Genomic DNA, 57,671 nt, shown 5'->3' on the forward strand with positions numbered 1-57,671 from the left:
GCACAAGGATTGAGCTCAGGCAGATCGGTGTCCGGGACGAGACGAAGATACGCGGAGGAATCGGCATATGCGGCAGACCGCTCTGCTGCAATACGTATCTGACAGAATTTGCCCCCGTGTCCATCAAGATGGCCAAAGAGCAGAACCTGTCGCTGAATCCTACGAAGATATCGGGCGTGTGCGGAAGGCTGATGTGCTGCCTTACGAATGAAGAGGAGACATATGAGGAGCTGAATAACAGGCTTCCGTCTGTCGGGGATCATGTGACCACGCCGGAGGGGCTGCACGGGGATGTCCAGTCGGTGAACGTGCTGCGCCAGCAGGTGAAGGTAATCGTAACGCTGGAAAATGACGAGAAAGAGATTCGGGAATATAAAGCAGCTGAATTAAGGTTCAAGCCAAAGCGCAGGAAAAAGGATGTAAGGCTTACAAAAGAAGAGCTTGCACAGTTGAAGGCTCTGGAAGAGAAGAATGGAGTGTCAAAGCTGGATGATAACTAATCTGAAGCCGGGAGAGCGGCTGGATGACCTGCAGATCAAGGGATATGAGATCATCCAGAGCCCCGGGAGGTTCTGCTTCGGGATGGATGCGGTGCTGCTGTCTTCCTTCGCCCATGTCAAGGCTGGTGAGGAGGCGCTGGACCTGGGAACCGGTACGGGGATACTGCCCGTTCTGCTCGAGGCCAAGAACGAAGGCTCACGCTACGTGGGACTGGAGATACAGGAAGAGAGTGCGGACATGGCACGCCGGAGTGTCCTTCACAACGGGCTGGAAGGGAAGGTTGACATCGTGACAGGTGATATCAAAGAGGCGGCCGGTTTATTCGGGGCAGCCTCTTTTCACGTCATTACGACAAATCCCCCGTATATGATCGGCAACCACGGACTAAAGAATGACAATGAGGCATTGTATGTGGCGCGGCATGAGGCACTAGTCTGCCTCGATGATATCCTGCGGGAAAGTGCAAAGATACTCCGTCCGAAAGGAAGGTTCTATATGGTGCACCGGCCGTTCCGGCTGCCGGAGATATTTGCGAAGATGTGCAGCTACAAGATAGAGCCGAAACGTATGCGTTTCGTATATCCATACGTCGACAAGGAGCCCAACATGGTCCTGATCGAGGGGCTGAAAGACGGCAATCCAAGGATGCAGGCGGAGCCGCCCCTTATCGTATATGAAAAGAACGGAGGGTACACGCAAGAGCTGCGCAGCCTGTACGGGGGATAGGCGCAACCGCCGCGTACGCGCGGAGAAGGAGGGGGTTATGGCCGGTACATTGTATTTATGCGCGACGCCGATCGGAAATCTGGAAGATATGACATTCCGGGCAGTGCGTACATTAAAGGAAGCTGATCTGATTGCAGCGGAAGATACGCGCAACAGTATCAAGCTGTTGAATCATTATGAGATAAAGACGCCGATGACAAGCTATCATGAATACAACAAGATAGATAAGGGGAAAAAGCTTGTGGAGCTTCTTCTCGAAGGCAGGAACGTCGCACTCATAACGGATGCAGGAACGCCCGGGATATCCGACCCGGGCGAAGAGCTCGTGAAAATGTGCTATGAGGCAGGCGTACCTGTAACGTCAGTGCCCGGGGCGGCGGCGTGTATTACGGCGCTTACTCTGTCAGGGCTCTCCACGAGAAGGTTTGCCTTCGAGGCTTTTCTTCCCTTGGACAAAAAAGAGCGGAAGGAGATACTGGAAGAGCTGGCGAAAGAGACGAGGACCGTTGTCCTCTATGAGGCGCCGCACCGCCTCGTCAGGACGCTGAAAGAACTGGCGGAGGCGATGGGAGACAGGAAGGCGGCCGTGTGCAGGGAACTGACAAAAAGGCATGAGACGGCATTTGCCACCACGCTGGAAGACGCATGCATCTATTATGAGACGTCGGAACCAAAAGGGGAATGCGTAATCGTCGTGGAGGGCAAGAGCCGGAAGGCGGTCAGGGATGAAGCCCGGGCCAGGTGGGAGGAGCTGAGCATAGAAGCGCATATGGAGCAGTATCTCTCCGCAGGCATGACCAAGAAAGATGCCATGAAACAGGTTGCAAAAGACCGCGGAATCGGCAAGCGCGAAGTATACCAGGCGCTGCTCTAGCAGATGTCCGCAGCTTCTTGTTCAACTTGTATAGAAATATTTAAAAAGATTGTTCAACTTGGGCATGGTTCGGGTTGAACTTTTTTTATATACTTTGTTACAGAACGAAAAAGGTATCGGATGATACGAGAGGTTGATTAGGAGGAAGTAAGACATGGCAAGTTTATCATTAAAGCACATTAACAAAGTATATCCAAACGGATTTGAAGCGGTAAAGGATTTTAATCTTGAGATTGACGACAAGGAGTTCATCATATTTGTCGGACCGTCCGGATGTGGCAAGTCTACGACGCTTCGTATGATTGCAGGCCTGGAAGAGATTTCTTCAGGCGAACTCAGAATTGGGGATAAGGTGGTAAATGACGTAGAGCCGAAGGACAGAGATATCGCGATGGTATTCCAGAACTATGCGCTGTATCCTCACATGACGGTATATGATAATATGGCATTTGGACTGAAGCTTCGAAAGACTCCGAAGGATCAGATTGACAAGATGGTTCGCGAAGCGGCAAGAATCCTCGATTTGGAACAGCTGCTGGACCGGAAGCCTAAGGCACTGTCAGGCGGACAGAGACAGCGTGTTGCTATGGGCCGTGCCATTGTACGTGATCCTAAGGTATTTCTTATGGATGAGCCGCTTTCCAATCTGGATGCTAAGCTCCGCGGACAGATGCGTATCGAGATTTCCAAGCTGCACCAGAGGCTCGGAACGACGATTATCTATGTCACGCACGACCAGACCGAGGCTATGACGCTCGGTACAAGAATCGTAGTTATGAATGCAGGTATCGTTCAGCAGGTGGATACGCCGCAGACGTTATACGACTATCCATGTAATCTTTTTGTGGCAGGATTTATCGGTTCGCCTCAGATGAACTTTATCGATGCGGTATGCAAGGTGAGCGGCGAGAAAGTAGTACTCCAGGCAGGGCCATCGGCAATCGAGCTTCCGCCGGCGAAAGCGAAAAAGCTCATTGACGGCGGATATGAGGGTAAGACAGTCGTCCTCGGTATCCGTCCGGAGGACGTGCATGACGAGCAGATGTTCATCGAGTCTTCCCCGAACACGGTGATAGAAGCCACCATCCGCGTATATGAGATGTTAGGTGCGGAGGTGTACCTGTACTTTGACTACGAAGGATCCAATATGACGGCAAGGGTTGACCCAAGGACGACAGCAAGAACAGGCGATACAGTGAAGTTCGCTCTGGATGCAGAGAAGATCCACGTGTTTGACAAAGAGACAGAGCTTACCATTACAAACTAATTTCTAAGAGCGCAGGATGCCGGCCCGAAGGGGCTGGCATTCTTTTGCGCATGGTGATGCACTAAATGGAACCTATCTGAACGGCGTTCCGCTGTTCAGGGCTCATAATGAGCCAATCAGGCCGCTCGGCCAGCAAATTCACTGATAATGCAGATAAACGGAATGTGTGGCGTGTTTTTTAAAGTGCCGGACGACGAATAGGACTGAAACGGCACTCGCAGCCAGTTCTGTGACCGGGAAGGAGAGCCACACCCCTGTCATTCCGAACAGCTGCGACATCAGCAGTGCAAGCGGGAGCAGGAGGACGATTCCACGAAGCATTGCAAGTGTGAAGGAAAGCCGGGCCCGTTCTACGGAGCTGAATAGCATGGCAGAAATCATATTGATACCGACAAATATAAATGCGGTAAAATATAAAAGTATGCCTTGCCCTGCCATCTCTGCCAGCGCCTTATTGCCGGCGTGATTGAACAGGCCGATGACAGGAGCCCTCAGGAGGGCCAGGGAGCTGTAGATGACGACGGAGAGAACGGAGGCGGATGTGATGGCGTATATATAGACCCTGCGTATGCTGTCCTGCCGGCCTGCTCCGTGTGCCTCGCTTAACAGTGGCTGGCTGCCCTGCGCGATACCAGTATATATAGAAGTGACGACGAGCGACAGGTTCGCAATGATGCCGTATGCGGCAACACCCAGATTGCCTTTCTGAGACAGGATGATGAAGTTGAACGTAATCATCACAATACCGGAAGCCGCTTCAGCGATGAAGGATGACAGGCCAAGCGAAAGGATCCCCGCACCGCTTTTTACCATATGGGACGGCCTTGCAGGCCTTAGGCCGCTCTTGGCGGAGAGCAGATGCAGTGAAAGGACACCGAGACTTATAAGTGGTGCAAGGCTGGTGGCGATTACGGCACCGAATATCCCCATACCAAGGGGGAAGATAAATATATAGTCCAGAACGACATTGGACAGGCTGCCGGCGAGCATGGCAGCCATCGATAAGTTGGGATTTCCGTCATTCCTTACAAAACAGAGCACAACGTTATTGAGCATAAAAGCGGGTGCGAACAGCAGTATCACTTTTAGATATATGCGTGTCATCCCGAATACGGCACTATCGGCGCGCATAAGCGACGCAAGAGCTTTATCCCCGAATGCTCCGGCCAATACAAAGAGGAAAGAAAAGGCAAGTGCCGCGATGACGGCCGTGGTGAATGTCCGGCGTGCCGCGGCAGTATTACCGGCAGCCTTCTGAATGGAATATCTGGTGCCTCCTCCCATACCGGTCATCAGGCCCGTACCGTGGATGAAGCTGTAGATGGGGATTGCCAGATTCAGCGCAGTAAGGCCGTCAGGGCCAAGCCCCCGGGCGATAAACAGAGTATCAGCCAGTATATAGCAGGAAAGGCCGATCATCCCGGTGACATTAAATAATACGTATTTGCAGAAAGTAAGAAAAAGTGAAGATGGATTAGTTTTTTTCATTATCGGCCTCCAAAAAAAGCGCCCGGCTCCATACCTTCTCAGACCTAACGGTATGGCTTCCAAACGCTTCTCATACTTTACCCGGTGGCAAAGTCATATTCTTTATACGGTTTCAGGCAGCATGCTGATTACTGACGCCGCCTTGCTGTCTGAAGGTATCATACATGAATTAAAGTGAGGTGTCAATGGTAAAATATTAGACACTGCCAGTTACGTATGGTAAAATGATAAATGGACATATAGTCCGACAGGAGGATGCGGATGTTATCAAACCAGGTTTTGCATAAGACAGTCCAGGATATCCGAAGGATAACAGAGCTGGAAGTTTCTATCTGGGATATGCGGGGGACTTGTCTCGTTATGACGAACGAAAAGCAGACAACGCTGGACAAACAAGTGTCGTCTTATATAAAACAGACAGGGGACATCCCGGAACTTATGGAGGACGGCACGGGGCTGTTTCTGATTCATTCTGAAGAGGAACCGGTATATGTGCTGGCATTGCAGGGGGATAAGTCCCATATTGCCTTGAGCGGCCGCCTGGGGGTGAGCCAGCTGGAGAACCTGATATCCGCATATAGAGAAAGAATGGACAAGAACCGTTTTATCCAGAACCTGATTTTGGACAACCTGCTGCTCGTAGACGTCTATAATCAGGCGAAGAAGATGAAGATACCTGTGGAACTGCGCAGGGCCGTATTCCTTATCGAGCCGAAGCACGAAGGGGAGAACCTCGTGCTCGAGACATTGAAGGGACTGTATGCCACAGGCAGCAGTGATTTCGTGACGGCTGTGGACGAGGGGCATATTATTCTCGTTAAGGCGCTGGAGAAAACGGAAGATTATAAAGATGTGAACCAGACCGCGAAGGTTATCGTCGATACGCTGAACATGGAGGCCATGGTCAGCGTCAGGGTCGCTTATGGTACGATTATCGAAGAACTGAGGGACGTATCAAAATCATATAAAGAGGCCGCTATGGCATTAGAAGTGGGCCGTGTGTTCTACGCGGAACGCAATATATTAGCTTACAGCGAGCTTGGGATTGGCAGGCTCATACACCAGCTCCCGGTACCGCTTTGCGATATGTTCCTGAAAGAGGTGTTCGACGGCGGCGGTTCCGTGAAATTTGACGATGAAGAGCTGGCTACCGTCTATACCTTTTTTGAAAACAACCTGAACATATCGGAGACAGCCAGACAGCTATATGTACACAGAAACACGCTTGTATACAGGCTGGAGAAGATACAGAAGAAGACCGGACTTGACGTAAGGGTGTTCGATGATGCGCTGACATTTAAGATAGCTATGATGGTCGCAGACCACATGAAATATATGAAAGAGTAGGAGGAAATTAACATGGTGAAATTATACGATAGAGGTGTCTATCTGCTGAACGGTACAGAGATTGAGGAAGATGTGGCAGCAGTGTCCGCCAAAACGGGGCAGGCTGTATCACAGGAAGATGCGGCTAAGAATACGATGGCATACAATATTCTGGCTGCACATAATACGTCTGGCGATATGGAGCGCCTGCGAATCAAGTTTGATAAACTTACTTCCCACGATATCACTTTTGTGGGAATCATCCAGACAGCAAGGGCTTCCGGGCTGGAACATTTTCCAATTCCATATGTTCTGACCAACTGCCATAATTCTCTATGCGCGGTAGGCGGAACGATCAACGAGGATGACCACATGTTCGGGCTGACTTGCGCTAAGAAGTACGGTGGAGTGTATGTGCCGCCTCATCAGGCGGTCATCCATCAGTATGCCCGCGAGATGCTTGCAGGTGGCGGCAAGATGATCCTTGGTTCGGACAGCCATACGAGATATGGTGCGCTCGGCACGATGGCGATGGGCGAAGGCGGGCCGGAACTTGTAAAGCAGCTCCTGGAAAAGACTTATGATATCAAGATGCCGGGCGTTGTAGGCATCTATCTGGACGGGGAGCCTGCAAAGGGAGTAGGACCTCAGGACGTGGCGCTTGCGATTATCGGAGCCACATTTGCCAACGGATATGTTAATAATAAAGTAATGGAATTTGTCGGTCCGGGCGTGGATAAGCTGAGTGCGGACTTCAGAATCGGGATAGATGTCATGACGACAGAGACGACATGCCTTTCTTCCATATGGAAGACAGACGGAAAGATTGAAGAGTTCTATGAGATCCATGGCAGAACAGAGGACTACAAAGAGCTGAATCCTGGGGCTGTGGCATATTATGACGGCATGGTATATGTGGATCTGGGTGAAATAAAGCCTATGATCGCGATGCCGTTCCACCCGTCTAACGTATATACGATTGACGAAGTGAATGCCAATCTGAAGGATGTACTCCACGATGTGGAACAGAAAGCGCTGGTAAGCCTGGACGGTGCGGTAGATTATACTCTCCAGGATAAGATTGTGGACGGAAAACTGTATGTGGAACAGGGGATCATCGCCGGCTGTGCCGGCGGCGGTTTTGAGAATATATGTGCGGCAGCAGATATTATACGCGGCAAATATATTGGGGCTGATGAATTTACGTTCAGCGTATATCCGGCAAGCACGCCTATATACATGGAACTTGTCAAGAACGGTGCCGTAGCGGACCTTATGCAGGCGGGTACAATCGTCAAGACGGCATTCTGCGGACCATGCTTCGGGGCAGGGGACACGCCTGCTAATCACGCGCTCTCTATCCGCCACTCAACGAGAAACTTCCCGAACAGAGAGGGGTCTAAGCTGCAGAGCGGTCAGATATCATCCGTAGCGCTGATGGATGCGCGGTCCATTGCGGCAACCGCGGCTAACAAAGGCTTCCTCACATCGGCAACGGATATGGATGTAGAATATAAGGGGCAGAAATATCATTTTGATAAAGAAATATATGCCAACAGAGTATTTGACAGCAAGGGAAAGGCAGACCCTTCCGTCGAGATTAAGTTTGGCCCCAATATCAAAGACTGGCCTGAGATGCCGGCACTGCCTGAGCATCTTGTACTCAAGGTGGTTGCAGAGATTCATGATCCTGTAACGACGACAGACGAGCTCATACCGTCCGGCGAGACTTCTTCGTACCGTTCAAATCCGCTGGGCCTGGCAGAATTTACCCTGTCGAGAAAAGACCCGGCTTATGTAGGAAGGGCGAAAGAGGTGCAGAAGGCACAGAAGGCAATCGAGGCCGGCACGTGTCCGCTCGACGTACTGGATGAGCTGAAGCCGGTAATGGCGGAAGTACGGAAGAAATTCCCGGAAGCCGGAGAAGGAAACATAGGCGTAGGAAGCACGATATTTGCCGTGAAGCCAGGCGACGGCTCTGCCAGAGAGCAGGCGGCATCCTGCCAGAAAGTGCTGGGAGGATGGGCCAATATCGCCAACGAATATGCCACAAAGAGATACCGTTCCAATCTTATCAACTGGGGAATGCTTCCATTTATCACGAAAGAAGAGCATCAGCGGCTGAACTTCAAGAACGGAGACTACATCTTTATACCGGACATCAAAAAAGCGATTGAAGATAAGACACCTGATATCAGGGCATATGTAGTCAGCGGAGAGCTTAAGGAAATCACTCTGAGCGTCGGAGACATGACAGATGCCGAGCGCGAAATCATTCTGAAAGGGTGCCTGATCAATTATTACAAAGGCTAGAAAGGGACACCCTGAAATTAATTGGGGACGGAGGTTTTTTAATTTTCCTCCGTCCCCAATTAATTTTTTAGCCTTTTGATGCAACAGCCAGGGGTGTTTTTGACTCTTATTTATATCACAGGTATTAGGAAAAGATATTGTCATATCTCATGGGAGGGCAGGATATGAAGTGTGATGCAAGCATGTTTGCACAGTTGTATGAGACGGTTTACAAGGACCTGTACCGGTTTGCCTTGTGTCTGGTGAAGGATGGGCATGACGCGGAGGATGCGGTGAGCGAGGCGGTGGTTTCTGCCTATGAAAATATTGGAAAACTTCGGAAGGCGGAAGCGTTCAAGAGCTGGATATTTACTATTCTGGCTAATGTATGCAGGAGGAAGCTCAGGAAGGATGCGAGGTTGAAAAGCAGCGAACAGCCTTATGATAAATACGAGGATGCTGCAGGGAGACAGCCTGACTATGGCCTGGCACTGGATGTAAAGCGGGCATTCTTCATACTGGAAGAGGAGGAGCAGCTCATTATCGGCCTGTCGGTGTTCGGCGGCTATAACAGCGCCGAGATCGGAACGATGCTGAGCCTGAACGCCAGCACGGTGCGATCGAAGAGGAAGAGGGCGCTGGAGAAGATGGAATGTGTGCTTAGATAGTGTGATATGAATGAAAGGGGCATCGCTATGGATAAAAGGGAACAAGACATTTTGACGCAGTTAGAAGAAAAGACGAAAAATATCGAGGTGCCGGACGGTTTACAACCTGATGCGGTGGATAAGATGTTGACGGCCCATAACCGGAAGGACAGGAGATGGCGCCCGGCCAGAATCGCGGGCCTTGCGGCAGCCTGCCTCGTACTGGCAGCAGGCGTGACTGCGGCTGTCATATGGAACAGCAGTGGCACAAGCCGGATACAGACAGGACAGGAATCCGCTTCCGGCGGCGATAAGATTGCATCGGCCAAAGATTATGACCAGATATATTCTTATATCGAGAATTACAATAAACAGCAAAAAAAGAAGAAGCGGTATATGGAGTGCTGGAAAGCAAAGAAATAGCCACGGAAGATTCCGCTGCCAAGTCTGCAGACAACGCCGAGCCACAAATGAGCAGGTCCGATTCAGGCGCGGCAGCCAGCGCATATTCGACTACGAACGTTAGGCAGGAGGGGGTAGATGAGGCAGATACATCCAAAACGGATGGAAAATATCTCTATGTACTCAAGGACAGCCGTCAGGAAATCGCAGTTGTGGAGGCAGAGGAAGGCTCTCTCACAGAATCTGGAGCCATCAGTGTAGAAAAAGGCATGACTATAGAAGAGTTCTATCTGAATCCGGAAAAGAAGCGTCTGGTCATGATCTGCAGCAAGGCAGAAGAGGGAGACGGAAACCTGTTCCGGGATATGGGTGTCAGCACGTCGACAGAGGCAGTTACCTACGACGTGGGAGACCCGGCACAGCCTGTAGAGCTGGGCAGGATACGCCAGAGCGGCTCTTACAGCTCATCCAGGATGTCAGGCGATTACCTGTATCTGTTCAGCACGTACTATACCGGAACCGGAATATCGAGGGGAGATGAAAAGTCTTTCGTGCCGCTCGTCAATGAGAAGCCGCTGGCGATTGATGATATATACCTGCCACCGGTAGATATGGGCAACATGTATGAAGTTGTAACAGCACTTGACATTGAGGATCCGGATACGATTACGGACAGCAAGGCCATATTCTCCAAAGGCGGCCAGATATATGTAAGCAATGAGAATATCTATTATTATGAAAATGAGTGGGAGGAGCCGGATAAAACAAGTACGACGGTAAGAAAGATTGCATATAAGGACGGCAGGCTCAGGGCAGAGGCACAAGGGACTTTTGACGGCTATCTGAATGACTCGTTCTCTATTGATGAATATAAGGGTTACCTCAGGGTGGCGGTTACGACAGGGGACACGAACTCTGTCTATGTCATGGATGATAAGCTGAAGGTCATCGGCTCCATCGAGGGACTGGCAGAGGATGAGCGGATTTATTCCGCAAGATTTATGGGAGATGCAGGATACTTCGTCACCTTCCGGGAGACGGATCCTCTGTATTCCGTGGATCTGTCAGATCCTAAGAAACCAGAGATAAAAGGGGCTTTAAAGATTCCTGGCTTTTCCGATTATCTGCATTTTTACGGGGAAGGACTTCTGATTGGAATCGGAATGGACGTGGACGAGGACACGTCCGTCACCGGAGGAGTCAAGCTGACGATGTTCGACATTACGGATATGACAGACGTAAAAGAAAAAGATACGTATGTGATGGAAAATGTTTACAGTACGGATGTGTCTTATGATTATAAAGCAGCGCTGGTCGATGCCGGAAAGAATCTCATCGGATTTCCGGGATATGAATCCGGCGGCCAGAAGTATTACCTTTTCAGCTACAGTACCAAGGACGGGTTCAAATGCCTTATGGGTGAAGAAATCAACGGCAGTGGGGCGATACCTGCACGGGGGATCTATATCGGCGATATCCTTTATATTGTCCAGGGAAATATCGTAGAATCATACAGTCTCAGTAATTACAAAAAGATAGGTGACATTATATTATAGACGAATTTTGTACGGAGCTGTCTGAATGTTTAAAAAGACAGAATATTTGGTTAAACTAATACAATTATAAATTAATAAATAAAAATAGTAAAAATAGTATTGACAAATAAAAAATCCGATGATATTATATAGTCAATCCAAAGGAAATCCAAAAAAGAATCTTGACGAGAAAGAGATTCTTGAAAAAGGGAAGGACATATAATGAACTGTATATGTTATCCATTTTTCAAAGGATTATAAAAAATTATATCTCATATGTAGGTGAGATATAAATTTGGAAATAAAATAAAGGAGGCTTAATCCATTGGACAATGTAATATCAGAATCAAAATCTCAATATGTTAGTGGTATGGCAGATATAAATTCCCGTAGAATAAGCCTTAACAATAGAGAAGAAACCGGTAGATAAATAATAAAAAGAATATTCGGAGAAGAAGAATAACCGGAATGGCAAGATTCGTATTTGCAGACATATTGATAGTATATACCACAAGATAGTTCAAAGAAATTAGACGATGTGTGAAGAAACATCAGCTAATATATCTGAATTTATATAATGGGAGCTATATAGGCAGTGGTTATAGAAGAAATAACTTAATACGGCTATAGGCGAAGGAATAAGGGCAGAGTCTATTGCTGGAACGGCTATAGGTATAATAACCGGGTTGACTGGCTTATATAGAGAAAATGAGGGATATAAATAATGATATGAAGATTATAATTTTATAGTCCGAAGCTTTGAGTTATAATTCGAATATAAAAAGGAGATAGGCTTTAGGGAATAGAATCAAAAATGAACCTCCGATAAATAAAAAAATATGATAAAATTAAATATAAAATAGCCATCATTATCAAAACGATTATGATGGCTATTTTTTCCTGTATATAGCGTTATTTTAGACAATATCAAGGAATATTTTACCACTTCTTAGTTTTGTAATGTTTTGTAACATAATTTTAATATTTTTTATGCTTATATTTTGACATTGATATAGGCTTATGATAAACTTATATCAGTGAATTATGGTGTATTATAGCATAACCTTGCGAAAGTTAAGAGACACAGGAGAGGAATAGTATAAAAATATTATTGAGGTGAGAACTTTGGATAAATACGAATATCGTGTAAAAACAGAGCAGATGCTCGAATATATGGAGAAAAAGCAATATAAAAAAGCGATGGAAATAGCTGATACCGTGGATTGGAGAAGGGTGAAGAACGCAGCCATGCTCAACACGGTCAGTGAAATATATGAATCGAACGGAGAGTACCAGAAGAGCAGGGACATATTGTTCGTAGCTTATGACAGGTCTCCGGGGAGCCGGAAGATTGTATATCGGCTCGGAACGCTGGCGCTTAAGATTAATGATATTGAAGAAGCATCGGACTGCTATGAAGAGTTTGTAAAGCTGGCACCTAAGGATCCTAACCAGTACATATTAAAGTACAAGATTCTTAAGGTTCAAAAAGCGCCTTATGAAGAGCAGATTGCGGCGCTTGAAGATTTTAAGAAGTCAGAATATGTCGAAAAATGGGCGTATGAACTTGCCCTGCTATATCATGAGGCAGGAATGACGGCAGAGTGCCTCGAAGAATGTGATGACCTGATTCTGTGGTTCAGCGAAGGGAAATATGTGTACCAGGCTATGGAACTTAAGATGAAGTATAAGCCGCTGACCCCGCTGCAGCAGGAGAAATATGACAGCCGGCCGGGAGCCGCGAAGAAGCCTCAGGTTAAGAAGGCGGCAGTGGAGACGCCTGTGAGCAGCAGCAGGGCTGCAGTTGTGGAGCCGTCGGAAGAGGAGATACCGGAAGAAGCAATCGGCGTGCCGGAGGAAGAGACGCCGCTGCCCGCAATACAACATGCAGTACACGATATGACAACAGAAGTACCGGCAATGGACGAGGTGCTGAAGGCTGTAGAGGAGGAGATGGATGTTCCGTCAGATGAGACGCGCAGAATGCCGGTAGAAGAGCTGGAGGAGCTGGAAGAGCTACAGAACCGCCAGAAATCGCCGATTACGAAGATAGTGAAAGGAGCCACGCTGCAGGAGGCGCTGGCGAATGGGGTGAAGGTTGCCAGCGGTATTGATATAGAAGAAAAAGCGATGGCCGAGAAAACGGAAGAATTACGTATAACGGGTCAGATGCGTATAGAAGAGATTCTGCAGGAATGGGAAGCTAAGCAGAAAGACCATGCGGAGGCTATCGAAAAACAGAAAAAGGAAGATGTAGAGCGCATCAGCAAAGAAAGAGAAGAAGCCAGAAAGCGCAGAGAATCGGAACGCAGAGAAGTAGAAAGAAAAGCGGCGGAAGCCGAGGCAGCCCGCAAAGCAGCAGAGGAAGAGGCAGCCAGGAAGGCAGCGGAAGAAGAGGCGGCCAAGAAGGCAGCGGAAGAAGAAGCAGCCCGTAAAGCAGCAGAGGAAGAGGCGGCCAGAAAAGCTGCGGAAGAGGAGGCATTCCGCAGGGCAGAGGAAGAAGCAGCCAGAAGAAGGGAGGCCGAAGAAGCCCGCAAAGCAGCGGAAGCTGAAGCGGCCAGAAAGGCGGAAGAAGCCCGCAGAGCAGCAGAGGAAGAAGCGGCCCGCAAGGCAGAAGAATCAGCGGCAGAGGAGAAGGCTAAAAAGACAGTTCCAAGCATGACAGAGGACATCAGACAGCTTATGGAGGAACTGGAACACGGAGTTGCAGAGCCTGAGCCGGAAGAGGAGACAGATTATTATGAGGAAGAGGATGATGAGCCGTTAGACAATATGGGCAGCCTTGTAGAAGAGCTTCAGATGGAAGATGTTCCGGAAGAGGAAGATGATTTTGAGGACGATTTCGGGAGCGGATTCGACGAAGATGATTTCGGAGCCGGAGATGCTGATGAGGACAGCCTTGACGACGGATATGAAGAAGATTTCGATGATGCAGACGAGTTAGACGAAGACGATTTTGAGGAAGCAGACTACGACGAGGATGACTTTGAAAGCGAGGACGATTTTGACGAAGAGGACTATGACGCAGACGATTTCTTCGATGATGAAGAGTCCGAGATAGAAGAGCCGGAAGAGGAAGAGCTTGTGATTGAAGAGCCTTCGGAAGAGGAGATTCAGAAGCGCATTAAAAAGTCCAAAGGCGGAGGTGTCCCGTTCGACACAGGTTTTGTCGTGACCGGCCGTTATGATTTGAGCGCGACGAGCGAGATTGGACTGAAGGCAGGGCTTACGGAAGAACAGAAAAAACTGTTTTCTTATTTTGTTCCCGTCAGAGGTATGAGTGAGCAGATAGTGGAAGTGCTGGACAATGACAGAAGAGCACAGCGCGAAGGAACATCCAAGACAGGCAACCTGATGGTGATAGGGCGCAAAGGATCAGGGAAGACAGTTCTGGCAGTGGATATCGTAAAGGCTATCCAGAAGCAGAGGAACCTGAAACAGGGCAAGGTAGCCATAGTAACGGGAGAATCTCTGAATAAAAAAGAGCTGGCCAATATTATCCAGAAGCTGCGAGGCGGGGCAATTATCATAGAGAAGGCTGGAAAGCTGAACTCAAGGACGGTGAAGGAACTGGATTATCTGATGGAGAAGAAGACGGGAGAGCTTCTATTTGTACTGGAAGACCAGAGAAAGCCGCTTGAGAGAATACTAACGGCCAACCCGGAATTCAGAAAGAAGTTCACTTCCAGGCTGGAACTTCCGGTATTCATCAATGACGAGCTTGTGACATTCGGACAGACGTATGCCAAAGAGAACGGCTATAAGCTTGACGAGATGGGAATCCTTGCATTATACAGCAGAATTGATGTTATGCAGAGGGAGGACCATGCAGTTACGGTAGCAGAGGTCAAGGAGATTATGGATGAGGCAATATCGCACTCCCAGAAAGCGAATGTGAAGCACCTTGCCAGAAGAGTATTCGGAAAGAGCACGGACGACTCTGACAGAATCATCTTAAAGGAAGAAGATTTTAGGATTTAAGAATAGAAAAGAAAGGGTTTTGACAGGGCAACATTTGTCAAAACCCTTTCTTTTTATGCCTGTCTAAAGTATAATAAACGTAAATAATGACAGGAATGCGAGGGGTGACGGTATGGCAGAAAAAAGAAAGAAATCATATGAGATTGGAGAACTGGACCACTATCTGTTTGGGCAGGGAAACCATTATGAGATCTATAAAAAGCTGGGGGCGCACAAGGTGACCAAGGGCAAAAAGACGGGGGTATATTTCGCCGTATGGGCGCCTCATGCCAAAGCGGTGACAGTTGTGGGGGAATTCAATGGCTGGGATATGGAAGCGAACCCGATGGAGAGAGGGGAACCGCTTGGAATATATACATGCTTTATTCCAGGTGCGCAAGAAGGCGAGATGTATAAGTTCTGTATAGAGACCTATTCCGGGCAGTACATTTTTAAAGCGGATCCATATGCCAATTATGCCGAGCTGAGGCCGGGAACTGCTTCACGGATTGCCGATATAACAGGCTTAAAGTGGACGGATGAAGCCTGGATGGAGAAGCGCGCCAAGTGGGATTGCAGGGAGGAGCCGATGTCCATATACGAGGTTCATATCGGCTCTTGGAAGCGCCACCTCGGACGGGAAGACGAAGGGTTCTATACGTACCCGGAATTCGCAAAGGAAATTGCAAAGTATGTAAAGGCCATGGGTTATACACACGTTGAGCTGATGGGAATAGCCGAGCATCCTTATGATGGCTCCTGGGGATACCAGGTGACAGGATATTTCGCTCCTACGTCACGATATGGGACGCCCCAGGACTTTGCCTGGATGATAAATTATCTGCACAAGAACAGAATCGGTGTCATTCTCGACTGGGTACCGGCACATTTTCCGCGGGACGCCCATGGGCTGGCCGACTTTGACGGGACACCAACCTATGAGTATGCGGACCCTAAGAAGGGGGAACATCCGGACTGGGGGACGAAAATATTTGATTACGGGAAAAATGAAGTGCGTAACTTCCTTATCTCAAATGCACTGTTCTGGATTGAACAATATCATGTGGACGGCCTGCGCGTTGATGCGGTAGCCTCCATGCTATACCTAGATTATGGGAAGCAGGACGGGCAATGGACTGCCAATAAGTACGGCGGTAATAAGAACCTTGAGGCAATCGACTTCTTCAAGCATCTGAATTCTGTAGTGCTTGGCAGAAACCCAGGCGCGCTGATGATTGCAGAAGAGTCTACAGCCTGGCCGAAGGTGACGGGGGACGTGGAAGAGGATGGTCTGGGATTCAGCCTGAAATGGAATATGGGATGGATGCATGACTTTACGGAATATATGAAGCTTGATCCGATTTACAGGAAAGGTGCCCATAACCAGATGACCTTTGCTATGAGCTATGCATACAGCGAAAATTATGTCCTTGTGCTCTCCCATGATGAGGTAGTCCACCTGAAGTGCTCCATGCTCAACAAGATGCCTGGCATCGGTGGAGATAAATATGCGAATCTGAAAGCGGGCTATGCTTTTATGATGGGCCATGCAGGGAAGAAGCTTCTGTTCATGGGCCAGGAATTTGCGCAGCTGCGTGAATGGAGCGAGGAGAGAGAGCTCGACTGGTATCTGCTCGCAGAGGAAGAACACCTCCAGATGCAGAACTGGGTCAGGGACCTGCTTCATCTGTACAAGAGGAATAAAGCCATGTATGAGATGGACAGTTCGTGGGAAGGTTTCGAATGGATCAATGCGGACGATGCAGAGAGAAGTATCTTCAGCTTTGTAAGACATTCTAGAGACTGCAAGAAGAACCTGCTGTTCGTATGTAACTTTACGCCGGTCGGACGGGAGGACTACCGGGTCGGCGTGCCGAAGAGAAAGCAGTATAAGCTTATACTTAACAGTGACGACAGCCAATATGGAGGAACCGGGGAAGAAAGGCCACTCGTTTATAAGGCTGCCAAGTCCGAATGTGACGGAAGGCCATACTCAATTGAGTATAACCTGCCAGCGTACGGCGTGGCAGTATTCGAGTTCTGACATGAAAGAGGTACAGGTTCCTCTCTCTGTACGCTGTGCGGGGGTACGGGAGAACGATAGAAGAGTAAAAATTGCAGATACTTTTAAATCCTCTGTCCAGTGGCTGCTGAACAGAGGATTTTTATGATTTCATGATAAACTTTAAAAATTTGTTAGAAATATAAAGGAAAATAATTAACATTTCCTGGTATTATGATTATGCAGTAAGGAAGGAAGCGGAGGAAAAGCATGGAACAGTATACGGTATTGGTGGTGGATGATGATAAAGAAATCGTCAGGTCGCTCGGGAAACTTCTGGAGCTGGAAGGATATAATGTGCTCAGAGCTTATAATGGCATGGATGCGTTAGATCTGCTTGTCACAGATAAGGTACACCTTATCATACTGGACGTGATGATGCCCCAGTTAAATGGCCTGTCGGCGCTCATGAAGATTCGGGAGAGGAACAATATACCGGTTATCATGCTGTCGGCGAAAACAGAAGAGAGCGATAAGGTTATCGGCCTGTCCATGGGAGCCGACGACTATGTGACGAAGCCGTACAACACCGCAGAACTGATGGCGCGGGTCAAGTCGCAGCTTAGAAGATATTTTGCCCTCGGCGCTGCCACGCAGGCTGACACTGGAGCTGTTCTGAGGACCGGCGGCCTCGTGCTCGACAAGAACACGAAGCAGGTGACGGTTGACGGCGAGCAGACGCAGCTGACAGCTACAGAATATAAGATACTGGAGCTTTTGATGGAACACCCGGGATATGTATTTCCGGCAGAGCAGATATACAGCAGAGTCTGGAAGGAGGACGTATATGCCGGTGAGAAGACTGTCATGGTACATATCCGGAGAATCCGGGAAAAGATAGAGATAACTCCGAAGAATCCAAAATACTTAAAGGTGGTGTGGGGAATTGGCTACAAGATTGAAAAATATGACTAACAGAGGAAAGGCGTCGCTGGCATTGTATCTTGCATCGGCAGCAGGAATTGCTGCATGCTCGGGAGTGTATGTATCATCCAGGTGGTTCGGCGGATGGAACGTGAATCAGCAGTTCAAGATTTTATGCTATCTATTTGTATCCCTGTTTATCATAGCAGTATCCGTGTTCTTTCACTTTTATCCGGCAAGGGCATGGAAAGATATGAAGAGATGGAAGATAGATACTATTGGGACAGAAGTGCTGGCGGCAGGGCTGCTGCTTGACCTGTGGGTCTGGTTTATGGGAATCCATTCTTCGATAATGGACGGAACTTTATTTTACAGCATTCGAATCGTTTCATATGGCATGATACTTGTGACGTGCGTTCTGTTCTACTTTCCGGTGGCGCTTATTGGAACAGGCTGCATCGTACTGCTTGGCAGGAGAGTGCTCCAGGGAACATTGAAAAAATCGTCCGTCATATATGATACTGTTCAGAAGAGGAGATCTTCCATGGCATTTGAGAAGGCGATGCGGGAGAACAGCAGGGCATCCTTCATCATAGCGACGGTATGTCTGGCAGGGACAGTAGGTGCTGTCTGGAAGAGCGGACTACAGTGGGGAGATCCGTTCGGGGTTGTCGTGATTGCCGTTCTGGCAGCGGCCTCCTATGTATGCTATATCAAGAGTTTTAGAAATAACAAGGTATATAAAGATACTGCATGCCTGCTGCGTCAGATAGATCAGATGTCAGATGGTGAATTAAACGCACAGGCAATCGAAGAAGAGGATTCACTGCTATATGAAGGTTCGAAGAAGCTCAGCAGTATCGGTGCAAACCTCAAGCGGATTATGGAAAAGCAGATGCAGGCGGAGCGGATGAAGATTGATTTGATAACAAACGTGTCCCATGATTTAAAGACGCCTCTTACATCGATGGTCGGTTATATAGATCTGCTTAAGAAAGAAGAGATGGGAGATGAGGCAAAGGATTATGTCAATGTCCTTGCATTGAAGCAGGAACAGCTCAAAGATATGATACAGGATATCTTTGACCTGTCAAAATCCACAAGCGGGGAAGTGAGCCTGGAGCTGGAAGAGCTGGATATGAAGAAGCTTCTCGAGCAGACGCTTGGGGACATGGAAGACGCAGTCGTCAACAGCGGCATGGCCATTCGTGAAAGAGTGGATGACAGGAGCCTTAATATAGTAGGGGATGGAAAGAAGCTATACCGCGTGCTTCAGAATATCATAAGCAATGCGCTCAAATATTCCCTGAAAGGGACGAGGATATATATCGATGCGGGGAGGGAAAAAAACCAGGTATATGTATCTGTCAAGAATACGGCCTCTTATGAAATGGATTTTGGTCCGGAGGAAATCATGGAGCGGTTCAGCCGGGGAGACAAATCACGCAACACAGAAGGGCACGGGCTTGGACTTGCGATTGCAGAAAGCTTCACGAAGAATATGGGAGGCAGCATGTCGGTGGAAATAGACGGTGACCAGTTTAAGGTAAAGGTAATGTTTGAAGGGCTTCAGGCATAAAAGGATGTGAGGATATACGGCACATGCAGCGGATGGCGGTCCGGTTTTCCCGAATCGCCATCCGCTGCATGTTAAGGATTATTTCGACTGCATTTTCTTTATGACCTTTAATCTCGTAAACTCTTCCCGTTCCTTCTCTTCGAGGGCATTTGTTATCGTATATACGAGGTTGCTGTACATCGGGATAGTTATATTTTTTAAGGCATTTGCACGTTTCTGCGTCTTTTTGATATTTGTTGCCAGGCGGTAAGCCGCGTTTTCTACCATGGACAGCTTGATCGTCAGTTCCTTTACATCACGGAATGCCTCACGAACGATATCGATCGACTCATACGTGGTGCTGAAGGAATACGTCAGGTCGTTCTGCTTGGCGTCATATTTTACGTATGGAATCTCTGTCCCCATGATGCTTCGCGTCTGGATGCGTATGGAATCCTCTATGGGAACGGTAAAAGCAAGCTGCTGTACCATGCTGATTCCGTGCTCGATATTGGCCCGCTGCAGGCAGGCATATGCCCGCGTAAAGGTGGAGTCGATTTCTTCCTGTATATCCTTGGCTTCGTCAATCAAGCCCATGAGCTCTTTAAGAAGTATATTCCGTTTTTTGTCCATCAGGTCGTAGCCCTGGTGGGCAAGCGCCAGAGAGTTCTTCGCAAGCATCAGGTTGCCTTTGGTCGGAAATTCCCGCGGATCCATATAATTCCCCCTTTATTCTGCCTTTTGTGGGTAGTATTTATCAATAATCTTCGTGTCAATACGGTCAAGCTCTTCTTTTGGAAGCAGTGACAGAAGCTTCCAGCCAAGGTCAAGCGTCTCCATCATGGAACGGTTCTCTGCAGGTCCCTGCCCGATATAATGGTGCTCGAACTCTTCGCCGAACTTCAGATACTGCTTATCAATAGGAGAGAGCTCATCTTCGCCGATGACGGATGCCAGATTTCTGGCTTCACCGACTTTGGCATAAGCAGAAAACAGCTGATTGGCCAGATCCTGATGGTCTTCCCGCGTGTATCCGGCGCCGATACCGTCCTTCATTAGCCGGGACAGAGAAGGGAGTATGCTTATGGGCGGATAGATGGCCTGACCGTGCAGGCTCCGGTCGAGCACGACCTGGCCCTCGGTGATGTACCCGGTCAGGTCAGGAATCGGATGCGTGATGTCATCATTGGGCATCGTCAGGATTGGAAGCTGTGTTACGGATCCATTTGCCCCTTCTATAATGCCCGCCCGCTCGTAGAGGGTAGCCAGCTCGCTGTACAGATAGCCGGGGTATCCTTTTCGGGAAGGTATCTCACCCTTTGAAGATGAGACCTCACGCATTGCTTCTGCAAAAGAGGTCATGTCTGTCAGGATAACGAGAATATGCATATTCAGTTCAAAGGCAAGGTATTCCGCCACTGTGAGGGCCACCTTCGGTGTGATAAGCCGCTCGACGACAGGGTCGTTTGCCAGATTGAGGAACATACATACATGATCCGCAACGCCGCTCTCTTCAAATGTTTTCTGAAAAAAGTCTGCCACGTCGTGTTTGACGCCCATTGCGCCGAACACGACAGCAAACTGTTCGTCTGAATTATCTCCGAGCGAAGCCTGCTTTACAATCTGGGCGGCCAGCTGGTCGTGCGGAAGGCCGTTACCGGAAAATATCGGGAGCTTCTGCCCCCGAATCAGGGTGGTCAGCCCGTCTATCGCTGAGATTCCTGTCCGGATGTAGTTGCGGGGATATTCCCTGCGGACCGGATTTAAAGGGAGGCCGTTGACGTCCCTCATATCATCTGAAACGATGGGGCCAAGCCCGTCAATAGGCTGGCCGATACCGTTGAAGGTGCGTCCGAGCATATCTGGAGATACTGCAATCTCCATCGGATGACCGGTCAGCTTCGTATGGGTATTCTGCAGGGACATATTTTCCGTACCTTCAAACACCTGTATGACTGCCCTGTCCTCATAGAGTTCTACGATACGTCCCATTTTCCTCGTGCTGCTGTCGATGACGAACTCCACGATTTCATCAAAGAAGGCATCCTGCACACCTTCCAATACGACGAGAGGGCCATTGACGCTGCTCAGTCCAAGATATTCTATTCCCATTGTGAACCCCCTCCTTTATGCGTTCTTTTCCAGAACTCTGTTATAGAAATTATCGATGTCAATCTTATACATGTCGAGCATCTGTATGTTGTTGTTCGGGACATCATATTTGATGGCAATGACTTTTTCAAAGATGTTCTCCGCTTTCAGCACAGACATTGGCATGCCCATAGCTACGAGCTTCCGGCAAGTCTTATACAGATAGAGGATGACATCCATCATCTTGAACTGCTTTTCCATGGATACACAGGTATCATCCTTGTGAAACGCGTTTTGCTGCAGGAATCCGAGGCGGATGACCTTGGCAATTTCAAGTATAAGCTTCTGGTCGTCGGGCAGGACATCTCCACCGATGAGCTTTACGATTTCCATCAGGCTGCTCTCCTGGTTGAGAAGGGCCATCATCCGGTTGCGGTAATCTACAAATTTTGGTGACACGTGGTCCGAATACCATCCGCTCAGGTCATTCAGATACTCGCTGTAGCTTGTGAGCCAATGGATAGCTGGAAAATGCCGCGAATATGCCAGTGACTTGTCAAGCCCCCAGAAGCAGCGGACGAATCGCTTCGTGTTCTGGGTGACCGGTTCGGAGAAATCTCCGCCCTGGGGAGACACGGCGCCGATAATCGATACGGAGCCCATATTGCCGTTGAGCGTCTGCATCATGCCCGCCCGCTCATAAAAAGCGGATAGCCTGGAAGCCAGATAAGCCGGAAAGCCTTCCTCAGCGGGCATCTCTTCGAGACGTCCGGAAAGTTCTCTCAAAGCTTCCGCCCACCGGGAGGTGGAGTCTGCCATGATGGCGACGTCATAGCCCATGTCCCGGTAATATTCAGCGAGCGTAAGCCCTGTATAGATAGAAGCTTCACGTGCTGCCACCGGCATATTGGACGTGTTGGCGATAAGTGTCGTCCTGTCCATAAGCGGGTTCCCTGACTTGGGATCGACGAGCTCGCCAAACTCTTCCAGAACCTGAGTCATCTCATTGCCACGTTCCCCGCAGCCGATATATATGATGATGTCCGCATCAGACCATTTTGCAATCTGATGCTGCGTCATCGTCTTGCCGGTACCGAATCCGCCGGGTATGGCAGCAGTTCCCCCTTTCGCGATAGGGAACATCGTGTCGAGGATCCGCTGGCCTGTTATGAGAGGGACGCTGGCCGGATATCGGTGATGTACCGGCCGTGGGACACGGATGGGCCAATACTGTGTCATGGACAGATCTTTTGCTGTGCCATCGGCCAGTTCCAGTGTTACGAGCGTATCGCTGATCGTATAGGTACCGTCGGGGACGACAGATACGACCTTGCCGGAGATATCGGGGGGGACCATGCATTTATGCTTGATCGCGCGCGTCTCCGGGACCTCCGCTATAATGGTGCCGCCTTGCACGATGTCGCCTTCTGCTACGGTGATATGCGTATCCCATAATCTGTCGGTATCCAGCGCACTGACACTGACTCCGCGTGTTACAAAAGCGCCGCCGGTGTCCGCAATCCGTTCGAGCGGCCGTTCGATACCGTCGAATATATTGTCCAGGATACCCGGGGCGAGGGTGACTGACACGGCAGAACCTGTGGCTTCTACTATTTCTCCCGGTTTCAGCCCGGAAGTCTCTTCATACACCTGGATGGTAGTCAGGTCTTTGTCGAGGGCGATGACTTCGCCGACCAGCTTCTCTTCTCCGACGTGCACCATCTCCGACATCTTGAAGTCGGTCTTTCCTTTCAGATAGATGACGGGACCGTTGATGCCGTAGATTGTTCCAGTATTATTCAATTCCCGCACCTCCCTTGAATGAGAATTTGTGGTATTCGTTGTCGACAGCACCTTTAAAAGCGTGGTCAATCAGGATGTTGCGCCCCGGAATGACAGCCCGTATGCCGCCGATGAAGTCTTCCTTGCTCACGGTCAGAGTCATTCCTGTATGCTCCTGCAGATAAGCCATCTTATCCTCATCGGACGGGTTGAGATAAAGTGTCATCGTCTCCCCGTTAGCGAATTTGGCGGCATTTTCAATATATGCGATAAGAAGCCGTTTATAATCCTCCGTCTTCATATAGTCGTCAATCAGCCTGAGAACTTCGTCAAAAAGCTTGTTCTTAAGCTCCCCTTGTGTCCGGCTGAGCTCTCTTTTCAGTTCGAGCTGAGCTTTGGAAGCAGCCATGTTCAGCTGCTGCCTTGCATTGGTAGTCTCTGCCTTAAGCCGGGTTTCGGATTGGCGGACGGCCTCTGCGCGATGTTGCTCAAAGACGCTTTGAAGTGCCTCTTCATGCTGCTTTATGATTGCATTCCCCTGCGCCCTGGCTTCTTCCATGGCAGCAGACTGTAAATGTGATATTTTTTCTTCTAACGTCACGCGAGTCACCTTCTTTTTATAATTTCAAGCCAATAGCTTCATTTACGTAAGACGTGATAAAATCTTTTTTACGTCCGGTTCCGTGTCTGTCAGGAATCTCGATGAGCAGCGGCATCGTGCGCTCCAGCTTGATCTCATCAATCAGGTCCGGAAATTCTCTCCCGAACTTTTCGGTCAGGAGGATGATGCCTACCGTGCTGTCATTCATGGCATCCTCGATAGCTTCACGAAGTTCATTCCTCTCATGTACGACCACCCCGTCTACGCCGGCAAGCCGCATTCCTGTCAGAGTATCGATATTATCACTGATCAGATACATCTTCATATTACAATTTACCCAAGATCATGAAGGAGATGATAAGCCCGTACAGGCAGACACCTTCTGCAAGACCTACGAAGATAAGAGATTTGCCGAGCGCGCTGGAATCCTCGCTGATAGCACCGAGTGCGGCGCTTGCGGCGCTTGCTACGGCAATACCACCGCCGACACATGACAAACCGGTTGAAAGTGCAGCGGCAAGATAACCGAATCCAGTGGCATTAGAAGAAGCGGCAGCAGCGGTGTCGGCCGCGATAGCCGTATTGCCGCCGAACATCATGATAGCTGCGATGACAAACGTACCAAAATAGAAGAATGCATTGGTGCCGACTGCCCTTTTATAACGTTTTTTGTTCTTTTCTCCAATCAGGTAATAACCGAAAGGAATAATGATGCTGAGCACCAGTGCCGCGATTAATAATAACTTTACTGTTAATGACATGATTTTTCTCCTCCTTGGATATGGATTAATTTTTATCTTGTTTTTTATGATTGTTGAATGGTTTAAATTCACGTCCGCTGCCTTTATAGAAACGGCTGAACATCTCATAATATTCCAGACGAAGCACCTGGATGCCTACGATGAGCCCTTCCAGTCCACATACGACCAGATTGCCGATTACGACGACAAGCCAGTTCGGCGAACCTTCCTGTGCGCCTGAGAGCATCAGCACCACTTCCATGATTGCCGCGTGGCTCACCGCGAACGCACCGATTCGGACGAAGGAGAGCGTGTTGGAAAAATAGCTCAGAAGCGTCTCAAACAGTTCAAAGAACCCTTGTACGAGAAACATACCTTTGCTTGTCTGAAGCTTCTTGTGGTTGCGCTCGGCCAGGTTGGTGAGCGGTTCTTTAAATATAAATACGAGGATAGGTATTCCGAGGAATACAGCCATCAGTATATTGCCGGGAACTTGATGCCCCGTCATATAGAGTACGATTGTAAATACGATAAATCCGTAAAAAACAAGTCCTGCGATACCGTTGTTGGAAAACCAGATGTTTTCCGTATCCTTAGCCCGGATGGCATTGATGATGTGGAATATCATCGACAGGATATTCAGGCCCATACCAAAGGCGATTGCTACGATAAACACAGTGTTGAGCTGGCCGATAAACGGCAGGTTGGTCATGGCTTCCATCGGTCGCAGCCAGCGCGCCTGTATGATGTCTTCAAACCCGAATACGCTGCCAAACATAAACCCGAAAAAGGCTGAGAAAAGGCCAGCCACGGATATGATGCCTGCCAGATTGATGTTCTTCAGCTTGTAGAGGAGTCCTCCGATCACGAACAGGCACAGTCCTTGCCCGACATCTCCAAACATAGCGCCGAAGATGAAGGTGTAGGTGAGTGCCACGAAGACGGTAGGATCCATCTCGTTGGAGGAAGGGAGGCCATACATACGGATGAACATCTCAAATGGCTTGAAGAACCTGGGGTTCTTTAGCTTTGTAGGAGGATCGCCGAAGAATTTCTCCCGGTCTTCCTCTACGACGACAAACACTTTGTCGTCTCCTTCGGATTCTCTCAGAAAAGCTTCCACATCATCGACACCCATCCATCCACAGAGAATATAGTAATCCTCCTTATTGTCATCTACACGGGCCGCCATCTTGCGCACGTCAAAGTTGTTGGACAGCTCTTCCAGCCGTTTGCGCGCTCCGAGAAGCTGGCTTGCCTGATTGTTCAGAAGGTCCTGTATGCTTTTGTCAATATCCGCTATACGGTCATCCAGATCTGAGATATCCTCTTCCAGGCTGTCATATGCGACGGAAGGGGTTCCGATATATTCGTCTGATATAGTGATTCGTTCAAAATGCAGCGAGTTAAAAACAGAATCTACTTTGCTCGTTTCGGCGTTGGCTACAAAGTAGCAGCCGTATACGTAATTCTCATCTCTTGTACCCTCCAGGAAAATGGCATTCAGGTCTTCAAACAGATATTTTTCCAGCTTCCGGTAATAATCAATGCCGATTCTTCCAAAACGAAGCTGCATATACCTATAGTGGAGAACCTTGTGCAAGTCGAAATCCAGGGGTCTGAACGGTTCTAATACATGCAGCTTTTCCAGCAGTTCATCTTTATTTTTTTTCAGCAGTTCTTTTTTTTCCTGCAGCTCGAGATAGTCGTGATTGAGTTCGCGGATCAGTGTGATGATATCATCCGTAGAGAGCGACGTATCGGCAGGAATATTGGAGACAGAAAGCTTGGAAGTGAATTCTTCTGCCTTTGCAAGCGGTTCTTTATAAGGATTCATCTCCACGAACGGCAGAAGATTGTCGGTCGTCTTAAGCTCTGTGACCGCATTTTCCAGCTGCATCTCATACTTAGACAGATAGACGTCACATACGCGGTCGATGTCGGTACGCGGTCCGCTGATGCTCAAAAACTTCATCTTTACAATCATTGAATTACACCTCCCAGGTATCCTAACGTCTCTCTTGATGATAAGCCATAGCGGATGCATTCAAGGGCAGTCGTCAGTTTATATATCTCTTCTTCTTTCAGGAACAGATAAGTTGTGATAGTCGCAATCGAATACGGATTGCCGCGCCGGTCCGACAGGTACAGGTGCATCAGGCATTCTTTGTACATCTGTTCAATCGTCTTGCTGTCGTGGATGTTATATTTCCGCGCATAGTAAGTGTCTTCGAGCAAGTGCTCAAATTCCTCCAGGGTTGGAGCCTCGACCAGCGCTTTGAATTCGTCGATACGCAGGCGGTAGTGGTTCGGTATTGTAAGTGAATATATATCGGGCGGAAGCATATGGTAATACTTCTTGGCGCGGTATATCCACTGTATGTTGAGCAGATCCATATTAGTACCGCAGTCTCTTGTATAGATTTCCAGTTCTTTCTTGTTCGTCAATATCTGCTTTCTCTTTTTCCATACGGTGGAAAAGTAGTACAGTTCCAGTGCCAGGTCATAGTCGAACAGAGTGGCGGAATTAGAATCCCGCAGTCTCTGCAAGGGTGCGTAATATTCCGTCGACTGCAGATTATCTACCAGCTCTCCGATGGTTCTGGATGTGATGAGCTTCTCGATACGTATCTGTGAGTATTTATCAAAAAACTCTTTTTTATAGTCCAGGTCAAATGGCTTCTCATAATGATTAAATACAATCCGGAAACAGTAGTTAATCAAGTCTACTTCGTATTTCTTCAGATAGAGTTTCAGGAACTTCTTCTGTTCCAGTCCTGCAAAACGGAAGATTCTAGTGTAGTCATCATAGAGAGACTGGTAGAGTATCTTCTCTACATGCCTCCTGTGGTACAGGGACACATCCATCTGATTCATTAATTCTGCGTAGGCGGGCTTCTCTTTCAGATAAGAGATAATCTCGGGAACACTCCTGAGTGAAGCGATATTTTCAAAATCCTGCCTTGTAAGGAGCTTTGCCTGCATGGCCCGCACTTTTGTTACAATTCCGCTGTATGCCATAAGATTGCCCATGTTCTACACCTCAGTTATACGTTTTAGGATTTCCTGTGCATACGAAGTATGGTTTTCCTCATATTCTTTCTCTAATGCTTCAATCGTAGCCTTGTTCTTCTGCCGCTGCGCCTCCAGTATCCGGTCAACTTTATCGGTGGCCTCCGCGCGGATGCGCTCCAGCTTCTTCTGCGTGTCAGCTTCCAGGTCTTCATCAAACTTGTCACGCCGGGCCTGTATCTGCTGCTCAATGTTGAATTTCTGAGCCTCTGCATGGTCTACGATTGCTTCAGCAGTCGTCTCAATGTCTGATAATTTCTCCACAATAGAGTCCATACTACGCCTCCGTTTCTACTTACTGTCTGATAAGTATAATTTGTATTATATGTTAATAATACACTTATTTTTCTAAATTACCATAGTAAAAATAAACAAATTGAAAAATTAACACTAATTGACTTTTTTATAGGAAATAGATAGACTAAATAGAAGCAGAAAAGGAGGAGGCAGATATATGCGATTGAGAAATATACCGCGTGCGGAAAGCGTGCTGAAAGGATGCAGGGAAGTGATAGGTGAGCCTGCTCTCTACAGGGGAAGCTGGAATGACGTGTTTGGTAATGAGAACCCTATATACATTGAAATCGGGATGGGAAAAGGCAGGTTTCTGCTGGCGATGGCAGAGCGGCATCCGGAAAGGAATTATATCGGGATTGAACGGTACTCAAGTGTGCTCCTGCGGGCGGTTGAAAAATATATGGAGTCTGAGGAAGGGCCTGCCCATAATATCCGGTTCATCTGTATGGATGCCGCAGACATAACTGACGTATTTGCAGAGGGGGAAATCTCGGGTATATACTTGAACTTTTCAGATCCGTGGCCGAAGGCGAGGCATGCAAGAAGAAGGCTTACATCAAAGGAATATCTGTGCAGATATGATAAGATTGCGGCGGATGACGCGGTACTTGAATTTAAGACGGACAACCGGGAGCTGTTTGACTTTTCTTTAGAAGAAGTCAGGGAATCCGGCAGGTGGGAGCTGAGCGAATATACTCTAGACCTGCACAGCGATGAGCATAAGAACCGCGGAAATGTCATGACGGAATACGAAGAGAAGTTCTCTGCGGGAGGAAACACTATCTGCAAGTTGAAGGCCGCCAGGAAAGCATAGGGCGGTAGCTGCATATAATATAAAGAAGAATAATGGTCAGGATGTGAGCATGTGGGACGTGGAAAGAAAGGATTGAAACATAAACTATGTGAAATCACTTATCGCAAAAGGAACTTAAATGAGAAACTTGCCTGTATTAAAAAATCACTGGATGAGGTATGCAGAATATTGAATCCCAAGTGCTGACATAAAGATGGCTTGAGAAAGGTTGAAACTTATGCTACATTTAACAGCAAATAATTTTGATTCGGAAGTAAAGCACGAAAGTCTTCCGGTGGTCGTTATGTTTTATGCGGTCTGGTGCGGTAAATGCGCTATGATGAAGCCGATTGCGGAGGATGCGGAGAAGAAATATAGAAGAAAAATAAAGTTCTGTGAGGTTGAGATAGAAGAGTCGGAGCTTTTGGCGGTGGAGTATGACACGGAAATCGTGCCGACGTTCATATGTTTTAAGGACGGCAGGATAGTAGGGACAATGCGGGGAATCATTGATGAGGACGTATTCTACGATAGGATACAGAAAATATTCAGAAATAGTTAAGGGGCTGTTTCTTTGCAAATGTCCGGGAATATGATATATTATGTGGGAGCTTACTAATAATTGATGAAAAGGGGGTATGGTGGTTGCACCAGACTATGATGAAAAAGTTTAAAAAGGTAATACCGGTTATGATGGCAGCTGTGCTGGCTTTTGTGAGCGTACCGTTCACAGCGATGGCAGACAGTTCTAAGGTGGTGACGCTTGGAGCGAACCTTACAGAGGAACAGAAGAAATCCATGTACGATTACTTCGGCACATCTGCAGATAAAGTTGATACGATTGAGGTTACGAATGCAGATGAAAGAAAATATATGGAAGGAATCGCTTCAGAAGCGCAGATTGGAACGCGGACATACAGCTGTTCTTATGTAGAGCCGACCAGCAGCGGCGGAATCCAGGTGAAGGTGGCTAACCTTACATTTGTCACGAGCTCTATGATTGCAAGTACACTGCTGACCTCAGGCGTTGAAAACTGCAACGTGGTGGCGGGCTCTCCGATTGAAGTGTCCGGAACAGGCGCGCTTACGGGAATCATGATGGCATATGAGAAAGCCAGTGGTGAAGAGCTGAGTGAGGACCAGAAGGCTACAGCGACGGAAGAGCTGGTCACGACAGGAGAGCTTGCGGAGTCTATCGGCCAGCAGGAAGCGGCGGATCTGATGAACGAGGTGAAGCAGGAAGTCATAGAAGACGGGCTGAAGGATGAAGACGAGATTGAAGGTGCAGTGAATGACGCGGCGGACAGCCAGAACGTATCTCTGAATGAGGATCAGAAGGCTAAGATCGTATCACTTATGAAGAGCATATCGCAGTATGATTATGATGTGAAAGCTCTGAAGAATACGCTTGAGAATCTGGAAGGCAAAAGCGAAGGTTTCTTCTCCAACCTGTGGAATTCTATCAAGTCTTTCTTCACAGGCGGGGACAGTGACGGCGGCATTATAAATAATACGAATGACAGTATTCTGGGCGACAATGCTGTTATCGACAGTACGATTGACGCTCTGAAGTCGAAAGACTCCGGTGACGGTGAAAGCTTCTGGGATAAGATTGTCAATTTCTTTAAGAACCTCTTCGGTGGAGATGATGAGGACGCGTCAGACAATTCCGACAAGGGCGGCACTTCCGACGACGCGGATGCGCCGGATTCTTCTGACAGTTCACCGGATGCCGGCGATGAGGCGCCCGAAGACGGGACGGATTCTCCACAGGATGATGGTACCGGCAGCGGTTCAGATACACAGGAGAACCAGGACGGCCAGGGCACCCAGGGAAACGAAGGGCAGCAGGACGGAACATCAGAATAGAATAAACGTGTTAATTGGGGACGTAACCAAATTGAAAATGGTTACGTCCCCAATTGCATTTTGCCCTGTACCAAATTGAACATTGCCCTGTACCCGAATGAGTATTCTTATTAGATGTTATTATAGTCTTCGTGATTTTTCGCTGCCGGCATTGATGCATTCTATAACGGCAGCTCTCATGCCGCCTTTTTCCAAAGCTTCACATCCTTCAATCGTAGTGCCTCCGGGTGAGGTCACCATGTCTTTTAACTGGCCGGGATGAATATCCATGTCCAAAATCATTTTTGCTGTGCCGAGACACGTCTGGGCCGCCAGCCGATAGGCTGTTGCTCTTGGAAGTCCTTGCTTGACACCACCGTCGGCCATAGCTTCGATGAACATGGCGATATAGGCCGGTCCGCCGCCGCTCAAGCCGCACACAGCATCAATCAGATGCTCGGGCACAAGCTCTACGACTCCGATAGAGTTATAGATTTGCTGTGCTTCCAGAAGTTCCTCCTCTAAGAAGTCATTGTCTGAGCATAGGGCAAAAGCCCCTTCAAAGACCATGGCAGGAGTGTTTGGCATTATGCGAAGAATGCGTGTGGTGCCGCATATCATTGCGCTCAGACGCTCCACTGTCACACCCGCAACGATAGACATCATGGCCTTGCCATCCAGTGCATCTTTACACTGTGCAAGCGCCTCAGAGGCGTTCTGAGGCTTCACTGCAAGAAGGACAATATCGCTGTTTTTACATACTTCCTCATCATTTTTTACAAGATTTACTCCCCAGCTGCGGGCTTTTTTCATCATCTCGGGATTGAGATCGTATACATAGGCATTCTCCTTTGGAAGAACACCGCTTTTAAGGGCGCCATAGAGAATAGCACCGCCCATGTTGCCACAGCCGATAATACCGATTTTCTTAGTAATCATGTTTATCTCCTTTCGTTGGGGACGTAAGAAAATTAAAGATGGTTACGTCCCAAATTGAGATTTACCCTGTACCCAAATGAAACTTCCAGGCGTTTTGTAAATTTTCTGGTTTCTGAAGTAATTGTTTTGTGCCTTCGGCCATACATCGGGCGGCGTAGAGCATTCCTTTTCGGCCGATACTCATACCTGCCTGCCTGGCGGCAGCCCAGTGGTGGAGGGGGGTGCCCCTGCACATGGCAGCAGCGCTCAATGTGATGGTCGGGACCGTGTGGCTGACTTCGGAGACATCGGTGCCGATGGAGATGGGTACCGGTTCTTGTTCAAGTGGCTCCAGTCCCCGGAAATATATGCCGTCGTTATGAAGGCCGGCTTCATCACTAATCTGAGCCGCGAAGCGGATTTCATCCTCGGTGTATTCGGGAACCGGAACGCGGGTCATCGCATCATAATATATCTCTGCCAGCACGCGGTTGACTTTCATCTCTTTGCAGCTTCCAACGAGCTCGATTTCTAACTCGGTTCCGGTCATCAAGGCGGCACCCCTGGCGCAGTCGTCCACGCGCCTGCTCGCGTCTTCGGTACGGGAACGCCTGCTTGAACGGATGAAGTAATTTGTCTTTGCATAGTCGGGAACGACGTTGGCCGGAAGGCCGTTATCTTTGTAGGCATAGTGCATACGCACATCCTGAGGCACATGTTCCCGCAGGTAATTGACACCTACGTTCATGAGCTCAGCGGCGTCAAGTGCACTTCTTCCTTCCTCCGGTGAGCGGGATGCATGGGCGCTGATACCGCGGAAGATATAATTCTTGATATCCTGCGACTGCCAGATATCATTGCTTACCCTGTTGCGGTCAAATGGATGCCACGTGACAGCAGTGTCCAGTCCATCGAACACGCCCTGGCTGTTCATGATTATCTTGCCGGACATGATTTCTTCTGCCGGGCAGCCGAACACATGGAGGGTACCACCCATTCCGGATGCCTCCATATGTGCCTTCAGCGCACAGGCAGCAGCAGCTACAGCCGTGCCAAGCAGATGATGCCCGCATGCATGCCCTATCTCAGCCAAGGCGTCATATTCTGCAAGAAAACCTATGGCCGGCTTTCCCTTACCCCAGGACGCAGTAAAAGCAGTATCAATTCCTGCTGTCCTCCAGGCAATCTGGAATCCACCTGCTTCCAGAAAATCTGCCAGACACCGGGAAGACAGCGTCTCTTCATATGCAGTTTCCGGATGCTGGAATATATAATCCGCCGTCGCTGTTATGGATGCCTCATGGTCAGAGAGCCATTCCGCTATAATGTTGTCAGAACTGTTCATCGTCCACTCCTTCTAATACGTCGAGGTATTCCTGCCCAAACGTATGTACATAGTCATCCAGGGCAAGCTCAACAGCTTTCTCTCCCTGAGCACCAAGCGTTTCTTTCAGCATATTGCCGACCGTGTGAAGCAGATGGGCAGTGTGGAAATTGAAGTCTTTCATACAAGACGTGCCAAGTTCCTTCTTCTTATCCACAAGCTGACTGGCTTCATCTGCTGTCAGAGGGTGTCCCCAGTCAAATTCACAACGCTCGCCGCCCCAGCTAAGAGCAGTTGCAGTCGGTGTACAGACAAAGTCCTGGCGGAACCCCTGGTAAACTGCATTATCTACATTGACACAGTAGTATTTCCCATAGTCGAGAAGCCCGTGCTTTTTCCAGGCATCGCACCAGGCACAGCGGGAAATGTAAGTCTTAAGCGTAGGTTCGGTACGCAGCTGCCCGAATTCCATCTGTCCGTCGAAGTCAGGCTTCCATTCTCCATAAGCCTGGCTCGCCATCGTCGTCAAGTCGTCACCGTGGGCCAGCGCTCTGGCAGCCATCCTTGCCCCGCGCTCGCGGCCGTAGGTAGTCATCCCGTTAAGCACAGCTTCTTTCCCATCTTCTTTGCACAGCTCTATCGCGTGTTTTGCAAGATATGCAAAAAGCACCGCGTGATGTTCTATTTTGCATTTTACAGACTCTTTTGCCATAATCCTATACCCCTTCCTTGTAACGCATTAAAGTAAAATCATCAATAATATTATACAACCAAGAAAAGTATATGGAAACTATATTTTATGATTATTTATACCGGAGAAAAGAACAGCGGCAGATTAGGCGGTTGGCATGTGAAGAAAAAGAAACATACAACAGCAAAAATCCAGCCCACAAATATGAGAGAACTGGCATTCTTGCAGACAGGGCACCGATAGAACACAGGTGCTGCACGGAAAGTAAGCAGGACACTGAGGAAGAATATAAGTATATCGAGAACTACAAAACTCCGCCCGATAATACCCGTGTATGTGTAAAAAACTACTATTATAGAAGACATTCCAAACAGGACAGCGAGCAAACGCGAACAGAAATATCGGGAGAGGGACGTCCTGCGTTCGTGGCAGTAGATAAAGGCAGCCACGAAAAGATACGGGAAAAACAACAGTTTCAGATGTTCCCATACAGATTCATTGACAGGACAAAAAAGAGCAGTGGCTGCGCTTTCACCTGTCCACTCATACAGGAAATGGTTCAGGCATCCAAGTACGGCCACAGCGATGATGTATGGAAGATCTGCTTTGTTATATAATTTTTTCATGATAACTTGTCCTCCTTATATTAATATATGAAGGGAAAGAGAAAATATGAAAAGTATTTGACAAACAAATAGCGCAGTGATAATATATACATACCAAACGAATGTATGAATGTTTGCAGATGAGGAAAGTAAAATGGCAAGAAACAAATATCCTGAAATGACTGTCCAGCGTATATTGGATGCGTCTATGAAATTATTTTTGGAAAAAGGTTATGAAAATACAACAATCCAGGACATCGTAGATGAGCTCGGCGACTTGAGCAAAGGAGCAATCTATCATCATTTTAAATCAAAGGAAGATATCATCCAGGCTGTCGGGAACAAGGTGCATGAAGGCGTAGACTTCCGCACGATGTTTGACAGTGCCGATAACATGACTGGCCGCGAGAAGATTAAGCAGATTATACTTTACAGCGTTAAGAATGGGGATCAGAGGAAGCTCATGAAGTCAGCGCCTACTATCATGCAGAATCCCAAGTTCCTGGCTATGGAAGTACGGGAATCTGTAACTGAGTTCGCACCTATCATAGCTTCATATATTGAAGAAGGAAATAAGGACGGTTCACTGAAAGTGGAATATCCGACCGAAACAGCGGAGGTTCTGATGCTGCTGGCGAATATCTGGATCAACCCGCTTGTATTTGAGGCAGATATAGAAAGATTTGAACGTAAGCTCGGTTGTATAGAGCAGGTCCTGAACGGTACCGGACTTACGATTGTGGATGATGATGTAAGGGAAGCGATTCTGGATATGCGAAAAGTGCTGGACTGATAAAAAGCGGTCTGATATCTTCAGGCCGCATATATTTTAGCCATTTACATACCAAACGAATGTATGAAAAGGAGAATGAAACATGAAATTGATGAACAGAAATTTTGTACTTGTGGTGATTGGACAGATCATATCATTATTTGGAAACAGTATATTGCGATTTGCACTGCCCCTGTACCTGCTCGACGCGACGGGGTCTTCCGCTGTGTTTGGCGCGGCTATGGCGTGCTCTTTCATTCCGATGGCCCTGCTCTCGCCGGTAGGCGGACTGCTGGCAGACAGGATTAACAAGAAAAATATCATGGTGGCCCTGGATTTTGCAACCGCGCTGCTGACAGTTCTGTTTCTGCTTGGTGTCCACGTGTACTCACCGGTCGTGCTCGTCACTGCCGTCATGATAATATTATCCGGTATACAGGCAGTGTATCAGCCGTCTGTACAGGCAAGTATGCCGCTTCTGCAAGAGAAGGAAAACCTAATGACAGCCAACGCAATCATCAATCAGATCAATGCGCTGTCCGGGCTGCTCGGCCCGGTGGCCGGCGGAATCGTCTACGGCGTGTGGGGCCTCACTCCTGTCGTGGCCGCGGGCTGCGTCTGCTTCTTCCTATCTGCCGTCATGGAAATATTTATCCAGATACCGGACGTGAAACAAAAAGCGGAAAACAGCATGTGGGCAACCGTAAAGCTGGATATGAGCAGCAGCGTCAGTTATATCCAGGAGGAACAGCCCGTCATCAAAAAAGTAGTTATCCTAATCGCATTTTTCAACCTGTTTCTGACATCACTCATCATCGTCGGTGTACCTGTCATCATAAAGATTTATCTTGGCCTTTCCAGCCAGCTCTATGGTTATGCCCAGGGGTTCGGCGCAGCGGGAGGGCTTATCGGAGGCGTGCTGACAGGCATACTGGCGGGTAAGCTAAAGATACAGAAAGCATGGAAGCTTCTGCTTTGGACGTCATTCGCGTTGTTTCCGATGGGAGCCATACTTGCGTTTCCGGTACCGGCAATGGCATCCTATATTGTCATGACGCTCAGCTATGGCGTCATAATGATGATAGCAACGATGTTCTCTGTCCAGATGCTGGCCTATGTACAGGAGGTCACTCCGGTACATCTCGTCGGAAAAGTCATCTCCATGGCGATGGCAGTGTCCATGTGCGCACAGCCGGTTGGGCAGGCTATGTATGGGGTGCTGTTCGATAAGCTTGGGCAGATGCCTTATATAGTCATCGGTGCAGCCCTGCTTGTGACAGCCGGAACTGTCATAGCGGCGAGACGCGTGTTCTCCGGAATAAGAATATCTATCAATTGTTAATGTCTTTGATGTGATAAATGCAAAAGCCGTTGTCCAATCACTGGATAACGGCTTTTGCATTTATCTATTTGAGTGATTTACCAGGAGCTTAGATAAGTATGACAACAACTTGTTGCCGATATCTCATCTTCGCTCACTAAGGTGGCGATAATAAATTCCTAGCGGAATACCAATGACCGCTTTTACTTCTTCCCATACCTAATACTTTCCGTCACCAATCAACGAAGGGATGGACTCCGGTGATGATATCTGTACTGTTTGGCAAGCTTCATCTATAGTCTCCATGATAGGCAGTTTGAATTGTCTCACAAGGTCTTTCAGCATCTGTGCCTGTCCAGAAAGCTCTTCGCTGGCGGCGGCACTCTCTTCTGCGGTTGCGGAATTTGTCTGTACCACACTAGATATTTGGTCGATACCCTGTGTGACCTGGGAAATGGACGCCGCTTGCTCGCTGGACGCATGAGAAATATTATCAACCACGGTGACAACCTGTTTTGCACTTTCAACAACTTCCGCAAGCGTATTCGCAGTTTCATCCGCTAATTTGGTTCCGTGATTCACAGCCTGGATAGCTCCTGCTATCAGAGCTGCCGTATTCTTGGAGGCCTCTGCGGATTTGCTGGCGAGGTTGCGCACCTCATCTGCAACAACGGCAAACCCTTTTCCAGCCTCACCTGCACGGGCGGCTTCCACCGCGGCATTTAGTGCCAGGATGTTAGTCTGGAATGCAATGTCTTCAATCGTTTTAATTATCTTGCCGATTTTACCGGATCTGTCGCTTATCTCTCCCATAGCGGTAATCATTTCCTGCATCTGACAGTTGCTTTCCTCTATCCTGGAACCAGCGGCTTCCGCCAGCTCACTGCCATTTTGGGCATTTTCGGCATTTTCTCTGACTTGAGAAGAAATTTCGTTTATTGTGGCTGCCAGTTCCTCTACCGAGCTTGCCTGTTCGGTTGCCCCTTGAGAAAGTGACTGTGCGCTGGCTGAAACCTGGTCGCTGCCAGCTGAAACCTGATCAGAGGCCTGATTAATCTGCCCCATGGCCTGACTGAGCTTTTCAATAATCTGGTACATAGAGTTTAACAACTGTTGGAAATTACCAACATAGAGTTCCTTAGCTCTGGATTCGACGGTAAAGTCGCCATTACCTAAACTTGCAAGGCCGTAACTCATATCATCGATAATTCCCCGGAATGTGTGAACCAAAGAGCGCATACTGTCAGACAGGATACCAAGCTCATCTTTAGAAGCATAGTCGATAGACACGTCCAGATTGCCTGATGCGAGCTTTTCGGCTGCTTCCTTAAGCTCTTCTACCGGCTTGCGGATTCCGTTGGATATGTATAATCCCAGAATAACTGCAAGTGCTATACTGAAACCAACAATCGCTATAACTACAAACATAGAGGACCTTTGAAACTGCTGGCCCTGATTCACAATTGCTTTTGCGTTGTTTTGAGCCTGTGTCCCTATTTTGTCCAACGCGTCGGACATCTCATTCAGCAGAGGGGCATAGTCGCTTTTCATCATTTCGAAGGCTTCATCATTGTGGCCCGCCAAAGCCAGTTCGAAAACCTGATCCCTATACACGATAACCTGTTCCAATATGGACTCTACCTCATCCACCAGAGACATGTCACCTTTGAAGCGTTTACGAATGACCGGGTACGTTTCATGCATCTTTTCTAGTGCATCAGAAGCGCTGGTGATTGCCACCTGCGTGTCATTCTCATTCGTCTCCAGAATCGCTTCCAAAATATCCGCCCGGGCGAACTGCATCTCGCGTTTGGCCGTCCATATGTTGACGGTTACCGTGTAATTGTTGTCATAGAAGCTTTTAAGATTTTTGCTGATTTTGTTCATCATAAAAAGCGCTGTTACACTGGCAACAAGACAGAGTACAATAATAACGGCGTAGGACAGCAGCATCCTCGTCCTAATGTTCATGTTTTTAATCATTTTTTAATTTCCTCCTTGAGTATTATAAAGTAGTGCCAGCTTCACTACCTGTTTTTCTTTTGTAGTTTTAAAGAGCTTGCATTGGATATATAATTTCATGCAACCTTTATCACAACCAACTTTAATATGGAACATTATAGCAAATGTTGGAAAAAATAGCAAGTAGACTTTTTCGCGTTTTGCTATGTTTTCCGCTGATTTTACTAAAACGTGAAAGAAATTTGTAAAAAATGCTTGCAATCCGATAACTGATATTATATAATTATCCTTGCGTCACAGGTGACAAGCCCACCAGTGGCATCATAGGGAAATGCGCGATTAGCTCAGCTGGCAGAGCACCTGACTCTTAATCAGGGTGTCCAGGGTTCGAACCCCTGATCGCGCAGTTTAATCACTGTTTTTGGAGCATTATGCTACTCCGGGGACGGTGATTTTTTTGCGCGTATACAAACGTGTAAGAGCCGGACTGAAAAGTCCGGCTCTTACGATAATATAGAGATATGCCATTGTGTAGATGTCCTGTCCGCGAATCAGTCATCAATTCCAAATAACACTTCCAGCCTGTCTTCGGCAGTATCAAGGATATCCTCAAGGGCATCGATATCTCGTTCCTGCTGCCTGTACGAAGAAGCGTCAAGGGAACCGCTGCGGTACTCATTTTCCAGATTGTCATCATAGAGATCCAGCTGATGGTCGATGTCGTCCAGCTCATTCTTCAGTGTATAGAACTGTTCCCGCTGTTCTGCGGCCGTACCGGACGGAGAGGCCGAATTGACCTTATCGGCGGCAGCTTCGGCGGCAGCTTTGAGTGTTTCGTAATCAGTGCTTCCGGCAGAAGAGGAGCCGTCCTGTCCCTGGGCAGATGTTCCTGAAGCGCTGCTGTCTGTACTGCCGTTCTCAGAACCGGTGCCGTCTTTCTTGCTTTCCAGGTCAGTTACCTGCTGCTCCAGCTTATCTACTTTATCCTCCAGCCTGTCCTCGCGTTCATCGGAACACCCTGTCAATACGGAGGAGGCCAATACAAGAGTTAATACTGCCGCGGCTATTATTCGTTTGCTTTTCATATATGAATACCTTCCTTTCTTTCTGATACGCTTATCATATAGCATAAAAATTAAAACAACATTAAAATATAAGTTTAAATATATTTTAATGAGAGTTTCATCTTTTTATACTATAATAAGACCAAGAGGTGAGGTAATATGCGAATACTTGTAGTAGAAGATGAACGAAATCTTCTGAACGTAATCCGAAAAAGGCTTGAAAAAGAACATTACAGTACAGACGGCGTAGGCGACGGTACCGAGGCGCTGGAGTATATAAGGCAGACGGACTATGATGCCGTTATCCTGGACATCATGCTTCCAGGCATGCCCGGGACAGAAGTGCTGAAGACGATGCGCAGGGAGGGGAACCGTACGCCGGTCTTGTTCCTCACAGCCAGAGATGCGATGGAGGACAGGGTGCGCGGTCTTGACCTGGGTGCCGATGACTATCTTGTGAAGCCATTTGGATTTGAAGAGCTTTTGGCCAGAATACGGGTGATGATACGCAGGAACAGTCAGTCCGGCGAATTGGATAACGCATTGCACGCGGGAAATCTAACAATGGATATCAAGACGCACCAGGTGCACAGAGGGGATGTGGAGATTGAGCTGTCCGCAAGAGAATTTCAGATTCTGGAGTATCTTATGCGTAACAAGGGATGTGTCCTTACGAGAGAAGCCATCGAGGCACATGTATGGAATTATGATTATATCGGCGGTTCCAATATGATAGATGTATATATCAGATATCTCAGAAGAAAAATAGATGAAGGACAGGAAGAGAAGCTGATTCAAACCGTGCGCGGGAAGGGATATGTATTGAGGGAAAAAGTATGAAACGAAACTCGGTGAGGAGAAAGATAACACTATGGTATGCTTTGATTATACTCCTGCTCATGGTAGGTCCGCTGACCGCTCTCATATTTACGGCCGAAAAAGTGTCGTGGAACAGAGCGGAGGGGAACTTAAAGGAAAGCCTGCATGAATTTATGGAGGAGATTGACATACATGCCGACGGCTACGAGACGGAAGACGACACGGAATATTATGATGACGGCGTGAGCTTCAGCATTTACGATGAGGAGGGCAAGCTGATAGAAGGCAATGTGCCTGTACATTTTCCGGATGACACGGTATTGAAAAGTGGTGAAGTGCAGAGCGTCTCATCAGGAGATAAAGAATGGATCACTTATGACGAAGCCTACCGCACGGAAGGGCAGATTATCTGGTTCCGGGCAGTGGCATCCGCAGGCGACCTGTCAATGATGGGACAGGTGCTGCTGACGCTTGTGCTGATAGTCACCCCAGTGCTGGCAGTTCTTGCCATTGCGGGTGGTTATATCATTACAGGCAGGACGCTGAGGCCGGTAGAGGAGGCGCTGGAAAGGGAACGGGTCTTTACGGCAGACGTATCCCATGAACTGCGGACGCCGGTGTCAGTCATTACATCAGAGAGCGAATTCGCCCTGATGCCAGAGACATCCAAAGCAGAAATGCAGGAGAGCCTGTCGGTCATCCTTAAGCAGGCGGGCAGGATGTCGGATCTGATAGAGCAGCTCCTCGTGCTGTCACGGGGGGAGGCCGGCGCACAGAAGATTCAGATGAAGGAAGTAGATATGAGTGTCCTGGCACAGATGACGGCAGAAGAGATGGGAGAAAAGGCGGAAGCTGAGGATATGAGGATTGAGACAGACATCAGCCCGGGCCTGAAAGTGCTGGGCAGTGAAGAAATGCTCATACGCCTATTTATAAATCTGCTGGAGAATGGGATACGTTATGGGAAAAAAGGCGGAACCATGCGGGTATCGCTCGCCTGTGAAGGGAACTATGTAAAAGGCTGCGTGGAGGACGACGGGTGCGGTATAAAGAGGGAAGACCTGCCGCATATATGGGAACGGTTCTACCAGGCAGATGCCGGGCGGACAAAAGACGGACGCAGGGGCTTTGGTCTGGGGCTCCCAATGGTACAATGGATCGTGAAGGTCCATCGCGGAAGGATTGAGGCAGAGAGCAGGCTGGATGGAGGGACGAGATTTACATTCTGGCTGCCGGTATCTTATCCTTGTCGGTAAGAGCAATACAGGAAAGACAGCCGTGCTGGACGCTATGGGAGAAGTAAATTTATGAGGAATTCATGTGAATGTATTGACAATGTGCCGGGAGACGCATTATAATATACCCCAAAAGGAGTTACTAAAAGTAAAATTAAACTTTTCGTAAAAAAGGAGGTACCATATGCTGTTATTATCCAGAGAGGATATCAAAAAAGTATTTACTATCAAGGACGCCATTGAAGCAGACAAAAAGGCGTTCCAGCTCGTCGTAGAGGGGAAGTGTGATGCACCGCTGCGCACAAACATCCAGGCACCTAAACATGACGGCTGCTTCTTATTTATGCCAGCCTACGTTGAAGAGATGGACACGGCATCGCTGAAAATCATCAATATATTCCCGCACAATATAGACAATGGAATACCATCATCACCGGCACAGGTACTGCTCATTGACGGCAGTACAGGAATCGTGACGGCAGTGCTGGATGGTACATATGTAACACAGCTGCGGACAGGCGCCGCTTCCGGCGCGGCGTTTGACGTGCTGGCGAGGAAGGATGCCAGAATCGGAGCCCTGATTGGAACAGGGGGACAGGCGGCGACACAGCTTGAGGCCATGATGGCGGCCCGTAAGCTTGATGAAGTAAGAGTGTATGACATGAATTATGAACGGACGCAGGACTTCGCAGCCCGTATGCAGGAAGAGCTTGAGGCCTATGGTACGAAGATTGTGGCAGTCAGGTCTTCTGATGAGGCGGTTGAGGGGGCAGACCTTCTGATTACAGTTACACCGTCTTCCAAGCCGGTGTTTGACGCCACAAAAGTGAAGGCCGGTGCCACTGTAAGCTGCGTGGGCGCTTATCAGCACCATATGCAGGAGATGGATCCCCGTATCCTTACCCGTGCCTCCAAGATATATTTTGATTCTGAAGAGGCTGTACTATCCGAGTCAGGCGACATCCTTATCCCGCTTGAAGAAGGTATCATTACGAAAGATGACTTTACCGGAGACCTTGGCGATGTGATCAAGGGTAAAGTGACGGGACGCGAAAATGATGATGAGATTATCGTGTTTGAGACGGTAGGCGTTGCGACACAGGACCTTGTCGCGGCAAAGGAAATCTATGAGAAGGCAGTGGCAGCCGGCGTCGGCACGAACTGGAACTAAAAGAGAGGACTCCCCATGGATAATGAAATCATAATGCTCAATAAGATCGGGCTGACCGACGCAGAGGCCAAAGTCTATCTTACGCTCCTGCAGAACGGCAGCCTGTCGGGTTATGAGGCAGGAAAGCTGGCGGGGGTACCACGTTCCAAGATATACAATATACTGGAATCGCTCATACAGAAAGGCTTCATACTTTACACAGAATATGAAAGCAACAATAAATATGCAGCTGTTCCGATGCCAGAGGTGGCGGAACGGGTTGAAGACGAGACAAAGAATGTCCTGTCTGGTTTGAAAGAGCGGCTCAGCATCTTTCCCCAGAAGACGAATCTGGATTATATCTGGCACATCAGGACGAACGGCAACGTATTCGCCAAATGCAGAGATATTATAAGAAAGACGAAGGAAGAGCTGCTTCTGCAGATATGGACAGAGGACCTCCCCTGCATCCTGGAAGATGTCCAGAAGCTGGAAGAAAAGGGGCTGAGGCTCGGCGCTGTCATATTTGGAGCAAAAGAAGAGGAGGAGATTCCTCTTAAAAAGTATTGCAGGCACGGAATGGGGCAAGAGAAAAAAGAGGAGATGGGAGGACGCTGGATTACGCTCGTGTCGGACAGGAGAGAAGTAGTGTTTGGACAGATTATAAGCGACACGATTGCCGAGGTAATCTGGACAGAGAGCCGGCCTATGATATCCCTTGCCGCAGAGTGTGTCAGACATGACATGTACTTCTATAAGAGCGCGGACAAATTTACAGACCTTATGCAGCAGGAATATGGGGACGACCTGAAAGGAATACGCAATATATTCTGATAGTATAAATATGAGAACAGGCACAGTGTGCAGCAGGCACGCGTGCCTGTTTTTTTTGCGTTCAAAGCGCCACCATATTATGCATAAACACGAACAAATTCAGGTAGAACCGTTAATTTATACTGCTTTTGTGCCGATATATATATAATAAGAAGGCTTATACTTACAATAGGAGGAACGGTTATGGGAAGAAACGAAGAAAAAGCATTGGACATGCTGGAGATGTCCAGGACACGCTCGGATAAAATGCATAAGATTATTGCCAGGATAATAGAGGGAAGAAAACAGTTCCGGACAATCGCGGATATCAACCTGCATGCATCGCTTCAGATGAGCAGCCTGAATCTGGAACTTGGAGATAAAAGTGACAGGATTATAAATTACGGGAAAAAGATAGGCTCTGTCGGAGCCAATATCCAGGCGGATTTATCTTCCACGTCAAACCATACGGCTATGATAATGGCAGAACACGAGAACCTGTCAAATACGCTGGCTGAAGTCTCCGACAATTCGGCGCATGTGCTTGGAAGCCTGAATGAAAATAAGGACGCGCTGTCAGGGATGCAGGAGATGTGTTCTGTCGTTTCCGCGGAATCAAAGACGATGAAGAAAGACATGGCCGAGCTGCAGCGCAAGATTGATGACGTGAAACGTGCGGTCGGAAGCATCAACAGCATCTCGAACCAGATAAACCTCCTGTCTCTGAATGCGTCCGTGGAGGCTGCGAGAGCGGGGGAGGCAGGCAAAGGCTTCGGCGTCGTCGCAGGGGAGATACATAAGCTCTATGAGGCGACGAACGTGATGATAAAGGATATGGAAAAATCGCTGGAAAATATAACCGTTGCATCGGCAAGGAGCGTCAAAAGCGTCAACACGACTGTAGATTCGCTGGACAAGGTAGAGCAGGATGTATCCGAAGTGGTGGAGCGCAATGAGGAAAGCGGGAGAGAGATCAGCCTGATTGTCGATAACATAGCCAAGGTTGCCGCCACGAGCGAGGAAATCAGCAGCTCTATCAATGAGACGAGCCAGAACATGGAGCATCTCGGAAGAGAGACGGACAGCCTTCTGAAGATGACCCAGAATCTTGAAGACTTGAACCATGCGCTTCTGGAAAAGGTCATCAGGCCGATACAGACGCTGGAAGAGAAGATGGAGACGAGCACGGAGATTATCGGCAGGCTGAATAAGGATACCTTCTATCGGCTGGATAACCGTATCTTCATAGACTCTATGAAGTCTGCAATATCCGCCCACAGGACATGGGTCGCAACACTTAAGGGCATAGCGGACACGAAAGAGATCGTACCGCTACAAGCCAACCCCAGAAAATGCGGGTTCGGGCATTTCTACTACACAATCACTCCGCAGAAATCAGACATACTTAAGATATGGGGGAGTGTAGAGAAGCCGCACCAGGAACTGCATGAATTAGGGGACGAGGCTGTCATGGCAATAAAGAACGGCAAAGAACATATGCTGGATTCTATTTATCAGAGAGCGGTGTCAATATCATCTATGCTGATAGAGAAATTTGAGACTATGGTGAGGATGTCCGAGGACTATGAACGGCGAGGAGAAAGTGTATTTGAGGCGGATTAAGCAAGCAGCTGCCCGAATGCGGTGAAGGTGGAAGATATGAGGAAAAACACAAGCTTCAGGATATTAAAATTATTGATGATTACAGCAGTCATTGCCGCATTAGGATTTACTGTCCGGGCGCAGGAGGTGCTGGCAGTTGGAATCCATGTGGATGAAAATGCGACCCAGACCGATGAAGAGAAAAAAGATTCCCAGGAGGCAGAGACGGGGGAACAGGAAGAGACGGGCAGGGATGCGGCCGAAGAATCGGATAACGCAGAGAAGGATGGCGAGGCTGTGGCCGGACTGGAGAGCATAGAACTGGTTCCGGCAGATACGTCCGCTTTCCGGCAGTTAAAGGATGCGGCTGCGGGCCGGACGGATATACGCAGGGTGATGCTAAAGGAAAGAGGCAGCGTTTCAACTGTTGCAGCGACCCCGGAAGCATTCAACATAGCAGAAGGGGATATCACGCTGTCCGAAAACGGGGACTATAAACAGATAGATAAGCTTGATGCGGTTGTGGCGACGGGGACTCAGGGGGATCAGCAGTACATCGTGACCGGATCTACCGGAGAGTATAACATTCATGTAGAAAGCGGAGCTTCCCCGACGATACAGGTGCAGGGCATGCAGATAAACATGCTGCCCGGCGGAGCAAAAAAAGGCGGGATATATATAGAAGCAGGGGCATCGGTTACACTTGTCCTCGGTGCGGATGACACGGAAGTGACCGGAAGTCAGTTCATGCCGGGGATTACGCTGGAACCGGGCGCAACACTGAATATCAATGGAACCGGTGTGATGAACGTAAGCGGAGGCGCCGGGGCAGACGGTATCAGCGGTATAGATAATTCACAGGGAGGCACGCTCAAGGTGGAGGGCGGTGCCCGTCTGCATGTGTACAGCGATCAAGAAGCGGCATGTAATGTCAAGGTTTCTTCCATCTCCAACAAGATACTTCAGGGGACGCTTGAGACGCCGATATCTACAAGTGCGTCTACAAAGATACAGGCAGAGAACAAGAACGACAGGACCGAACAGTACCCGATGGCCCTGCCTGCAGGGTATCGTTCCTTTGCCGTGTCCACGACCGCGGACGGCGGAGAATATGTCTCATACTTCCCGGGAACGGACGGCAATGTGCAGAATTCCCATCTGCTCGTCGATAAGAGTACACCGGCACGGCACAGCTATAACCTGACAGGTGCGGGCAATACGTTTGCTTCTCTTGGCAATCTGATAGACCAGGAAGTGAAATATACGGTAATATTCCAGGCAAACGGCGGTACGTTCCACGAGACAGAGAATGATAAGCTTATATTTGACGGCAGTAAAAAGATAGGATATGGGAAGACGATAACAGGTGCCCCGACAGACGCAGACGTAGAACGCAATGCCCATACCCTGCTTGACTGGTACCGGATACAGGATTCTACGGCAGATGCCGACAAGTGGAATTTTGACAGGGATGAGGTGGTCAAGGATAACCTGACGCTGTATGCAACATGGAAGCCGGATTCATGTACCGTCATCTACCGTTCCGGAAACCGGACTGTAGCTACCAAAGATGGGTATGATTACGAGGATACGATAGAGAAAGCCGGCTGGATGCCGGGCAGCGACTATAACCCGGGCTATACGCTCGTGTACTGGGTAGGAGAAGACGGAAAGCGGTGGGAGTTCGGAACCGGAGGGACGAAGCTTATGAAAGCGACAACGGTTCTGACCGCAGTATGGCTCCAGGACTGCACGGTCACCTTTGACCCGAATGTGGCAGGTGAAGAAGTGACAGGATGGCCGAGACAGACGACTGTACCGGCGACATGGCTCGTAAGCAGGCCGGATGACAAGCCAACGAGGACCGGCTACCGGTTTACAGACTGGTATAAGGACAAAGCATGTACCGAGGCGTGGGACTTTGATTCCGATACGGCCAAAGGGGCAAAGCTGACGCTCTATGCGGGATGGGGAGCGGAGAATACTACCGTGACGTTCCATGTGGATACGGATGCGGGCGAATCGGTCACTCCGACGACACGGTCTGTCGGATTTGGCAATACGATAGATGAGCCTTCGGCTGCGAAGCCGAAACGGATGGGCAGCCTGACTACAGAGTACGAAGTAGAAGGGTGGTATACAGATGAAAGGCTTACAAAGAGATGGGATTTCAGCGAAGAGCTCATCGACCCGGACGGGAACTTTGACCTGTATGTAAAATGGAAGCAGAAGACGTGTTACGCGATATTGAATCCAGGGGACAGGGAAGCGCTGCCTCAGGAGGAGATTCCTAAATCGGTGCCTTACGGCAGCAGCCTGGAGACACAGTACGGTATCGGCGGACTGGATCGGGAATTCACCAAAAAGGGGCACAAGATAACCGGCTGGCGCACAACTGCAGGACAGACGTGGGAGCTGGACAAGCCGCTGACAGAGGACGTGACGCTCCGTGCACAGTGGGAAGCGGAAGTCTATGATGTAGATTTCGTGACACCGGCAGATGCACCAGAGCTGCCGGAGGGTGATAAGAAGCAGTCTGTCGTATACAACCGTACGGTACAGGCGCCTGCATATCCGGAGACGGATGACGCATGGCCGGGCCATACGTTCCTTGGATGGAACACGGAAGAGGACGGCAGCGGAACCTATTGGAAATTCTCGGGCGAGGCAGGGGCCAACCTGGTAGAAGGTCCTTTCACATTATATGCACAATGGCAGTGGGATGAGTATACGGTGCAATTCCATACATATGCCGGCGACGAGAATCCTCCGCCGGACGTGGCAGGACTTCATTATGGCGACAAGATACCCGAGCCTGCGGAGCCGGCACGGGAGCACTATAGTTTCCTCGGCTGGTTCAAGGATGAAGAACACACGCAGCTGTGGGACTTTGATACGGACACGATAACAGGCAGCACGGTATTATATGCGGGTTGGGAAGGCAGTATCATCGATGTCTCGCTTCATGTCAGATACGAGCCGGAACATGCGGTGCATCCGGATGAAGAGGTGACAGTAAGTCCGATAGAGGATATCCGGTACGGGGACTTTCTTGACAGGGACATGCTTCAGAGCCTGGACGAGACGAAGCACCGTGACGGGTACACGCTTAATGGCTGGTATATGCAGTCTGACTATGCGGAGGAAAGCTTATGGGACTTTGCCGGAATGAGGGCAGAACCCGCAGATGAGCAGATGGATCTGTATGCATATTGGACATGGGATGAATATACGGTGAACTTCGTCACATATGATGGAGATGAGGTCAACAACATCCCGCCGGCAGAAGGAGTCCACTTCGGAGAAAAAGTTGCAAGGCCGGCAAATGACCCGGTAAGGGAACATTATGAATTTGATGACTGGTATCCTGATTTAGATGCGGAAGAGAAAAAGCCGTGGAAGTTCGACACGGATACCGTGACCGGTGACATGAACTTATATGCCGGATGGATTCCAGATGTGTACACACTATCATTTGAGACAAACGGCGGAACCGCACTGAATCCGGTGCAGGTGCCATACGGCACCTTTGTAGATAAGGATGCGCTTAAGACAGTGCGGACCGGGTATGAACTTACAGGCTGGTACAAGGATCCGGGGCTGACAGAAACGTTTGCTCCCGAGAGTGACTATGTGGACCGGGATATGACAATCTATGCGGCGTGGGAGCTGGAGAAGTTCTCTGTACGGCTGCATTACCGGGCGGACAAAGACAGCCAGGAAGAAGAGGTCATCACTTATACGGACGTGTACCAGGCAGGAGATTATATCACGAAGCCGGATAAGACGGTTCCCCACAAGACACTGAGCAGCTGGTTCACAGAACCTGGCTGGCAGAAAGAAAAGCAATGGGTATTCAAAAGAGACAAGGTGTCCGGAGATACCGACCTCTATGCGTACTGGTCGGACACGTTATATAACGTACATTTCGAGACATACGGCGGAACGGAGATCGAGGACAAAGAACTTGCATGGGGCAGCCTTCTGGAGATGCCGGAAGCCCCGGAGCATGAGGGCTGTACGTTCGGCGGATGGTATAAGGATGCGGAATATAAGACTTCCTGGGACTTCGAAGAAGATTTTGTAGACGGTAACACGACCATCTACGCCAGATGGAATCCCAATATGTACACGGTTACGTTTGATGCGGCAGGAGGCTTAAGTACGCCGGCGGCCCAGAAGATTCCTTATGGTTCGCTCATCGCAGAACCTGCGGCGCCTGTAAGAGAAGGCTATACGCTGACCGGATGGAAAAGTGCGGATGGCGCTGCCGGAAACTGGAACTTCTCGCAGGATACGGTTGCAGGGGATATGACGTTGACAGCACAGTGGACGGAAGCCGCAGCCGTGGCCAAAGAGCAGCAGACAGAAGGAGGAGCGGGTTCGGGTGGAGGCTCAGGAACCTCTGGTTCCGGGGGCAATCCCATTGATTCCGCAACCCAGGCGCTGACAGATGCGGTAGAAGGACTGAAAAAGATCCTCACAGGAGACAAGGCACCCCTGACCTATGCGGTCACAGGTATCTTCCTGTCTGCCGCCGCCATCATATGGCTGCTGAAGAAGCGTTTTAAATAGTTTAAAAAGTGAAGGTATGCACGGTGAACGATGGAAAAGTAACATACAGAGAATTAGAACTATATTTGAAGAAAAGAAATTATTTTGGAATGCGGCCGGACAAGGAATTTATCCGGTCGCAGCTGGAAGACCCGTATCTGAGCGGGATTACATTTGACGGACTGCTGCGTGAGGGATGGAAGGTATATCTGCAGAAGATGCTGGAACGTGGTTCGCAATGGGAAGAGATACGCAAGGAGAAGAAAAAAGAGCAGGCCAATATCAGGGCCCTTTTCTACGGCATGGGCAGCGCTAATGACAGGGAAGACGGGAGAGGCAGCTTCGTGGAAACGGATGACGGTATGGAACTCAAATTGATTCTGCATCGGCCCGGTCCGGGAGAGAAAAGGCTCACGGAAAACGATATCTGGAAAATGCTCATAAAAAAAGGGGTCACATACGGTGTGAAAGAGTCATATATCCGCCGACTTGTCGAGCGCCCTATATACGAAAAGCGCTTCAGGATTGCACAGGGAGAACGTCCTGAGGCAGGAGAGGACGGAAAAGTCGTCTATCATTTCAATAAGGACTTCAGCATGGCACCTAAAATAGATGCAGATGGAAAAGCAGATTATAAATCGCTGGACTATGTCAAAAATGTCAACAAGGGTGATCTGCTGTGCGAGATTATCCCACCAACCCGGGGGAAAGAAGGCAGAGGGCTGGATGGCAGCATCATACCTGGTATCGAAGGGAAAGGTGCAGATGTATCGGCGGGCATGAATACGCTTCTGTCGGCCGATAAAAAAAGAATCTACGCCTCCTGTGAGGGCTTTCCTGTAGATGAAGACGGCGTCATCCATGTGTGCAAATACCTGCAGCTTGAAAACGTGGGCGCTACAACAGGTAACATAGACTTTATCGGATCTGTCTACGTGAAAGGAGATGTACAGTCGGGCTTCAAGGTCTCGGCGACAGATGATATCATCGTGGACGGGCTTGTAGAAGGAAGTCTGGAGGCCGGCGGAAACATAATCCTTAGAAATGGCATGAAGGGGCCGGACGGGAATCGCTTTCGGCGGGCAAGGATATAAGAGCTGAGTTTGTGGAAAATGCGGAGGTTCTCGTAAAAGGAAATATATATGCAGATGTGGTTATGAACAGCAAGGTAGAATGCTGGGAGAGTATGTTCATATTTGGCAGTAGAGGCAGGATAGTCGGAGGGGAGTATTGGGCCGGCAATAAGATAGAAGCAGACGAGATTGGAAATGAGGCCAACGTATATACTGCGCTCAGGCTGTTTCCATCCGTCGGTGAAGACCGGAAACGGAAAAACTTTACGTTACAGGTCAAGGAGGCAAGCAGCATGATCAATGAACTGTCCAAGATTCTGGAACAGAGAGAGGGAATCGATGATGCGGCATGGAGAATCGTGGTGGTGAGAGTCTCCTATCTCATAAAATATCTGGATAAGCACATAGAGGACTGGCAGGACCGGCTGCGGAAAATACAGGAATGGAACAGGCAGAACCGGATGGTCAGGGCGATGGAGGTGCTTCATTCCAACATATACATAGAGCTGAACAGCGCTCCTTTCCGCAACCGCCATGAACGTTTTGGACGGACAAAGATATATCTCGTAGGCGGGAATATAGATGTCATAACAGAAGGGAAAGATAGAAATGATTAATTTTTTCAAATCGGGAATGGCCGACCGCCAGAAACCGGCTAAAGATGAACCGGGCAGAACACAAAGTGCTCAGCTGCTTGGCAGCCGTGATCTTCTGGAAAGAGAATACGCTGATGCGGATGAGATAACGAATGAGGTTCTGGCGATTATCCAGCTGAACCGGTTCAACCATCTGAATACAATCTTCGGCATGGAAATGATAGAGACGATTGTAAAGATTTTAAGCGGGCTCATCGTCGAATACGCGGAACGGATGGGCGGGAAGGCTTACTCCCTGCAGATGGATCTGATTGCTGTTATAACTCCGTACGGCGAGAGGGATACGTTCCTGGAAGGGCTTCAAGAACAAGTCAAGAAGATGGAAGAGGTAAACTTCCGGGATGAGGATATCGTATACAGCAACCATTATACATTTACATATATCGTATATTTCCTGGATTTTGACAAGTCGTATATACCTGATATCAAGCTGATTCTCGACAACATGCTGCTGAAGCTGAAACAGATTGGAAATGGAAACAGTACGAGGGGGGAAGTATATAACGGTGCAGGTGATCCGAACTGGAGGCTGCTGGACAGTTTGAGCAGGGAAGTGAAAAGAGGATGGGAAAACCGGGAGTTCATACCATATTACCAGCTTATCTATGAGCTGAAGACGAGCACGCCTGTGGGAGCAGAGCTTCTGACCAGATGGAACCACCCGGAGAGAGGGATACTCACCCCAAATGAATTCTTGTCGGTACTGGAAAAGCAGGGGCTCATACTGAATCTGGATTTATATATGCTTGAAGAGGCGTGCAAAAAAATCAAGAACTGGATAGAGGCGGAGCTTGTGACAGTCCCTATAACGGTCAATATATCCAAGCTGAACCTTCACAGGGAGGATTTTCTGCCAAAGGTACTGGACATCGTCAGGCGGTATGATATACCCGGGGTGCTTCTCATACTTGAGATAGAGGAGAGTATCATCGTAACGGAACTGGATTCGGAACTCATACATACCATCAATGAGCTGAGAGACTATGGCATCCAGATATCCATGGATAAATTTGCTGCTACGGAATATTCCTCGCTCAATGTCCTGCGCTACGTTCCTATAGATATGATTAAGGTGAATCCGTCTTTCTTTCCCGGTGAAGACGCAGACCGGAGGGAAAAGATTTTCGTGCGGAATGTATTCCGGATGCTGCGGGATCTCGGCATACGGGCAGTAGCGGAACGTGCCGAGACAAAAGAGGATATCGCCAAATTCGAGAAATATGGATGTGAGTGTGCGCAAGGTTTCTACTATTCAAAACCTATGTGCGACGAAGAATTTGAAAAGATAATATTTTAGATAGTATATGTAAGGAGAAATAAGATGAGATACGAAGTGACAAAGGATTTGGAGACAGGTAACACATTGATCGACTCAGAGCACAGGCAGCTGTTTGATATGGTGAATAAGCTGCAGGACGCATGCTCTCAGGGAAAAGGCAGGGCACAGATAGAGTCATCGGTCAAGTTCCTTATGGATTATGTAAAAAAACATTTCGGAGACGAGGATAACCTCCAGAAGAAGTATAAATATCCCGGATATGATGCACACCACAGGTTCCACCAGAGCTATATGGCGCAGATAGACAATGCGGGTAAAGAACTTCTGTCCAGAAACGCAGATATCACGTCTCTGGCAGAAGTAAACAGGCTGATTGGAATCCTGATCTCACACATCAGGACAGAAGACAAGAAGATTGCCGCGCATATCCAAACGGTAGAGGGAAAATAGCGGCTTACGCAAATGAAATATCTACAGGTACGGAAGAGATGCTGATGTCGGTAGCTGTCAGAGCTGCGGCACCGGCATCTTGTGCTATCGGGACATCCTGGGAAAGAGAAAGTTCCGGAACGAAGGGGACGGTTCCGGGCTCTTCCCCGTATCCGTGCCTGTTATATCGATGGAAGCGGAAAGACTGGTTGAGTTCTTCAAGCCGGCCTTCTTTCCGGATGCATTCATCTGCCGCTCTGCGTCTTGCCTCCATTTTTTTACGTTCAATCATAAGGGCCATCTCACGTGACCGCTCCTGACGCTTTTGTGCCCTTTTCTGACGTAATGCCGCCAGCTCTGCCTCGTTCAGACGGCGGATCTTCCGCCCCCCTCTCTGGAGCAGCTTCTGCATGGATGATATGGCGGCCTTTGCCTTCATGCGTTCCTGGCTGTCTCCAAAGCAGGCAGACAGACGAAGGCTGGCAATATCACGGCGGGCGCGTGACATGACGGTCTGTACCTGCCCCTTCGTCCGGGCGCCGGCAAGATTGTTATAAGAATGAGAGATAACCTTCAGGGATACTTTTCCGGTCTTGCCATATAAGGGGCTGGATGAGGCTGTGCTGTTCTGACTCGTGTTGTTCCACGGAAACGGACTTTTATCCTTTTCGTGGGGCAACTGTACGGCATCCTCTGGTAAAGGAGAGGGCTTTGCAGACCAGTAAAGCGCTTCATTGCCCCCTACATAGAAGCCCTCTGCCCGGCAGGCGCCATCAGACCCGGACAGACGGCTAAGCAGCTGTATGAGGACCGACTTCCCCTTCTCATATGCTTCTTGGCTGCCCTGCATCTTTTCAAGGAATGCTTCTGAAATTACAAGGTGCTTCCCTTCTCCGAGAGCTGCCGCTGCTTTGCTCAGACCATCCCGGTCAAGCTCTCCGGAGATAAAGAAATCAATATGCGGATATTTTTCCTGGAAAGCAGACAGCATCTGTCTGACCAATACATCTGTATCATCTGTGCAAGTCCACTCTGCGGATAAATCCGTATGATCTGACTGTTGTGTGGACACGGGCCGTGAATCGGCATGTGTGTTATGGTGCTTCTGTCCTGCGGCTGCCGGCCCGTGAGAAGGGGAGGCAGGAGAAGGCAGGAGTCTATTGATGATACCCATATGAACCTCCTGTAAGAATCTATCTTGTGTGTTCCTATAACTTGCGTTGCGTACAGTTTCTTCTATATATAATATATCGTCCCGATAGTAGTAAAAACTAAGTCCCGGGTTGAAAAGAAAAACCAGCCGGGCAAGCGGTCTCTTTGATAAGGATGTTTACGAGAAGCAAGTAAGTTAAGGCACACAGCCGAAACGAAACTGGTAAATTGTAAATCATTTTATCAAGGAGGCCGCTTATGGCTATCATGGATTTGGAGTATATCGAAATTGACGGATTACTTTACCCGAACATTGAGGTTGAGGGCAGCGAACTGCTAAAAAATCTTAGAAAGTACGGACGCCTGCGCTTGGAGTATCTTCACGGATTCAAGCAGGAAATGTACCGGAAATTGCTTTTCACAGGAAAGCTGGCAGAGCATTGTGCCGCGGTGGATATGCGTGCATTTGAACTTTCAGAGCGCATTCGCGCCGATTATCTAAAACAGCACCCCATGCCGGAGGAGGATGCGCTGGAGCGTATTCGTATCTCGGAGCAGGCACAGGCTGTTGCCGATGAAATTGTAAAAACAGAACTGATTTATGTGTAAAACGAAGCTGTGCCGCTCGAAACAAGAACCGAGCGGCACAGCTTCTTAATTTATACCGTGAATGCGATATCCAATTCCATATACGCTTTCAATCCAATCGACTTTTATCTTCTTTCTAAGGTTTCCGACATGGTAGAAAATAGTGGAGTTGTCCAGTGGGTATTCCTCTTTCCAAACGGCATTGTATATCTGTTCAAACGTCAGGACACGATTGCGATTCTTGATGAAGTAGAGCAGGAGATCATATTCTTTCTTTGTCAGGATAACTTTTTCATTTCCTACGGTAACTTGCCGCCGTGCTGTATCTAACATCAAATTTCCATGGCTGACAAGGGCATAATTGCGGCCGGTTATATGGTTAAGCTGGGTGTATCGCCGCATAAGCGCCTGCGCTCTGGCAAGACATTCCTCCAAATCATAGGGTTTATTCAGAAAGTCGTCAGCACCACATTTGAGCGCCGCCACTTTATCCGCTGTACTGGCGGTTTCAGATAGGGCAAGGATAGGGAGAGGGTTCATTTGCCGAATTTGCTGAATGAGCACAGTCCCACCATATTGAGAGAGACAGGCATCCATGATCACAAGTGAATAGGATTCTTTTTGCAGCATATGAACAGCTTCTTCAATCAACTGTGTATAGTATACGTCTGTTAAGTTATCTTGCAGACTATATTTAATTTCCTTACAGGTCGATAAATCGCTATCAATAATCAGTACATGATTCATAAATATCCTCCTCTCCAAAACGATCATACATCTTCTTAGCTACATACGAAATTCACTACCTTATATTGTTACTCCACTTCAAGGTCGTTCAGCCATTCCTCAACGCCAGCCTGTGCGTCATCCACACGTGAGTCGCTTACGGCAAGGCCGCTAAGAAGGTGGACATCTGGAACAAGATTTGTAATATCGCTCTCACTTCTCCCCAATGCACTGCCACCGTGGGTACAAAACGGAATAATTGTCTTGCCGGAAAAATCGTATTCCTCAAGAAATGTGAATATCGCCTGCGGCATTGTTCCCCACCATATGGGATAACCCAGATAGATGATATCATACTGGTTCATATCCTCCACATGGGTGGAAAGTTCCGGACGGGTGTCATTGTCCTGCTCCTCACGGGCAATATCCACAGTTTCATCATAATCTTCGGGATAAGGAGTTTCTGTTTCAACCTTGAATAACTTGCCGCCAGTCTGCTCGGCAATCATATTGGCGATAGTTTCTGTATTGCCGCTTTTGGAGAAATAGGCAATCAGAATATTCTCTCCATCGGAAACCAAAACATCAGTATTATCGGGTTCTCCTATCTCACTTTCCTCTGGTGGTTCATTGTTATCGGTTGTATTTGTGTTCTCATCCGTTTTGGACAGAGGGGATGTTTCTTTCTGCTGTGTATCGCTGCCGCAGGCGACCAAGGCAAAGAGCATGGCTGCCGCAAGTAGCATGGCAAATATTTTTTTCATAGGTGCTCTCCTTGTTTGTTTTATTTTGAATCGGCAGAGACTTGTAGCACAAAGCCACAAGCCTCTCCGTTCATCAGATAATATCCGTTGATGAGGCAAGCTCCGTCTGCGTTTTATAATTGGCAACCCGCTCCTCCAGCCTGTCAATGGTGGCCTTAAGTGCCTGCGAGCCTAATACCATACGCAGTGGCGCGGGAGTCTTATCTACACTCTCGATGATGAGCTGAGCCATTTTTGCCGGATCACCGGGAGCAAGACCTTTGCTGGCATCCAGCATATTCAAGAAGCCATGGCAGTTCTCATATTCCGGCATCAGATTTGCAACCTTGGCGCTGCCATAGCGGAACTCTGTTCTTGCCCCACCCGGTTCCACCAGTGTGACGCCGATATTGAACTGTGCTACCTCCTGTGCAACAGCCTCGCAATAACCTTCAATGCCAAACTTGGTGGCGTGGTACATCGAATTTGCGGGATAGGCAACCTGTCCGCCATAACTAGACATCTGAATGATCCGTCCGCCTCCCTGCGTGCGCAGGTGGCGCAGACTGTCCCGAATAAGCATAATGGAGCCGGTAAGGTTGGTGGCGATAATGTGATTGATCTCATCATCGGACAGTTCCTCGGCGCATCCGAACAGCCCATATCCTGCGTTGCTGACAATCACATCAATTTTGCTGTGCGTCTGAAACGAATCATCCACAAACTTGTGTATTGCGGCTATCTCCGTAACATCAAGAATTTTACAGTCAAAGGTAACGGGGTATTTGGTAATCAGTTCTTCTACCTTTTTTGTGTTTCTCACTGTACCGATGACGGTGTCACCAGCCTCCAAAAGCTGTTTTGTCATCTGAAAGCCAAAGCCGCTGGATACTCCTGTAATAAGCCATGTTTTTCTCATTTTCTTTCTCCCTTTTTATTCTGAAAGTCCTCTATTTATTTGTCATGTTTTCCTGTGCGGCCGAATACCGAGCGCCGATGATTTCAAGCCCAGCGAGCATTTCCGTTAATTGACTCCAATCTGTTTCAGGTAGTTCCACATAGGCAGCGCTCATATTTTCCCGCAGTCGGTCAGTCTTTTTTGTACCCGGAATTGGAACAATCCATGATTTTTGGTGTAGTAGCCATGCAAGGGCAATCTGTGCAGAGGATAACTCCCGATCCTTTGCAAATACGCGAAGTTTCTCAGCCAGTTTTTGATTTGCCGTCAAACATTCCTTGGTATTGAAGCGTGGAATAGAACTGCGGATGTCGTTATCCGCAAATACAGCATCTTTTGTGACTGTGCCGGTAAGGAAGCCCTTACCCAGCGGACTGAACGCCACAAGGCCAATTCCCAGTTCCTCCAAAACGGGCAGAAGTTCCTGCTCTGGGTTCCGATACCACATAGAATACTCGTTCTGTACGGCAGTGACCGGAAATACGGCGTGAGCGCGGCGGATGGTGTCCAC

The 57,671-nt window shown here is 48.5% G+C and carries 48 protein-coding genes, 1 tRNA gene and 1 pseudogene (2 of these 50 cut by a window edge); 29 read left to right on the plus strand and 21 right to left on the minus strand.

Annotation, left to right across the window (positions count from 1 at the left end; genetic code table 11):
• The 4 genes from HMPREF0980_RS07050 to HMPREF0980_RS07065 all read left to right on the plus strand — a co-directional run.
• Positions 1-500, plus strand: the 3' portion of a protein-coding gene (locus HMPREF0980_RS07050; RefSeq protein ID WP_049728456.1) for a PSP1 domain-containing protein. 412 nt of this gene lie to the left of the window's left edge; the window shows 500 of its 912 coding nt (coding positions 413-912); the start codon falls outside the window, past its left edge; it ends in the stop codon at positions 498-500.
• Positions 490-1,227, plus strand: coding sequence for a tRNA1(Val) (adenine(37)-N6)-methyltransferase (locus HMPREF0980_RS07055; protein ID WP_049728457.1), 738 nt, complete (start codon positions 490-492; stop codon positions 1,225-1,227). The genes HMPREF0980_RS07050 and HMPREF0980_RS07055 overlap by 11 nt, the downstream gene beginning before the upstream one ends.
• Positions 1,228-1,264: 37 nt before the next feature.
• Positions 1,265-2,101, plus strand: a complete 837-nt coding sequence (gene rsmI, locus HMPREF0980_RS07060; protein ID WP_049728458.1) for a 16S rRNA (cytidine(1402)-2'-O)-methyltransferase — start codon at positions 1,265-1,267, stop codon at positions 2,099-2,101.
• 154 nt (positions 2,102-2,255) lie between these two features.
• The gene (locus HMPREF0980_RS07065) at positions 2,256-3,368 is read left to right on the plus strand and encodes an ABC transporter ATP-binding protein (protein ID WP_049728459.1); all 1,113 of its coding nucleotides are present in this window, start codon (positions 2,256-2,258) and stop codon (positions 3,366-3,368) included.
• A gap of 138 nt (positions 3,369-3,506) precedes the next feature.
• On the opposite strand, the gene HMPREF0980_RS07070 is transcribed toward HMPREF0980_RS07065, so the two are convergent.
• Positions 3,507-4,856 carry an MATE family efflux transporter gene (locus HMPREF0980_RS07070; protein ID WP_049728460.1) on the minus strand — a complete coding sequence of 450 codons (1,350 nt, stop codon included), beginning with the start codon at positions 4,854-4,856 and terminating at the stop codon, positions 3,507-3,509.
• Between the two features lie 261 nt (positions 4,857-5,117).
• Here HMPREF0980_RS07070 and HMPREF0980_RS07075 point away from each other — a divergent pair, with 261 nt between their 5' ends.
• The 9 genes from HMPREF0980_RS07075 to HMPREF0980_RS07110 all read left to right on the plus strand — a co-directional run bounded on the left by HMPREF0980_RS07075 (position 5,118) and on the right by HMPREF0980_RS07110 (position 19,523).
• Entirely contained in the window at positions 5,118-6,203 is a 1,086-nt protein-coding gene (locus HMPREF0980_RS07075; RefSeq protein ID WP_049728461.1) for a PucR family transcriptional regulator, read from the plus strand.
• Positions 6,204-6,215: 12 nt separating this feature from the next.
• The gene (locus tag HMPREF0980_RS07080; protein ID WP_049728462.1) at positions 6,216-8,495 is read left to right on the plus strand and encodes a hydratase; all 2,280 of its coding nucleotides are present in this window, start codon (positions 6,216-6,218) and stop codon (positions 8,493-8,495) included.
• Positions 8,496-8,659: 164 nt separating this feature from the next.
• Positions 8,660-9,142 carry an RNA polymerase sigma factor gene (locus HMPREF0980_RS07085; protein ID WP_049728463.1) on the plus strand — a complete coding sequence of 161 codons (483 nt, stop codon included), beginning with the start codon at positions 8,660-8,662 and terminating at the stop codon, positions 9,140-9,142.
• A gap of 27 nt (positions 9,143-9,169) precedes the next feature.
• Entirely contained in the window at positions 9,170-9,544 is a 375-nt protein-coding gene (locus HMPREF0980_RS19420; protein WP_242847357.1) for a hypothetical protein, read from the plus strand.
• Positions 9,523-11,079 (plus strand): beta-propeller domain-containing protein, encoded by a 1,557-nt coding sequence (locus tag HMPREF0980_RS07090; protein WP_330375870.1) that lies wholly within the window; start codon positions 9,523-9,525, stop codon positions 11,077-11,079. The genes HMPREF0980_RS19420 and HMPREF0980_RS07090 overlap by 22 nt, the downstream gene beginning before the upstream one ends.
• Before the next feature lie 1,104 nt (positions 11,080-12,183).
• The gene (locus HMPREF0980_RS07095) at positions 12,184-15,039 is read left to right on the plus strand and encodes a hypothetical protein (protein WP_049728464.1); all 2,856 of its coding nucleotides are present in this window, start codon (positions 12,184-12,186) and stop codon (positions 15,037-15,039) included.
• 112 nt (positions 15,040-15,151) lie between these two features.
• On the plus strand, positions 15,152-17,062 hold the full coding sequence (glgB, locus tag HMPREF0980_RS07100; protein WP_049728465.1) for a 1,4-alpha-glucan branching protein GlgB: 1,911 nt from the start codon (positions 15,152-15,154) through the stop codon (positions 17,060-17,062).
• Between the two features lie 228 nt (positions 17,063-17,290).
• Positions 17,291-17,995 (plus strand): response regulator transcription factor, encoded by a 705-nt coding sequence (locus HMPREF0980_RS07105; protein ID WP_049728466.1) that lies wholly within the window; start codon positions 17,291-17,293, stop codon positions 17,993-17,995.
• On the plus strand, positions 17,967-19,523 hold the full coding sequence (locus HMPREF0980_RS07110; RefSeq protein WP_147629798.1) for a sensor histidine kinase: 1,557 nt from the start codon (positions 17,967-17,969) through the stop codon (positions 19,521-19,523). The genes HMPREF0980_RS07105 and HMPREF0980_RS07110 overlap by 29 nt, the downstream gene beginning before the upstream one ends.
• Positions 19,524-19,601: 78 nt before the next feature.
• Here the strand turns inward: HMPREF0980_RS07110 and HMPREF0980_RS07115 are convergent, their stop codons facing one another.
• From HMPREF0980_RS07115 to HMPREF0980_RS07155, 9 genes are read right to left on the minus strand one after another with little or no spacing between them, the layout of a single operon-like run.
• Positions 19,602-20,219: a V-type ATP synthase subunit D gene (locus HMPREF0980_RS07115; RefSeq protein WP_049728468.1), complete on the minus strand. Its 618-nt coding sequence runs from the start codon at positions 20,217-20,219 to the stop codon at positions 19,602-19,604.
• Between the two features lie 12 nt (positions 20,220-20,231).
• Positions 20,232-21,614: a V-type ATP synthase subunit B gene (locus tag HMPREF0980_RS07120; RefSeq protein ID WP_049728469.1), complete on the minus strand. Its 1,383-nt coding sequence runs from the start codon at positions 21,612-21,614 to the stop codon at positions 20,232-20,234.
• Between the two features lie 15 nt (positions 21,615-21,629).
• Positions 21,630-23,396 carry a V-type ATP synthase subunit A gene (locus HMPREF0980_RS07125; protein ID WP_049728470.1) on the minus strand — a complete coding sequence of 589 codons (1,767 nt, stop codon included), beginning with the start codon at positions 23,394-23,396 and terminating at the stop codon, positions 21,630-21,632.
• Complete coding sequence (locus tag HMPREF0980_RS07130) at positions 23,389-23,976, minus strand: V-type ATP synthase subunit E (RefSeq protein ID WP_049728471.1); 588 nt, start codon at positions 23,974-23,976, stop codon at positions 23,389-23,391. Before HMPREF0980_RS07130 ends, HMPREF0980_RS07125 begins: the two co-directional genes overlap by 8 nt.
• Positions 23,977-23,992: 16 nt before the next feature.
• Positions 23,993-24,301, minus strand: a complete 309-nt coding sequence (locus tag HMPREF0980_RS07135) for a V-type ATP synthase subunit F (protein WP_049728472.1) — start codon at positions 24,299-24,301, stop codon at positions 23,993-23,995.
• A 1-nt stretch (position 24,302) separates the two neighbouring features.
• Positions 24,303-24,737 (minus strand): ATP synthase subunit C, encoded by a 435-nt coding sequence (locus tag HMPREF0980_RS07140; RefSeq protein ID WP_049728473.1) that lies wholly within the window; start codon positions 24,735-24,737, stop codon positions 24,303-24,305.
• Between the two features lie 25 nt (positions 24,738-24,762).
• Positions 24,763-26,703: a V-type ATP synthase subunit I gene (locus tag HMPREF0980_RS07145; protein WP_049728474.1), complete on the minus strand. Its 1,941-nt coding sequence runs from the start codon at positions 26,701-26,703 to the stop codon at positions 24,763-24,765.
• A complete protein-coding gene (locus tag HMPREF0980_RS07150) occupies positions 26,700-27,749 on the minus strand; it encodes a V0D/AC39 family V-type ATPase subunit (RefSeq protein WP_049728475.1) in 1,050 nt (349 codons plus the stop codon). The genes HMPREF0980_RS07145 and HMPREF0980_RS07150 overlap by 4 nt, the downstream gene beginning before the upstream one ends.
• Positions 27,750-27,752: 3 nt before the next feature.
• Positions 27,753-28,064, minus strand: a complete 312-nt coding sequence (locus tag HMPREF0980_RS07155) for a hypothetical protein (protein WP_049728476.1) — start codon at positions 28,062-28,064, stop codon at positions 27,753-27,755.
• A 178-nt stretch (positions 28,065-28,242) separates the two neighbouring features.
• Between HMPREF0980_RS07155 and trmB the strand changes: the two genes are divergently transcribed.
• The 3 genes from trmB (at position 28,243) to HMPREF0980_RS07170 (ending at position 30,747) form a co-directional block, all read left to right on the plus strand.
• A complete protein-coding gene (gene trmB / locus HMPREF0980_RS07160; protein WP_049728477.1) occupies positions 28,243-28,899 on the plus strand; it encodes a tRNA (guanosine(46)-N7)-methyltransferase TrmB in 657 nt (218 codons plus the stop codon).
• 217 nt (positions 28,900-29,116) lie between these two features.
• Complete coding sequence (locus HMPREF0980_RS07165) at positions 29,117-29,440, plus strand: thioredoxin family protein (protein ID WP_049728478.1); 324 nt, start codon at positions 29,117-29,119, stop codon at positions 29,438-29,440.
• An 83-nt stretch (positions 29,441-29,523) separates the two neighbouring features.
• Complete coding sequence (locus HMPREF0980_RS07170) at positions 29,524-30,747, plus strand: DUF1002 domain-containing protein (protein WP_242847358.1); 1,224 nt, start codon at positions 29,524-29,526, stop codon at positions 30,745-30,747.
• 120 nt (positions 30,748-30,867) lie between these two features.
• Here HMPREF0980_RS07170 and proC read toward each other — a convergent pair whose 3' ends face one another.
• The 4 genes from proC to HMPREF0980_RS19910 all read right to left on the minus strand — a co-directional run bounded on the left by proC (position 30,868) and on the right by HMPREF0980_RS19910 (position 34,285).
• Positions 30,868-31,665 carry a pyrroline-5-carboxylate reductase gene (gene proC, locus HMPREF0980_RS07175; protein WP_049728479.1) on the minus strand — a complete coding sequence of 266 codons (798 nt, stop codon included), beginning with the start codon at positions 31,663-31,665 and terminating at the stop codon, positions 30,868-30,870.
• A gap of 61 nt (positions 31,666-31,726) precedes the next feature.
• Positions 31,727-32,989, minus strand: coding sequence for an amidohydrolase (locus HMPREF0980_RS07180; RefSeq protein ID WP_049728480.1), 1,263 nt, complete (start codon positions 32,987-32,989; stop codon positions 31,727-31,729).
• A complete protein-coding gene (locus HMPREF0980_RS07185; RefSeq protein WP_049728481.1) occupies positions 32,976-33,680 on the minus strand; it encodes an L-2-amino-thiazoline-4-carboxylic acid hydrolase in 705 nt (234 codons plus the stop codon). The genes HMPREF0980_RS07180 and HMPREF0980_RS07185 overlap by 14 nt, the downstream gene beginning before the upstream one ends.
• Positions 33,681-33,775: 95 nt before the next feature.
• Entirely contained in the window at positions 33,776-34,285 is a 510-nt protein-coding gene (locus HMPREF0980_RS19910) for a DUF6512 family protein (RefSeq protein WP_084002690.1), read from the minus strand.
• Positions 34,286-34,418: 133 nt separating this feature from the next.
• Between HMPREF0980_RS19910 and HMPREF0980_RS07195 the strand changes: the two genes are divergently transcribed.
• On the plus strand, positions 34,419-35,057 hold the full coding sequence (locus HMPREF0980_RS07195) for a TetR/AcrR family transcriptional regulator (protein ID WP_049728483.1): 639 nt from the start codon (positions 34,419-34,421) through the stop codon (positions 35,055-35,057).
• Positions 35,058-35,139: 82 nt separating this feature from the next.
• Complete coding sequence (locus HMPREF0980_RS07200) at positions 35,140-36,378, plus strand: MFS transporter (protein WP_049728484.1); 1,239 nt, start codon at positions 35,140-35,142, stop codon at positions 36,376-36,378.
• A gap of 198 nt (positions 36,379-36,576) precedes the next feature.
• Here the strand turns inward: HMPREF0980_RS07200 and HMPREF0980_RS07205 are convergent, their stop codons facing one another.
• Positions 36,577-38,340 carry a methyl-accepting chemotaxis protein gene (locus tag HMPREF0980_RS07205; RefSeq protein WP_049728485.1) on the minus strand — a complete coding sequence of 588 codons (1,764 nt, stop codon included), beginning with the start codon at positions 38,338-38,340 and terminating at the stop codon, positions 36,577-36,579.
• Between the two features lie 312 nt (positions 38,341-38,652).
• Here HMPREF0980_RS07205 and HMPREF0980_RS07210 point away from each other — a divergent pair.
• Positions 38,653-38,725: transfer RNA gene (locus tag HMPREF0980_RS07210), tRNA-Lys, on the plus strand.
• 145 nt (positions 38,726-38,870) lie between these two features.
• Here the strand turns inward: HMPREF0980_RS07210 and HMPREF0980_RS07215 are convergent.
• Complete coding sequence (locus HMPREF0980_RS07215) at positions 38,871-39,404, minus strand: hypothetical protein (protein WP_049728486.1); 534 nt, start codon at positions 39,402-39,404, stop codon at positions 38,871-38,873.
• 138 nt (positions 39,405-39,542) lie between these two features.
• On the opposite strand from HMPREF0980_RS07215, the gene HMPREF0980_RS07220 reads away from it, so the two are divergent.
• The 9 genes and pseudogenes from HMPREF0980_RS07220 (at position 39,543) to HMPREF0980_RS07265 (ending at position 53,014) form a co-directional block, all read left to right on the plus strand.
• A complete protein-coding gene (locus HMPREF0980_RS07220) occupies positions 39,543-40,223 on the plus strand; it encodes a response regulator transcription factor (RefSeq protein ID WP_049728487.1) in 681 nt (226 codons plus the stop codon).
• Positions 40,220-41,458, plus strand: a complete 1,239-nt coding sequence (locus HMPREF0980_RS07225; RefSeq protein ID WP_084002692.1) for a sensor histidine kinase — start codon at positions 40,220-40,222, stop codon at positions 41,456-41,458. Before HMPREF0980_RS07220 ends, HMPREF0980_RS07225 begins: the two co-directional genes overlap by 4 nt.
• 163 nt (positions 41,459-41,621) lie before the next feature.
• On the plus strand, positions 41,622-42,608 hold the full coding sequence (locus HMPREF0980_RS07230) for an ornithine cyclodeaminase family protein (RefSeq protein ID WP_049728489.1): 987 nt from the start codon (positions 41,622-41,624) through the stop codon (positions 42,606-42,608).
• A 15-nt stretch (positions 42,609-42,623) separates the two neighbouring features.
• Positions 42,624-43,421: a TrmB family transcriptional regulator gene (locus HMPREF0980_RS07235; protein WP_049728490.1), complete on the plus strand. Its 798-nt coding sequence runs from the start codon at positions 42,624-42,626 to the stop codon at positions 43,419-43,421.
• A 183-nt stretch (positions 43,422-43,604) separates the two neighbouring features.
• On the plus strand, positions 43,605-45,023 hold the full coding sequence (locus tag HMPREF0980_RS07240; RefSeq protein ID WP_049728491.1) for a methyl-accepting chemotaxis protein: 1,419 nt from the start codon (positions 43,605-43,607) through the stop codon (positions 45,021-45,023).
• 36 nt (positions 45,024-45,059) lie between these two features.
• A complete protein-coding gene (locus HMPREF0980_RS07245; protein ID WP_049728492.1) occupies positions 45,060-49,577 on the plus strand; it encodes an InlB B-repeat-containing protein in 4,518 nt (1,505 codons plus the stop codon).
• A 341-nt stretch (positions 49,578-49,918) separates the two neighbouring features.
• Positions 49,919-51,246, plus strand: a pseudogene (locus tag HMPREF0980_RS19430) (DUF342 domain-containing protein).
• Positions 51,239-52,582, plus strand: a complete 1,344-nt coding sequence (locus HMPREF0980_RS07260) for an EAL domain-containing protein (protein WP_049728495.1) — start codon at positions 51,239-51,241, stop codon at positions 52,580-52,582. Before HMPREF0980_RS19430 ends, HMPREF0980_RS07260 begins: the two are co-directional and overlap by 8 nt.
• A 24-nt stretch (positions 52,583-52,606) precedes the next feature.
• On the plus strand, positions 52,607-53,014 hold the full coding sequence (locus tag HMPREF0980_RS07265) for a bacteriohemerythrin (RefSeq protein ID WP_049728496.1): 408 nt from the start codon (positions 52,607-52,609) through the stop codon (positions 53,012-53,014).
• A gap of 4 nt (positions 53,015-53,018) precedes the next feature.
• On the opposite strand, the gene HMPREF0980_RS07270 is transcribed toward HMPREF0980_RS07265, so the two are convergent.
• Positions 53,019-54,167 (minus strand): hypothetical protein, encoded by a 1,149-nt coding sequence (locus tag HMPREF0980_RS07270; RefSeq protein ID WP_049728497.1) that lies wholly within the window; start codon positions 54,165-54,167, stop codon positions 53,019-53,021.
• A gap of 236 nt (positions 54,168-54,403) precedes the next feature.
• Here HMPREF0980_RS07270 and HMPREF0980_RS07275 point away from each other — a divergent pair, with 236 nt between their 5' ends.
• A complete protein-coding gene (locus HMPREF0980_RS07275) occupies positions 54,404-54,754 on the plus strand; it encodes a TnpV protein (protein WP_049728498.1) in 351 nt (116 codons plus the stop codon).
• A gap of 45 nt (positions 54,755-54,799) precedes the next feature.
• Here HMPREF0980_RS07275 and HMPREF0980_RS07280 read toward each other — a convergent pair whose 3' ends face one another.
• The 4 genes from HMPREF0980_RS07280 to HMPREF0980_RS07295 form a co-directional block, all read right to left on the minus strand.
• The gene (locus HMPREF0980_RS07280; protein WP_049728499.1) at positions 54,800-55,480 is read right to left on the minus strand and encodes a response regulator transcription factor; all 681 of its coding nucleotides are present in this window, start codon (positions 55,478-55,480) and stop codon (positions 54,800-54,802) included.
• Positions 55,481-55,548: 68 nt separating this feature from the next.
• The gene (locus HMPREF0980_RS07285; RefSeq protein WP_049728500.1) at positions 55,549-56,223 is read right to left on the minus strand and encodes a flavodoxin; all 675 of its coding nucleotides are present in this window, start codon (positions 56,221-56,223) and stop codon (positions 55,549-55,551) included.
• A 73-nt stretch (positions 56,224-56,296) separates the two neighbouring features.
• On the minus strand, positions 56,297-57,121 hold the full coding sequence (locus HMPREF0980_RS07290; RefSeq protein WP_049728501.1) for an SDR family oxidoreductase: 825 nt from the start codon (positions 57,119-57,121) through the stop codon (positions 56,297-56,299).
• A 31-nt stretch (positions 57,122-57,152) separates the two neighbouring features.
• Positions 57,153-57,671 carry the 3' portion of an aldo/keto reductase gene (locus HMPREF0980_RS07295; RefSeq protein WP_049728502.1) on the minus strand. Its footprint extends 471 nt past the window's final position, so only the last 519 of its 990 coding nucleotides appear in the window; its start codon lies beyond the right edge, outside the window — the gene reads right to left on this strand; its stop codon occupies positions 57,153-57,155.

The sequence above is a fragment of the Dorea sp. D27 genome (genome assembly GCF_001185345.1).
GTDB lineage: Bacteria > Bacillota > Clostridia > Lachnospirales > Lachnospiraceae > Extibacter.

What these genes read in the sequence shown, in the direction of transcription:
- HMPREF0980_RS07055 (WP_049728457.1), top strand. Translation starts at nt 490, where the DNA reads ATGATAACTAATCTGAAGCCGGGAGAGCGGCTGGATGACCTGCAGATC.
- rsmI (WP_049728458.1), top strand. Translation starts at nt 1,265, where the DNA reads ATGGCCGGTACATTGTATTTATGCGCGACGCCGATCGGAAATCTGGAA.
- HMPREF0980_RS07065 (WP_049728459.1), top strand. Translation starts at nt 2,256, where the DNA reads ATGGCAAGTTTATCATTAAAGCACATTAACAAAGTATATCCAAACGGA.
- HMPREF0980_RS07070 (WP_049728460.1), bottom strand. Translation starts at nt 4,856, where the DNA reads ATGAAAAAAACTAATCCATCTTCACTTTTTCTTACTTTCTGCAAATAC.
- HMPREF0980_RS07075 (WP_049728461.1), top strand. Translation starts at nt 5,118, where the DNA reads ATGTTATCAAACCAGGTTTTGCATAAGACAGTCCAGGATATCCGAAGG.
- HMPREF0980_RS07080 (WP_049728462.1), top strand. Translation starts at nt 6,216, where the DNA reads ATGGTGAAATTATACGATAGAGGTGTCTATCTGCTGAACGGTACAGAG.
- HMPREF0980_RS07085 (WP_049728463.1), top strand. Translation starts at nt 8,660, where the DNA reads ATGAAGTGTGATGCAAGCATGTTTGCACAGTTGTATGAGACGGTTTAC.
- HMPREF0980_RS19420 (WP_242847357.1), top strand. Translation starts at nt 9,170, where the DNA reads ATGGATAAAAGGGAACAAGACATTTTGACGCAGTTAGAAGAAAAGACG.
- glgB (WP_049728465.1), top strand. Translation starts at nt 15,152, where the DNA reads ATGGCAGAAAAAAGAAAGAAATCATATGAGATTGGAGAACTGGACCAC.
- HMPREF0980_RS07105 (WP_049728466.1), top strand. Translation starts at nt 17,291, where the DNA reads ATGGAACAGTATACGGTATTGGTGGTGGATGATGATAAAGAAATCGTC.
- HMPREF0980_RS07115 (WP_049728468.1), bottom strand. Translation starts at nt 20,219, where the DNA reads ATGGATCCGCGGGAATTTCCGACCAAAGGCAACCTGATGCTTGCGAAG.
- HMPREF0980_RS07120 (WP_049728469.1), bottom strand. Translation starts at nt 21,614, where the DNA reads ATGGGAATAGAATATCTTGGACTGAGCAGCGTCAATGGCCCTCTCGTC.
- HMPREF0980_RS07135 (WP_049728472.1), bottom strand. Translation starts at nt 24,301, where the DNA reads ATGAAGATGTATCTGATCAGTGATAATATCGATACTCTGACAGGAATG.
- HMPREF0980_RS07140 (WP_049728473.1), bottom strand. Translation starts at nt 24,737, where the DNA reads ATGTCATTAACAGTAAAGTTATTATTAATCGCGGCACTGGTGCTCAGC.
- HMPREF0980_RS07145 (WP_049728474.1), bottom strand. Translation starts at nt 26,703, where the DNA reads ATGATTGTAAAGATGAAGTTTTTGAGCATCAGCGGACCGCGTACCGAC.
- HMPREF0980_RS07150 (WP_049728475.1), bottom strand. Translation starts at nt 27,749, where the DNA reads ATGGGCAATCTTATGGCATACAGCGGAATTGTAACAAAAGTGCGGGCC.
- HMPREF0980_RS07155 (WP_049728476.1), bottom strand. Translation starts at nt 28,064, where the DNA reads ATGGACTCTATTGTGGAGAAATTATCAGACATTGAGACGACTGCTGAA.
- trmB (WP_049728477.1), top strand. Translation starts at nt 28,243, where the DNA reads ATGCGATTGAGAAATATACCGCGTGCGGAAAGCGTGCTGAAAGGATGC.
- HMPREF0980_RS07165 (WP_049728478.1), top strand. Translation starts at nt 29,117, where the DNA reads ATGCTACATTTAACAGCAAATAATTTTGATTCGGAAGTAAAGCACGAA.
- proC (WP_049728479.1), bottom strand. Translation starts at nt 31,665, where the DNA reads ATGATTACTAAGAAAATCGGTATTATCGGCTGTGGCAACATGGGCGGT.
- HMPREF0980_RS07180 (WP_049728480.1), bottom strand. Translation starts at nt 32,989, where the DNA reads ATGAACAGTTCTGACAACATTATAGCGGAATGGCTCTCTGACCATGAG.
- HMPREF0980_RS07185 (WP_049728481.1), bottom strand. Translation starts at nt 33,680, where the DNA reads ATGGCAAAAGAGTCTGTAAAATGCAAAATAGAACATCACGCGGTGCTT.
- HMPREF0980_RS19910 (WP_084002690.1), bottom strand. Translation starts at nt 34,285, where the DNA reads ATGAAAAAATTATATAACAAAGCAGATCTTCCATACATCATCGCTGTG.
- HMPREF0980_RS07195 (WP_049728483.1), top strand. Translation starts at nt 34,419, where the DNA reads ATGGCAAGAAACAAATATCCTGAAATGACTGTCCAGCGTATATTGGAT.
- HMPREF0980_RS07200 (WP_049728484.1), top strand. Translation starts at nt 35,140, where the DNA reads ATGAAATTGATGAACAGAAATTTTGTACTTGTGGTGATTGGACAGATC.
- HMPREF0980_RS07205 (WP_049728485.1), bottom strand. Translation starts at nt 38,340, where the DNA reads ATGATTAAAAACATGAACATTAGGACGAGGATGCTGCTGTCCTACGCC.
- HMPREF0980_RS07215 (WP_049728486.1), bottom strand. Translation starts at nt 39,404, where the DNA reads ATGAAAAGCAAACGAATAATAGCCGCGGCAGTATTAACTCTTGTATTG.
- HMPREF0980_RS07220 (WP_049728487.1), top strand. Translation starts at nt 39,543, where the DNA reads ATGCGAATACTTGTAGTAGAAGATGAACGAAATCTTCTGAACGTAATC.
- HMPREF0980_RS07225 (WP_084002692.1), top strand. Translation starts at nt 40,220, where the DNA reads ATGAAACGAAACTCGGTGAGGAGAAAGATAACACTATGGTATGCTTTG.
- HMPREF0980_RS07230 (WP_049728489.1), top strand. Translation starts at nt 41,622, where the DNA reads ATGCTGTTATTATCCAGAGAGGATATCAAAAAAGTATTTACTATCAAG.
- HMPREF0980_RS07235 (WP_049728490.1), top strand. Translation starts at nt 42,624, where the DNA reads ATGGATAATGAAATCATAATGCTCAATAAGATCGGGCTGACCGACGCA.
- HMPREF0980_RS07240 (WP_049728491.1), top strand. Translation starts at nt 43,605, where the DNA reads ATGGGAAGAAACGAAGAAAAAGCATTGGACATGCTGGAGATGTCCAGG.
- HMPREF0980_RS07245 (WP_049728492.1), top strand. Translation starts at nt 45,060, where the DNA reads ATGAGGAAAAACACAAGCTTCAGGATATTAAAATTATTGATGATTACA.
- HMPREF0980_RS07260 (WP_049728495.1), top strand. Translation starts at nt 51,239, where the DNA reads ATGATTAATTTTTTCAAATCGGGAATGGCCGACCGCCAGAAACCGGCT.
- HMPREF0980_RS07265 (WP_049728496.1), top strand. Translation starts at nt 52,607, where the DNA reads ATGAGATACGAAGTGACAAAGGATTTGGAGACAGGTAACACATTGATC.
- HMPREF0980_RS07270 (WP_049728497.1), bottom strand. Translation starts at nt 54,167, where the DNA reads ATGGGTATCATCAATAGACTCCTGCCTTCTCCTGCCTCCCCTTCTCAC.
- HMPREF0980_RS07275 (WP_049728498.1), top strand. Translation starts at nt 54,404, where the DNA reads ATGGCTATCATGGATTTGGAGTATATCGAAATTGACGGATTACTTTAC.
- HMPREF0980_RS07280 (WP_049728499.1), bottom strand. Translation starts at nt 55,480, where the DNA reads ATGAATCATGTACTGATTATTGATAGCGATTTATCGACCTGTAAGGAA.
- HMPREF0980_RS07285 (WP_049728500.1), bottom strand. Translation starts at nt 56,223, where the DNA reads ATGAAAAAAATATTTGCCATGCTACTTGCGGCAGCCATGCTCTTTGCC.
- HMPREF0980_RS07290 (WP_049728501.1), bottom strand. Translation starts at nt 57,121, where the DNA reads ATGAGAAAAACATGGCTTATTACAGGAGTATCCAGCGGCTTTGGCTTT.